Origin of the sequence: Mycobacterium sp. KBS0706 (genome assembly GCF_005938675.2) — a bacterium.
In the GTDB taxonomy this organism is placed as follows: domain Bacteria; phylum Pseudomonadota; class Alphaproteobacteria; order DSM-16000; family Inquilinaceae; genus Inquilinus.
Genome location: NZ_VCCH02000019.1, coordinates 56,186 through 108,392, shown reverse-complemented (window position 1 = coordinate 108,392; position 52,207 = coordinate 56,186). Strand labels below are relative to the sequence as shown.

The 52,207-nt window shown below is 68.8% G+C and carries 50 protein-coding genes (1 of these 50 only partly in view); 20 read left to right on the top strand and 30 right to left on the bottom strand.

Annotation, left to right across the window (positions count from 1 at the left end; all coding sequences use genetic code 11):
* Both FFK22_RS13100 and FFK22_RS42930 read left to right on the top strand, forming a co-directional pair.
* Positions 1-1,313: peroxidase family protein (locus FFK22_RS13100; protein WP_306770105.1), on the top strand; the 1,313-nt coding region annotated here is incomplete at its 5' end.
* Between the two features lie 138 nt (positions 1,314-1,451).
* On the top strand, positions 1,452-1,871 hold the full coding sequence (locus FFK22_RS42930) for a hypothetical protein (RefSeq protein ID WP_186002448.1): 420 nt from the start codon (positions 1,452-1,454) through the stop codon (positions 1,869-1,871).
* On the opposite strand, the gene FFK22_RS13090 is transcribed toward FFK22_RS42930, so the two are convergent.
* Both FFK22_RS13090 and FFK22_RS42925 read right to left on the bottom strand, forming a co-directional pair.
* Positions 1,859-3,841 carry a BTAD domain-containing putative transcriptional regulator gene (locus FFK22_RS13090; protein WP_186002447.1) on the bottom strand — a complete coding sequence of 661 codons (1,983 nt, stop codon included), beginning with the start codon at positions 3,839-3,841 and terminating at the stop codon, positions 1,859-1,861. The genes FFK22_RS42930 and FFK22_RS13090 overlap by 13 nt on opposite strands.
* A 135-nt stretch (positions 3,842-3,976) precedes the next feature.
* A complete protein-coding gene (locus FFK22_RS42925) occupies positions 3,977-5,287 on the bottom strand; it encodes a YcaO-like family protein (protein WP_186002446.1) in 1,311 nt (436 codons plus the stop codon).
* A 102-nt stretch (positions 5,288-5,389) separates the two neighbouring features.
* On the opposite strand from FFK22_RS42925, the gene FFK22_RS42920 reads away from it, so the two are divergent.
* The 8 genes from FFK22_RS42920 to FFK22_RS13050 all read left to right on the top strand — a co-directional run bounded on the left by FFK22_RS42920 (position 5,390) and on the right by FFK22_RS13050 (position 14,792).
* The gene (locus FFK22_RS42920; RefSeq protein WP_186002445.1) at positions 5,390-6,232 is read left to right on the top strand and encodes a fructosamine kinase family protein; all 843 of its coding nucleotides are present in this window, start codon (positions 5,390-5,392) and stop codon (positions 6,230-6,232) included.
* 190 nt (positions 6,233-6,422) lie between these two features.
* Positions 6,423-7,343, top strand: coding sequence for a branched-chain amino acid ABC transporter permease LivH (locus FFK22_RS13080; RefSeq protein ID WP_138887133.1), 921 nt, complete (start codon positions 6,423-6,425; stop codon positions 7,341-7,343).
* 4 nt (positions 7,344-7,347) lie between these two features.
* Complete coding sequence (gene livM, locus FFK22_RS13075; protein WP_221938566.1) at positions 7,348-8,868, top strand: high-affinity branched-chain amino acid ABC transporter permease LivM; 1,521 nt, start codon at positions 7,348-7,350, stop codon at positions 8,866-8,868.
* Positions 8,869-8,897: 29 nt separating this feature from the next.
* Positions 8,898-9,719 (top strand): ABC transporter ATP-binding protein, encoded by an 822-nt coding sequence (locus tag FFK22_RS13070; RefSeq protein ID WP_138887166.1) that lies wholly within the window; start codon positions 8,898-8,900, stop codon positions 9,717-9,719.
* On the top strand, positions 9,719-10,429 hold the full coding sequence (locus FFK22_RS13065) for an ABC transporter ATP-binding protein (protein WP_138887167.1): 711 nt from the start codon (positions 9,719-9,721) through the stop codon (positions 10,427-10,429). Before FFK22_RS13070 ends, FFK22_RS13065 begins: the two co-directional genes overlap by 1 nt.
* A 10-nt stretch (positions 10,430-10,439) precedes the next feature.
* Positions 10,440-10,793, top strand: a complete 354-nt coding sequence (locus tag FFK22_RS13060; RefSeq protein WP_138887134.1) for a DUF6867 family protein — start codon at positions 10,440-10,442, stop codon at positions 10,791-10,793.
* An 85-nt stretch (positions 10,794-10,878) separates the two neighbouring features.
* Entirely contained in the window at positions 10,879-12,015 is a 1,137-nt protein-coding gene (locus FFK22_RS13055; RefSeq protein WP_138887135.1) for a branched-chain amino acid ABC transporter substrate-binding protein, read from the top strand.
* Between the two features lie 296 nt (positions 12,016-12,311).
* Positions 12,312-14,792, top strand: a complete 2,481-nt coding sequence (locus FFK22_RS13050) for a glycogen/starch/alpha-glucan phosphorylase (protein WP_138887136.1) — start codon at positions 12,312-12,314, stop codon at positions 14,790-14,792.
* 7 nt (positions 14,793-14,799) lie between these two features.
* Here the strand turns inward: FFK22_RS13050 and FFK22_RS13045 are convergent, their stop codons facing one another.
* A complete protein-coding gene (locus FFK22_RS13045) occupies positions 14,800-14,997 on the bottom strand; it encodes a hypothetical protein (RefSeq protein ID WP_138887137.1) in 198 nt (65 codons plus the stop codon).
* On the opposite strand from FFK22_RS13045, the gene FFK22_RS42915 reads away from it, so the two are divergent.
* Positions 14,987-15,163: a hypothetical protein gene (locus tag FFK22_RS42915; RefSeq protein WP_186002444.1), complete on the top strand. Its 177-nt coding sequence runs from the start codon at positions 14,987-14,989 to the stop codon at positions 15,161-15,163. The genes FFK22_RS13045 and FFK22_RS42915 overlap by 11 nt on opposite strands.
* 12 nt (positions 15,164-15,175) lie before the next feature.
* On the opposite strand, the gene FFK22_RS13040 is transcribed toward FFK22_RS42915, so the two are convergent.
* The 10 genes from FFK22_RS13040 to FFK22_RS12995 form a co-directional block, all read right to left on the bottom strand.
* Entirely contained in the window at positions 15,176-16,288 is a 1,113-nt protein-coding gene (locus FFK22_RS13040; RefSeq protein ID WP_186002443.1) for a DUF3616 domain-containing protein, read from the bottom strand.
* Positions 16,289-16,426: 138 nt separating this feature from the next.
* A complete protein-coding gene (locus tag FFK22_RS13035) occupies positions 16,427-17,377 on the bottom strand; it encodes an SH3 domain-containing protein (RefSeq protein ID WP_138887139.1) in 951 nt (316 codons plus the stop codon).
* 39 nt (positions 17,378-17,416) lie between these two features.
* On the bottom strand, positions 17,417-18,187 hold the full coding sequence (locus tag FFK22_RS42910) for an SH3 domain-containing protein (protein WP_186002442.1): 771 nt from the start codon (positions 18,185-18,187) through the stop codon (positions 17,417-17,419).
* Between the two features lie 391 nt (positions 18,188-18,578).
* Positions 18,579-19,565: an amidoligase family protein gene (locus FFK22_RS13025; RefSeq protein WP_138887140.1), complete on the bottom strand. Its 987-nt coding sequence runs from the start codon at positions 19,563-19,565 to the stop codon at positions 18,579-18,581.
* 50 nt (positions 19,566-19,615) lie between these two features.
* Entirely contained in the window at positions 19,616-22,786 is a 3,171-nt protein-coding gene (locus FFK22_RS13020; RefSeq protein WP_138887141.1) for an efflux RND transporter permease subunit, read from the bottom strand.
* A gap of 31 nt (positions 22,787-22,817) precedes the next feature.
* Entirely contained in the window at positions 22,818-24,005 is a 1,188-nt protein-coding gene (locus FFK22_RS13015; RefSeq protein ID WP_138887142.1) for an efflux RND transporter periplasmic adaptor subunit, read from the bottom strand.
* 222 nt (positions 24,006-24,227) lie between these two features.
* Positions 24,228-24,494 (bottom strand): cysteine rich repeat-containing protein, encoded by a 267-nt coding sequence (locus FFK22_RS13010; protein ID WP_138887143.1) that lies wholly within the window; start codon positions 24,492-24,494, stop codon positions 24,228-24,230.
* A gap of 262 nt (positions 24,495-24,756) precedes the next feature.
* Positions 24,757-25,551 carry a hypothetical protein gene (locus FFK22_RS13005; RefSeq protein ID WP_138887144.1) on the bottom strand — a complete coding sequence of 265 codons (795 nt, stop codon included), beginning with the start codon at positions 25,549-25,551 and terminating at the stop codon, positions 24,757-24,759.
* Positions 25,552-25,559: 8 nt separating this feature from the next.
* On the bottom strand, positions 25,560-25,952 hold the full coding sequence (locus FFK22_RS13000) for a hypothetical protein (RefSeq protein WP_138887145.1): 393 nt from the start codon (positions 25,950-25,952) through the stop codon (positions 25,560-25,562).
* Between the two features lie 417 nt (positions 25,953-26,369).
* Positions 26,370-26,624 (bottom strand): hypothetical protein, encoded by a 255-nt coding sequence (locus FFK22_RS12995; RefSeq protein ID WP_138887146.1) that lies wholly within the window; start codon positions 26,622-26,624, stop codon positions 26,370-26,372.
* 76 nt (positions 26,625-26,700) lie between these two features.
* Here FFK22_RS12995 and FFK22_RS12990 point away from each other — a divergent pair, with 76 nt between their 5' ends.
* A complete protein-coding gene (locus FFK22_RS12990; protein ID WP_138887147.1) occupies positions 26,701-27,954 on the top strand; it encodes a hypothetical protein in 1,254 nt (417 codons plus the stop codon).
* A 162-nt stretch (positions 27,955-28,116) separates the two neighbouring features.
* Complete coding sequence (locus tag FFK22_RS12985) at positions 28,117-28,578, top strand: hypothetical protein (RefSeq protein WP_138887148.1); 462 nt, start codon at positions 28,117-28,119, stop codon at positions 28,576-28,578.
* A gap of 91 nt (positions 28,579-28,669) precedes the next feature.
* On the opposite strand, the gene FFK22_RS12980 is transcribed toward FFK22_RS12985, so the two are convergent.
* From FFK22_RS12980 to FFK22_RS12970, 4 genes are all read right to left on the bottom strand, one after another.
* The gene (locus FFK22_RS12980) at positions 28,670-29,089 is read right to left on the bottom strand and encodes a lysozyme inhibitor LprI family protein (RefSeq protein WP_138887149.1); all 420 of its coding nucleotides are present in this window, start codon (positions 29,087-29,089) and stop codon (positions 28,670-28,672) included.
* Between the two features lie 137 nt (positions 29,090-29,226).
* On the bottom strand, positions 29,227-29,379 hold the full coding sequence (locus tag FFK22_RS42905; protein WP_186002441.1) for a hypothetical protein: 153 nt from the start codon (positions 29,377-29,379) through the stop codon (positions 29,227-29,229).
* Positions 29,380-29,491: 112 nt separating this feature from the next.
* Positions 29,492-30,598: a LecA/PA-IL family lectin gene (locus FFK22_RS12975; protein WP_138887150.1), complete on the bottom strand. Its 1,107-nt coding sequence runs from the start codon at positions 30,596-30,598 to the stop codon at positions 29,492-29,494.
* A gap of 843 nt (positions 30,599-31,441) precedes the next feature.
* On the bottom strand, positions 31,442-32,974 hold the full coding sequence (locus tag FFK22_RS12970; RefSeq protein ID WP_221938564.1) for a PBSX family phage terminase large subunit: 1,533 nt from the start codon (positions 32,972-32,974) through the stop codon (positions 31,442-31,444).
* Positions 32,975-33,528: 554 nt separating this feature from the next.
* On the opposite strand from FFK22_RS12970, the gene FFK22_RS12965 reads away from it, so the two are divergent.
* Complete coding sequence (locus tag FFK22_RS12965; RefSeq protein ID WP_138893581.1) at positions 33,529-36,210, top strand: calcium-binding protein; 2,682 nt, start codon at positions 33,529-33,531, stop codon at positions 36,208-36,210.
* Between the two features lie 127 nt (positions 36,211-36,337).
* Positions 36,338-36,955: a hypothetical protein gene (locus tag FFK22_RS12960; protein WP_138893580.1), complete on the top strand. Its 618-nt coding sequence runs from the start codon at positions 36,338-36,340 to the stop codon at positions 36,953-36,955.
* 191 nt (positions 36,956-37,146) lie between these two features.
* Here the strand turns inward: FFK22_RS12960 and hpnJ are convergent, their stop codons facing one another.
* From hpnJ to FFK22_RS12905, 11 genes are all read right to left on the bottom strand, one after another.
* The gene (gene hpnJ / locus FFK22_RS12955) at positions 37,147-38,574 is read right to left on the bottom strand and encodes a hopanoid biosynthesis associated radical SAM protein HpnJ (protein WP_221938563.1); all 1,428 of its coding nucleotides are present in this window, start codon (positions 38,572-38,574) and stop codon (positions 37,147-37,149) included.
* The gene (gene hpnI, locus FFK22_RS12950; RefSeq protein WP_138891271.1) at positions 38,571-39,719 is read right to left on the bottom strand and encodes a bacteriohopanetetrol glucosamine biosynthesis glycosyltransferase HpnI; all 1,149 of its coding nucleotides are present in this window, start codon (positions 39,717-39,719) and stop codon (positions 38,571-38,573) included. Before hpnI ends, hpnJ begins: the two co-directional genes overlap by 4 nt.
* A 269-nt stretch (positions 39,720-39,988) precedes the next feature.
* Complete coding sequence (locus FFK22_RS12945) at positions 39,989-40,453, bottom strand: PRC-barrel domain-containing protein (protein ID WP_138891270.1); 465 nt, start codon at positions 40,451-40,453, stop codon at positions 39,989-39,991.
* Positions 40,454-40,584: 131 nt separating this feature from the next.
* Positions 40,585-41,265 carry a lysozyme inhibitor LprI family protein gene (locus FFK22_RS12940; RefSeq protein WP_138891269.1) on the bottom strand — a complete coding sequence of 227 codons (681 nt, stop codon included), beginning with the start codon at positions 41,263-41,265 and terminating at the stop codon, positions 40,585-40,587.
* Positions 41,262-42,008: a lysozyme inhibitor LprI family protein gene (locus FFK22_RS12935; protein ID WP_138891268.1), complete on the bottom strand. Its 747-nt coding sequence runs from the start codon at positions 42,006-42,008 to the stop codon at positions 41,262-41,264. The genes FFK22_RS12940 and FFK22_RS12935 overlap by 4 nt, the downstream gene beginning before the upstream one ends.
* 17 nt (positions 42,009-42,025) lie before the next feature.
* Complete coding sequence (locus FFK22_RS12930; protein ID WP_138891267.1) at positions 42,026-42,727, bottom strand: class II aldolase/adducin family protein; 702 nt, start codon at positions 42,725-42,727, stop codon at positions 42,026-42,028.
* A gap of 47 nt (positions 42,728-42,774) precedes the next feature.
* Positions 42,775-44,166: an FGGY-family carbohydrate kinase gene (locus FFK22_RS12925; RefSeq protein ID WP_138891266.1), complete on the bottom strand. Its 1,392-nt coding sequence runs from the start codon at positions 44,164-44,166 to the stop codon at positions 42,775-42,777.
* A gap of 7 nt (positions 44,167-44,173) precedes the next feature.
* A complete protein-coding gene (pseI, locus tag FFK22_RS12920; protein WP_138891265.1) occupies positions 44,174-45,220 on the bottom strand; it encodes a pseudaminic acid synthase in 1,047 nt (348 codons plus the stop codon).
* Between the two features lie 73 nt (positions 45,221-45,293).
* A complete protein-coding gene (locus FFK22_RS12915; protein WP_138891264.1) occupies positions 45,294-45,614 on the bottom strand; it encodes a multidrug efflux SMR transporter in 321 nt (106 codons plus the stop codon).
* A 10-nt stretch (positions 45,615-45,624) separates the two neighbouring features.
* Positions 45,625-45,945 carry a quaternary ammonium compound efflux SMR transporter SugE gene (gene sugE, locus FFK22_RS12910; protein WP_138891263.1) on the bottom strand — a complete coding sequence of 107 codons (321 nt, stop codon included), beginning with the start codon at positions 45,943-45,945 and terminating at the stop codon, positions 45,625-45,627.
* A 25-nt stretch (positions 45,946-45,970) separates the two neighbouring features.
* Positions 45,971-46,519, bottom strand: a complete 549-nt coding sequence (locus FFK22_RS12905) for a TetR/AcrR family transcriptional regulator (RefSeq protein WP_138891262.1) — start codon at positions 46,517-46,519, stop codon at positions 45,971-45,973.
* Between the two features lie 74 nt (positions 46,520-46,593).
* Here FFK22_RS12905 and FFK22_RS12900 point away from each other — a divergent pair, with 74 nt between their 5' ends.
* Positions 46,594-47,217, top strand: coding sequence for a hypothetical protein (locus FFK22_RS12900; RefSeq protein WP_138891261.1), 624 nt, complete (start codon positions 46,594-46,596; stop codon positions 47,215-47,217).
* Here the strand turns inward: FFK22_RS12900 and FFK22_RS12895 are convergent.
* A complete protein-coding gene (locus tag FFK22_RS12895; RefSeq protein WP_138891260.1) occupies positions 47,214-47,705 on the bottom strand; it encodes a MarR family winged helix-turn-helix transcriptional regulator in 492 nt (163 codons plus the stop codon). The two genes, FFK22_RS12900 and FFK22_RS12895, sit on opposite strands and share 4 nt — an antisense overlap.
* 68 nt (positions 47,706-47,773) lie before the next feature.
* Between FFK22_RS12895 and FFK22_RS12890 the strand changes: the two genes are divergently transcribed.
* From FFK22_RS12890 to FFK22_RS12880, 3 genes are read left to right on the top strand one after another with little or no spacing between them, the layout of a single operon-like run.
* Positions 47,774-48,226: a GNAT family N-acetyltransferase gene (locus FFK22_RS12890; protein ID WP_138891259.1), complete on the top strand. Its 453-nt coding sequence runs from the start codon at positions 47,774-47,776 to the stop codon at positions 48,224-48,226.
* Between the two features lie 16 nt (positions 48,227-48,242).
* Entirely contained in the window at positions 48,243-48,974 is a 732-nt protein-coding gene (locus FFK22_RS12885) for an NAD(P)-dependent oxidoreductase (RefSeq protein WP_138891258.1), read from the top strand.
* A gap of 13 nt (positions 48,975-48,987) precedes the next feature.
* Entirely contained in the window at positions 48,988-49,497 is a 510-nt protein-coding gene (locus FFK22_RS12880) for a cupin domain-containing protein (protein ID WP_138891257.1), read from the top strand.
* A gap of 7 nt (positions 49,498-49,504) precedes the next feature.
* Here the strand turns inward: FFK22_RS12880 and FFK22_RS12875 are convergent, their stop codons facing one another.
* Complete coding sequence (locus FFK22_RS12875; RefSeq protein ID WP_186002440.1) at positions 49,505-50,992, bottom strand: calcium-binding protein; 1,488 nt, start codon at positions 50,990-50,992, stop codon at positions 49,505-49,507.
* Positions 50,993-51,249: 257 nt separating this feature from the next.
* Here FFK22_RS12875 and pbpC point away from each other — a divergent pair, with 257 nt between their 5' ends.
* Positions 51,250-52,207, top strand: the start of a protein-coding gene (gene pbpC / locus FFK22_RS12870; protein WP_138891255.1) for a penicillin-binding protein 1C. 1,166 nt of this gene lie beyond the right edge of the window; the window shows 958 of its 2,124 coding nt (coding positions 1-958); the start codon lies at positions 51,250-51,252; its stop codon lies beyond the right edge, outside the window.

Below are 52,207 nucleotides of genomic sequence, written 5' to 3'. Positions count from 1 at the left end.
TCGGCTATACCGGCGGCCGGACCTGGGACAAGGAGGCGCCGGAGGTGCCCGGCGATCCGGTGACGGCCAAGGCGCCGCAGCCCTGCGACCTGGCGATGATCGCCTGCCTCGACGCGGTCTCGAACGCGACCGACCTCCGCCCCCTGCCTCCAAACGCGCCGGACGTGCCGCGGCAATGCCCGGTCGAACCGCTGATCGGCGACATCCGCAACGACAACAACCTGATCCTGTCGCAGATCACGGTCCTGTTCCATCGCTTCCACAACCGCATCGTCGACGCCATCCTGGCGTCGCCGCACCGGCCGTCGGACTACGAGGTCTTCGAGATCGCCCGCGCGCTGGTGATCGCGACCTACCGGTCGGTGGTGCGCAACGACTATCTCGGCCATCTGCTCGACCCCGGGGTCTGGCGCGACTATGCCCCGCGCGAGGGCCTGCAGGACCTCGGCGGCTTCGGCCGGCGCCTGGCCGCCGATGCGGACACGCCGCTGCCGGCCGAGTTCATCATGGCCGCCTTCCGCTTCGGCCACGCCATGGTGCGGCCGTCCTACACGCTGAACCGGGCCCTGGCGCTGACCGAGACCAGCCTCAAGGGGCTGATGACCTTCCGCCGCGGCATGCTGGTCGGGGATGGCGGCGTCCCGGGCAGCCCGATCCCGAACGACTGGATCCTGGAATGGGATCTGTTCTTCCCGGAGAAGGCGGGCGCCGACGAGAACCAGTCGCACCTGATCGGCCCCTGGGTCACCTCCCAGTTCTACACGATGTCGGCCATGGCGCATGACGACATGCGCCGCATGGTCGGCGCCGACCCGATCTACGAGAACTATGGCGGGCTGCCGTTCCGCGACCTGGCGCGGGCCTATCTGTCCAGCCTGCCGAGCGCGCAGCATCTCGCCGACCGGCTGGGCATCCCGAAGCTGACGCGGAAGGAGCTGCTGGGCGACGGCCATGGCGGCCTCGCCGGCATGAATGCGCGCACCCAGCCCAATCCCCTTGCCGGCGCGCCGGACGGGGTGATCGAGGCCCTGGCCGAGGATACGCCGCTGTTCTACTACATCCTGCGCGAGGCGGAGGTGCGCCACCAGGGCCGGCGCCTCGGGCCGCTGGGATCGGCGATCGTGGCCCAGGTCGTCCTGGCCGCATCCATGGCCGAGTCGACGACCGTCGAGGCCGGCGTGATCCGGCGCTGGAGCCGCGTCCTGTTCAAGGGCGGCGCCATTCCGGACAGCATGCGCGACATCATCGGCTTCGTCGAATCGCCGCCGCCGCCGGCGGCGCCGTCGCGGCCGATCACACAAGCCAGCGTCTGACGGCGCCGGCACGGAGGTGGTGGGGGCCTCCGCCTCCGTCGCCCTTCGGGGCGCGGGGGCGGAGGATTAAAGCGCCGGCCGGTCGGCCGTCGCCATACGGCAAGGCAACAGCGCCTTGCGAACAAGGAGGAGCAAGCGATGACGGACCATAACAAGCACGATCCGAAGCACGCACCGAAACCTGTGCCGGTCGAGATGACCATGTACGACCGCGAGGCCGCGGGCCGGCTGATCATCGGCATGGCGATCGGCGAGATCGAGAGGCCGAAGACGACGGCGGAGGCGCTGCAGCTGCTGAAGGATCATGGCATCACCCTGGAGAACTTCGCCGCCTCCGGAAAGGAGATCCGGGTCGTCAGCCGCGACGAGGCGCTGTACGTCGTGCTGCCGCCGGCCGACCTGATGCGGCAGCGGATCGAGGAGTACTCGAAGTATCCCGGCCCGTATCCGCTGCCGGACGAGTACGCCCTGCAGGTGCGGCGCGACCCGAACGCGCTCGACGCCCTCGACATGTTCTACTTCCGCGTCGGCGACTACAGCTTCGGTCAGTGCCGGTGAGGCCAGTACAGCTGCTCCTCGCCGACATCGGTGGCGGGAAGGCCGGCCTGGATCAGGCCTTCCCGCAGCTCGCGCCAGCGGGCGACGTTGCGGATCGGGAAGCTGCTTAGGAACCACTCGACGATGGCGGCGTCGGTGCATTCGAACTTGGCGTGCCAGGCGTCGCGGGCGTTGCGCAGGAAGAGGCGCGCCTCCTCCTGCGCCCGCCGGTTGTCGCCGACGAGGCTGAGGGCGGCGGCCTTCCAGGCCGGGATGTTGAAGATCGACTGGCCGGCGCGGTCGGCGGCCTCGATGCAGCCCTCGACGTCGCCGTGCAGGAAGCGGATGCCCGCCAGATAGGCCCAGTGATGGGGCGGGACCATCGGGTTGAGCTCGAAGGCGTTGGCCACGAGATCGAGCGCGACGTCGGTCCGGTCGACGAAGGCGAAGCCCTGCGCCGCCGACATCAGCACCGACGGGTTGCTCGGGTTCAGGTCGCGCGCCAGCTCCAGATGCAGGTCCGCCTGCGGATAGCGGGTCGTCATCATGTAGGACCAGGCGAGGGTCAGGTGCCCGCGCGCATCCAGCGGGTCCAGCTCCGCCGCCCGCCGCGCCAGCGACAGCGCCTCCTCGGCCATGGCGCGGTCGCGGCGCACCCCCGGCAGGATGATGTGCCGGGAATTGTAGATGTTGGCGAGGCCGCTATAGGCCGGGGCGAAGCTGGGCCAGTCCCGGATCACGTCCTTGAACAGCGCCTCGGCCTCGAACTCCGCCTGCGGCTCCCAGAAGTTCAGCAGATACTGGGCGCGCAGCCAGCGGATGTAGGGGCCATGCGCGAAATCGCGGTCGCCGATCTGCCGCGACAGGGCGTTCGCCGAGATATGGATGTCGAGCGTCGCCGACACGCGGCGGGCGATCTGGCGCTGCTGGTCCATCCAGGACTGCAGCGCCAGCGAGAAGGTCTCCGACCACAGCGACCGCTTGCGGGTCAGCTCGGTCAGCGAGACGACGATCAGCAGGTCGTCGTCCTTGTGCCGGAAATCGGTGGACAGGCGGTAGTCGGCCTGCGGCGGGGCTCCGGCCGCCGGAGCCGAATCCGGCGGCTCGACCACGATCCATTCCCGGAACCGCACCAGATTGGCGATCAGCTCGCTGCGGAAGCCGTGGACGACGTAGTCGTCGATGCCCTCGGGGATCCCGGGGTTCAGGCGGTCCACTTCGATGATCGGCAGCCGGGACTGCTCCTCGGCCGGCGCCGAAGGCGGCTGGGCGGTGCTGTCGAGCGAGCCCTTCTTGATGTCGACGATCAGGCGCTGCGTCTCGTCCGACGGCTCCATGTCGTAATCGTTCTGCAGCAGGTCCCACAGCGTCGCGTACAGCTTCAGCGCCGCCGCGATGTTGCCGCGCAGCGCCTGCTGCAGGATCAGGATGCGATAGGCCTCCTCATGCGTCGGGTCGATGTCGAGCAGCGCGTGGGCGGCCTCGGCGGCGATCTTCTCGCCCGAGGCCGGATCGCGCAGGATCCGCTCGATGCCGCCGATGAAGGTCTTTCGCCATTGCTGCCGGCAGACGGTGAGCCAGGAGGCGAACTCCCGGTCGAGATCCTCGAACCCGGCCATGATCCGGTCCGGATTGGCCAGTCCGAGCGCCAGGATCGACGACAGCACGCCCCGCGCCAGGTCGGCGGCGACCAGCTCGAGGTCGATCTCGACGGATTCGCGCCGGACGAGGATGTCCTGGCGCCCGATTTCGACGATGCCCGGGCGGACGGCGTCGAGATTGTCGCGCAGCTGCTTCAGGCATTGCCGCAGCGAGCCGCGGGCATGATCGCCGTCGCTTTCGCTCCAGAACACCCCGGCGACGCGTTCACGGCTCTCGACCGCCGTGCCGCTCAGCGCGATGAAGGCGAAGATCGCCTGGGCCTTGCGGCTGCCGAGCTCGATCCGTTCCCCGTTGCCGAGACGGAGATCGAAGCCATTGCCCAGCGACAACCGCAGACGCTCGATACCGCCAGCCTCCGGCGCGGGTACGTCTTCCCGATCCGGAGGCCTCACGCTCCGTACTGCCGGAACCGCCATCCGCGGTCTCCCTTTCCCCCAACCAGTTGAAACCGCAGCGGACTGGGCTCACGAACTATTAAATATTGCCGGGCATTCGATCAAACTATTCAGTGGGCGCCCGAAGTGTGAGGCCGTCTTGCGAAGCCCCTCCGTCACCGCGGCAGGCGAGGAGGGTTGCAGCTCCGGCGATAGCAGCTTCACGACGGGAATCCCAGCCCTCCCGGTCAGATCGACCCGGAAAATCGCGATGTCTCGGCGGGCCAGGGCGGCCAGCAAACCGGGCAGGGAGTCCGGCCTGTCGACGTCGTCATCCGCCACCTCGCCGTGCACCGTGGCCAGCAGCGCCTCGGGCCGGAGCGCGCGCTTCGCCGCCAGCCGCTCCTGGTCCGCCGGGTCCGCTGCCGGCCCGGCCCGGCGCAGCCGCAGGAACAGCAGGTCGTTGGCGATCTCGGACTGGACCATCTCCAGGACGGCCGCGTCCAGCGCGGCGGCGCGGCCGGGACGGGCGGCGAAGCCCAGGGCGACCAGGCCGTGGACGGGGCTGATGGAGGCCGCGGCGACAACGGCGAGCGGCAGGCCGTCGGCGTCGAGCTGCAGCGCGAACCCCTGGCGCGGCCAGGGCGTGTCGGACCCCGGACGCAGCCGGTCGAGCGCGGCGGCCATCAGCGCCGGCGGCAGCCGGAGGGCGGGCCGGCCGCCATACCACCATTGTGCGACCACATGCCGCTCGACCAGCTCGAACAGGGCGGAGCGGGCGGCGTCATCAAGCGTCGGGCCGGCGGCGCAGCCCTCGCTGACCGGGACGGCCGCCCGTTTCCCGCCCGACGGCCCGAAGACCAGCGGCCGCGGCACCAGCACGGGGCGGCCGGTCGCCGGCTCCACGCCCGCCATGACCGGGGCGGCGTCGAGCGCGGCGGCCGATGCCAGGCCGGTCCGCGCCCCGACCTGGCCGGCGAAGCGGGCGGCGATGGTCCCGGCCGCGCCGTCCCGGGCGGCGTCGCCGGTCTCGGGCGCGGCCAGGGCCAGGGTCTCCGCGGCTTCGCCGATGCATTTCTGGAAGGCCCGCCACGGGCTCGGGTCGCATCCGATCACGCCGTCCACGGCAATCGCCGCGCCGCCATCGCCGCCGGGCCGCGGCAGCCGGGCGCCGAGGACGGTCAGGCCGGGATAGTCCATCGCCGGCACGACGAAGCTGGCCTCGAGCGTCGCGGCCAGCCGGAACAGCCGGGCGGTCCGGCCATCCTCGTCGCTGCCGTCAGGCGTCACCCCGAAGGCTGCCAGCAGCCGCCGGGCCTCCTCCTCCGCCTGGCCGGCCGCGCCAGGACCTCGCTCGAACAGCAGGGCACAGGTGTCGTAGACAAGGGGCGGTGCGAGCATGATGCTCCGGATGACGGGCAGGTCTTCGGCCCATTTCATCATGGGAGCCGCGAAACGCGTGGTGTTTTCTTCCGGAGGCCGCTCCTGACCGCCCTCGACCCCGTGCTCGCCGACCGCATCGCCGCGGTGCTCGGCGTGCGGCCGGTGGCGGCCGAACCGCTGCCGGGCGGGTCGACCGTCGCGGTGCTGCGGGTCGACCTCGCCGATGGCGGAAGGGTGGTGGCCAAGGCCGGGGCGGGTCCGCTGCTGCTCGAAGCCTGGATGCTGGGCGAGCTGGCCCGGCACTCCGCCCTGCCACTGCCGGCCGTGCTGCACGCTGCCGAGGACCTGCTGCTGCTGGAGCATGTCGACCACGAGCCCGGCCCGCCGGCGGAGCCGGCGCAGCTGCATGCCGCCGAGCTGCTGGCGGCGCTGCACGCACCGGCCTGGCCGCGCTTCGGCTACGGCCGCGACACCACCATCGGCAAGCTGCCGCAGCCCAACCCGCCGGCCGACCGCTGGGTGCCGTTCTTCCGCGACCACCGCCTGCTGCACATGGCCCGCGCCAGCCACGCCGAGGGCACGGTCGACGCCGTCCTGCTGCGCCGGCTGGAGGCGCTGGCGGCGCGGCTCGACGATCTGCTGTCGGAGCCGCGGCATCCGGCGCTGCTGCATGGCGACATCTGGACCGGCAACCTGCTGCACCGGGGCGGCCGAATCGCCGCGTTCATCGATCCCGCCATTTCCTGCGGCCATCCGGAGATGGAGCTGACCTACCCGACCTTGTTCGGCACCTTCGACGACATTTTTTTCCGCCGCTATGCCGAGCTGGCGCCGCTCGATCCCGGCTTCTGGAACGACCGCCGGCCGATCTATCTCCTGTATCCGCTGCTGGTCCATGTCCGGTACTGGGACCCGGCCTATGCCGAGCCGATCCGCCGGATTCTCGACCGCTACGGCTTCTGATCTATGGCCTAACCCCCCGAAACGTCTTATGATTCATTGAGATTGTAACGGTCCATTTTCTTCGCCATAGTCGCGCCAATCCGACGATGACGCGGAGCTTGAACAGAGAAACGCCCTCGGTTTAAACGGCGAGCGAACAGATGAGGTTTGACCATCTGCGGATGGTCTGTGGAGGCAATTCGGCGCGAGCATGGAATATTTCCTGCAGCAGCTCATCAATGGGCTGACGCTGGGCGCGATCTACGGTCTGATCGCGATCGGCTACACGATGGTGTACGGCATCATCGGCATGATCAATTTCGCCCATGGCGAGATCTATATGATCGGCGCGTTCATCGCGGTGATCGGGTTCGTCGTGCTCGGCGCCTTCGGCGTGCCCGGCGTGTCGGTGGCCCTGGCGTTGGCGATCGTGCTGATCGTCAGCGTGGTGGTGACCGCGGCCTATGGCTGGACGATCGAGCGGCTGGCCTACCGGCCCCTGCGCGGCTCGACCCGGCTGGCGCCGCTGATCTCCGCGATCGGCATGTCGATCTTCCTGCAGAACTACGTCCAGCTGCTGCAGGGCGCCCGGCGCAAGCCGGTGCCGCCGCAGATCCCGGGCGGCTTCCAGCTGACCTCCGGCGGCGGCTTCGACGTCAGCCTGTCATATCTGCAGATCATCATCGTGGTGCTCACCCTCGCCCTGATGATCGGCCTGACCTGGGTGATCAACCGCACCTCGCTCGGCCGGCAGCAGCGCGCCTGCGCCCAGGACCGCACCATGGCGGCGCTGATCGGCGTCGATGTCGGCCGCACCATCTCGATGACCTTCGTCATCGGCGCGGCGCTGGCCGCCGTGGCCGGCGTGATGGTCACCCTCTATTACGGCGTGATCGACTTCTACATCGGCTTCCTGGCCGGCATCAAAGCCTTCACCGCGGCGGTGCTGGGCGGCATCGGCTCGCTGCCCGGGGCGATGCTGGGCGGCATCCTGATCGGGCTGATCGAGGCCTTCTGGTCCGGCTACTTCTCGTCGGAATACAAGGATGTCGCCGCCTTCACCATCCTGGTGCTGGTGCTGATCTTCCGCCCGTCCGGCCTGCTCGGCCGCCCCGACATCGAGAAGGTCTGAGGCGATGGCCACGATCGCGCATTCCGACGCGGCCGGCCTGCGCCGCCTCGACCTCGTGGCCATGGCGAAGGAGGCGGGGGTCACCGCCCTTATCGCCCTGGTCCTCACCGCCCCCCTGGTCGGCATCCGCACGGTGGAGCAGAGCGGCGCGCTCGGCTACCAGACCGACTTCACTGCGGTCGCCATCGCAGTCGCGCTGGTCTTCCTCGGCCGCATCGGCATCATCCTGAACCGCGAGGGTGTGCCGCGGCCGGTGTTCTGGGCCAGCCTGCTGTTCCTCGTCGTCTTCGCCCTGCCGCCGATCTACGAATATCTGCGGCCGATGATCTCCGACGCGTTGCCGCCGCTGCCGGTGCAGGACCTGCACTCGGTGCCGCTGCTGCTGGTCGGGGCGCTCGGCGCGCTGTGGCTGCTGATCCAGTCGATCCTGGTGCAGCGCCGCAGCCGCGCCAGCCTGTCGCGGCAGGAGCGCGACCGGGCGATGGACCGGATCGGCGCCCGGGTGCAGCGCCTCAGCGTCTATGTCGGGCCGATCCTGGTGCTGCTGGCGGTGATCTTCCCCTTCACCGACCTCGCCAGCCGCAGCACGCTTGGCGTCGCCACCATCGTGCTGATCTACATCATGCTCGGCTGGGGGCTGAACATCATCGTCGGCCTCGCCGGCCTGCTCGACCTCGGCTACGTCGCCTTCTACGCCGTCGGCGCCTATTCCTACGCGCTGCTGGCCACCACCTTCGGCTTCAGCTTCTGGCTGTGCCTGCCGCTGGCCGGCCTCCTCGCCGCAAGCGCCGGCCTGATCCTGGGCTATCCGGTGCTGCGGCTGCGCGGCGACTATTTCGCCATCGTCACCCTCGGCTTCGGCGAGATCATCCGCATCATCCTGATCAACTGGGCGCCGGTGACCGGCGGGCCGAACGGCATCAACAACATCCCGCGGCCCAGCTTCTTCGGCTTCCCGTTCGACCGCAGCCCGCCCGAGGGCACCACCGCCTTCCACCAGCTGTTCGGCCTGGATTACGACCCGACGCACCGGATCATCTTTCTCTACCTGCTGATCCTGGCCCTGGCGCTCCTGGTCAACTTCATCAGCGTGCGGCTGCGCCGGCTGCCGGTCGGCCGCGGCTGGGAGGCGATCCGCGAGGACGACATCGCCTGCCAGTCGCTCGGCATCAACCGCACCAACCTGAAGCTGGCGGCCTTCGCCACCTCGGCGATGTGCGGCGGCTTCGCCGGCAGCTTCTTCGCCACCTATCAGGGCTTCATCAGCCCGGAGAGCTTCTCCTTCATCGAATCGGCGATCGTGCTGGCGATCGTGGTGCTCGGCGGCATGGGCAGCCAGCTCGGCATCGTCGTCGCCGCCTGCCTGATCATCGGCCTGCCGGAGGCGTTCCGCGGCCTCGACCTGTACCGCATGCTGGTGTTCGGCCTGTGCATGGTCGGCATCATGGTGTGGCGCCCGCGCGGCCTCCTGGCCCATCGCGACCCGACCATCCTGCTGCACGGCAAGAAGGGAGCCTCGTCTTGACCGCCCTTCTGACCATCGAGCATGTCTCGATGCGCTTCGGCGGCCTCGTCGCCATCGACGACGTCTCCTTCGACATCCGGGCCGGCGACATCACCGCGGTGATCGGCCCGAACGGCGCCGGCAAGACCACGCTGTTCAACTGCATCACCGGCTTCTACAAGCCGACCGCTGGCCGGATGACGCTGCGGACGAACACCGGCGAGTTCCTGCTGGAGCAGATCCCGGGCTACCGCATCGCTCAGCATGCGAAGGTCGCCCGCACCTTCCAGAACATCCGGCTGTTCGCCGGCATGAGCGTGCTGGAGAACCTGATGGTGGCCCAGCACAACAAGCTGATGAAGGCGTCCGGCTTCTCGATCGCCGGGCTGCTCGGCCTGCCCGGCTATCGGCGGGCGGAGCGCGAGGCGGTGGAGAAGGCGAAGTTCTGGCTCGACCGCGTCGGGCTGACCGCCCAGGCCGATGATTCCGCCGGCAGCCTGCCCTATGGCGGCCAGCGCCGGCTGGAGATCGCGCGGGCGATGTGCATCGACCCGGTGATCCTGTGCCTGGACGAGCCGGCCGCCGGCCTCAACCCCCGCGAATCGCAGGAGCTGAACCAGCTGCTGCGCGCCATCCGCGACGAGCACAAGACCAGCGTCCTCCTGATCGAGCACGACATGAGCGTCGTCATGCAGATTTCCGACCACATCGTGGTGCTCGACCACGGCAAGAAGATCGCCGACGGCACGCCGGCGGAGATCCGCGCCGACGAGGCGGTGATCCGCGCCTATCTCGGCGAGCCCGAGGCGGACGATCTGCCGCCGGAGATCGCCGCCGATGTCGCCGCCGTGACCGGGGAGGCCCGGCCGTGATGCTGTCGCTGCAGGGCGTGCACACCTTCTACGGCGCCATCGAGGCGCTGCGCGGTGTCGATGTCGAGGTCAAGGAAGGCGAGATCGTCACCCTGATCGGCGCCAACGGCGCCGGCAAGTCGACCCTCCTGATGACGATCTGCGGCAACCCGCAGGCGCGCAAGGGGGCGGTGCTGTTCGACGGCAAGGAGATCACCCGCCAGCCGACCTTCGAGATCGTGCGCCGCGGCGTCGCCATCTCGCCGGAAGGCCGCCGCATCTTCCCGCGGATGACGGTGATGGAGAACCTGCAGATGGGGGCGCTGACCGCCGATCCGGCGGGGTTCGGACGCGATATCGAGCAGATCTTCACCCTGTTCCCGCGGCTGAAGGAGCGGCAGGCCCAGCGCGGCGGCACCCTGTCGGGCGGCGAGCAGCAGATGCTGGCGATCGGCCGGGCGCTGATGAGCCGGCCGCGCCTGCTGCTGCTGGACGAGCCGTCGCTCGGCCTGGCGCCGCTGGTGGTGAAGCAGATCTTCGAGGCGATCAAGATGATCAACCGGGAGCAGCGGATGACCGTGTTCCTGGTCGAGCAGAACGCCTTCCATGCGCTGAAGCTGGCGCATCGCGGCTACGTCCTGGTCAACGGCCGGGTGACGATGAGCGGCAGCGGCCGGGACCTGCTGGCGAATCCGGAGGTCCGGGCCGCCTATCTCGAAGGCGGGCATTGAGGGGCGGGCGATGGAACAGATCCTCGGAACCTCGATCGGCGATTTCATCTTCGTCAGCCTGATCCTGGGCGGCGGCGCCGGCCTCCTGACCGGCCAGGGCCAGGCCCAGGGCTGGGCACCGATGCGCAAGGTGGTGCCCTTCGTGGTGCTGCTGGCCTGTGCGACCAGATTCCTGCACTACGCGCTGTTCGGCGGTACGCTCTTGTCGCCGACCGGCTTCGTCATCGATCTTGTCTGGATCGGCCTGTGCGCCACGGTCGCCTTCCGGATGACGCGGGCGGCGAAGATGGTGCGGCAGTATCCGTGGCTGTACGAGCGCGCCGGCCTGTTCGGCTGGCGCGACCGGCGGCCGGCCGCACGGTAAGACGCCGGTCCCCTCGGGCCGGCGGAAAGCAAGGAGAGCCGGCGGGGCCGTCCCGCCCGGCGATGAACTGGGGAGAGCGATTTTGATGACGAGATTCAACCGAGTGCTCCTGGCCGGCGTAGCCCTGGCCGCGATGGCGTCGGCCCCGGCCTGGGCCGATGTGAAGATCGGCCTGGGCGCGCCGCTGACCGGCCCGAACGCGTCCTTCGGCGAGCAGATGAAGCGCGGCACCGACGCGGCGGTGAAGGCGCTGAACGACGCCGGCGGCGTCAATGGCGAGAAGATCTCCGTGGTCTACGGCGACGACGCCTCCGACCCGCGCCAGGGCGTGGCCGCGGCGAACGAGCTGGTCGGCCAGGGCGTGGTGGCGGTGATCGGCCACTTCAACTCCTCGGTCTCGATTCCGGCCTCGGCGATCTATGCCGAGGAGGGCGTCGTCCAGATCACCCCGGCCTCGACCAACCCGCAGCTGACCGAGCAGGGGCAGAAGACCACCTTCCGCACCTGCGGCCGCGACGACCAGCAGGGCGATGTGGCCGGCGCCTTCATCGCCGAGAAGTTCAAGGGCCGCAACGTCGCCGTCATCCACGACCAGACCACCTACGGCAAGGGCCTGGCCGACGCCACCAAGGCGGCGATGAACAAGGCCGGCGTGACCGAGAAGATGTATGAGGGCATCACCGTCGGCGAGCGCGACTTCTCCGCCGTCGTCTCGAAGATGAAGCAGGCCGGCATCGACGTGATCTATTTCGGCGGCCTGCACAATGAGGCCGGGCTGATCCTGCGCCAGGCGCGCGAGCAGGGGATGAACGCCCAGTTCATCTCCGGCGACGGCATCGTCACCCAGGAGTTCTGGGGCATCACCGGCGACGCCGGCAAGGGCGTGCTGATGACCTTCGGCGCCGACCAGCGCAACAGCGACGCCGCCAAGGATGTCGTGGCCAAGTTCAAGGCCGAGAACTACGACCCCGAAGGCTACACCCTGTACAGCTACGCCGCGGTCCAGGCCTGGGCCGAGGCGGCGACCAAGGCCAAGAGCTTCGACGGTCCGAAGGTGGCCGAGGCGCTGCATGACGGCAGCGCCTACAAGACCGTGATGGGGCCCCTGGCCTTCGACGCGAAGGGCGACCGCAAGACGACCGACTACGTCTTCTACATCTGGAACGCCGGCAGCTACGCCGAGGCCACCCCGGGCGAGCTGGCCAAGGTCGGCGCCAAGTAAGAGACCGTTTGGAAATGCGCTGGTGTGAGTCGGCTGGTGGTGGTTTCGAGACCCGGCGCGCAGCGGACGTTTGAGTCCGTGAGCACCGGAAGCGGAGAAATCGCCTCCAGACGGCCGCACCAGTAGCGTTTCCAAGCGGTCTCTAACACCAAAGGCCAGTGGCGGACACCACCCGCCATGGACATTGTCGACCCGGCGGGAACCTCCGCCGGGTCTTTTTTGTCATATGATTGATCGCAGGACCGATCCGTGGTGTAACGGACGGTCTATATCGCAGTGCAGCATGGGGGACAGCGATGGAGCTGCCAGCCACCCCGATCGCAATCGAACCACGTGGGCTCGACCGGGAGTCGTTGAAGCGCGACATCCTGGAATGGCTGGTCTACGCCGTTGGGCGCGAGATCCATCGCGCCACCCGGCACGATTGGTTCGCCGCCACGGCGCTGGCCGTTCGCGACCGCCTGGTCGACCGCTGGATGGCCTCGCAGCACCGCGAGGAAGCGACCGACGGCAAGCGGGTCTACTATCTCAGCCTCGAGTTCCTGATCGGCCGGCTGATGGCCAATGCGCTGACCAATCTCGGCGTCTATGACACCTGCCGCGACGCGCTGGCCGATTTCGGCGTCGACCTCGGCACCGTGCTGGAGGTCGAGCCGGACGCGGCGCTGGGCAATGGCGGCCTCGGCCGCCTCGCCGCCTGCTTCCTCGACAGCATGGCCACGCTCGGCATCGGCGGCACCGGCTACGGCATCCGCTACGAATACGGCTTGTTCGAGCAGCAGTTCGACCGCGGCTGGCAGGTCGAATACCCCGAGGACTGGCTGAAATTCGGCAATCCCTGGGAGTTCGAGCGGCCGGAGGTCGCGTTCCCGATCGACTTCTACGGCAAGATCGAGCCGGGCGAGCCCGGGCCGGACGGCCGGCCGAAGCCGATCTGGAAGGGCAGCCAGCGGGTGCTCGCCGTCGCCTACGACACGCCGGTGGTGGGCTGGGGCGGCGTCACGGTCAACACGCTGCGGCTGTGGTCGGCCAAGCCGGTGCGGGAGTTCGATCTCGCCCCCTTCAACTCCGGCGACTATATGAAGGCGGTCGAGGACAAGATCCTGTCCGAGACCTTGTCGCGCGTGCTGTACCCGAACGACAACACCCCGGCGGGGCAGGAGCTGCGGCTCAAGCAGGAATACTTCTTCACCTCGGCCTCGCTGCAGGACGTGCTGCGCCGGCACCGGATGCATCACGACGGCTATGACGACCTGCCGGCCAAGGCGGCGATGCAGCTGAACGACACCCATCCGGCGATCGCGGTGCCGGAGCTGATGCGCCTGCTGATCGACCGGCACCGGCTGGACTGGGACCGTGCCTGGAAGATCACCACCGGTTGCATCAGCTACACCAACCACACGCTGATGCCGGAGGCGCTGGAGACCTGGCCGGTGGCACTCTTGGAGCGGGTGCTGCCGCGCCACCTGCAGATCATCTACGAGATCAACGACCGGTTCCTGAAATCCTCGCGCGTGGTGGCGAAGGACCCCAGCCGCCTATCCACCCTGTCGCTGATCCAGGAAGGCTGGGACCGGCGGGTGCGGATGGGGCCGCTGGCCTTCCTCGGCAGCCACCGGGTCAACGGCGTCTCGGCGCTGCACACCCAGCTGATGCGCGAGACCGTGTTCCGCGACCTCAACGAGGAGTTCCCGGACCGGATCACCAACAAGACCAACGGCATCACCCCGCGGCGCTGGCTGGTGCAGGCCAACCCGAACCTGGCGCAGCTGATCCACAACATGATCGGCACCGGCTGGGAGGACGACCTGGAGCGGCTGTCGGCGCTGGCCGGCAAGACCGGGGACAGCGCCTTCCGCGAGGCGTTCTGGGCGGTGAAGCGCCGCAACAAGGCCCTGCTGGCGCATCACATCGGCGAGATCGCCGACCTCCGCGTCTCCGGCGACGCGCTGTTCGACGTCCAGGTCAAGCGCATCCACGAATACAAGCGCCAGCTGCTGAACATTCTGCACGCCGTGGCGCTGTGGCAGGAGATGCGCGACACGCCGGACGCGGCCTGGACGCCGCGGGTCAAGATCTTCGCCGGCAAGGCTGCCCCCGGCTACGCCACGGCCAAGCTGATCATCAAGCTGGCCAATGACGTCGCCAAGGTGATCAACACCGATGCCGAGATCCGCGATCAGCTGAAGATGGTGTTCCTGCCGAACTACAACGTCACGCTGGCGGAGCGCATCATTCCCGCCGCCGACCTGTCGGAGCAGATCTCGACCGCCGGCATGGAGGCGTCGGGCACCGGCAACATGAAGTTCGCGCTGAATGGCGCGATCACCATCGGCACGCTGGACGGCGCCAATGTCGAGATCGCCGAGCGTGTGGGCGAGGACAACATCCTGATCTTCGGCCTGACCGCGGCCGAGGTGGCGGCGAAGCGGGCTCAGGGCTACGACCCGGCGGCGGTGATCGCCGCCGACCCGCGCCTTGCCCGCGCCGTGGCGGCGATCGAGGACGGCACCTTCTCGCCCGACGATCCGGGCCGGTTCCGGCCGCTCACCGACGCGCTGCGGCACAGCGACTGGTTCCTGGTGGCCGCCGATTTCGCCGCCTATTGGGACGCCCAGGCCCGCGCCGCCGCGCTGTACCGCGACCGCACGACCTGGACCCGCATGGCGATCGAGAACACGGCGCATGTCGGCTGGTTCTCCTCCGACCGCACGGTGCAGGACTATGCCGAGGAGATCTGGGACGTCTGGCCGCCTTTGGCCCGGGCGGCGGAGTAGGGCCGGTTCAGCCTGATCCGCCGGCGCGCCAGGCCTTGGCCGCTTCGGCCAGCCTCTCGCCATCGGCCGCCAGCCGCTCCACCGCCACCCAGCGGTTCCAGTCCGGCGCGATGCTCCAGCCGGCGGCGCCGGAATGGGCCTGGGGCAGCCGGTAGTGGAACACCGGGCGGGCGGCGATCTTCTCATAGGGCAGCTTGGCCCGCACCCGCGCCGGGTCAGGCCCAGCGGCAGCAGGTCCAGGCCGCGGCTACCGCCTGTGGCACCACCTGCCGCGGGCGCTGTCCCTGCGCGACGGCCGCCTGGACGGGGTGAAGATCGAGGCCCTGCTGTGGGACGCGATCGAGGCGCGCCGGGCGGGGATGAAGGGGTAGAGCCGGATGCGACTACGGCGATCCGAACTCGACGAGTCGCGGTTCGCCCTCCTTGGGCCCATCAAAGAGGACGAGGCCCATCAAGCCCTGGCCAGTCTGTTCCATGACGAGCAAGGCTTCCGGCTTCGTCTCTGTCCCATATACCTCCAGATCCAGCAGCTTCTTCGGCTCGGAGCCGCTCATGTTCGGACCTGAGCTTTTCTTGAGATAGATGGCGTAGTCGCCGGGCTTGATGCCGCGGTCCTCGTCCGGGTCCTGCACCGGCCCCGCGATGATGAGGAAGCTGTCGTCGAACGCGACGAGATCACGGATCCCCCGGGGATTCCCGAGGTTGTCCTTTCCCAGCATCACGGGGTCGGGGGTGAACTGGCCCTCGGCACCATCAAAGAGAGCGTTGATGGGCGCCGAAACAATGATGGCGTTGCCATCGTCGAGCACGGGACCGCGCAATCCTGCATAGAGCACGCCGTCCTGGACAGCGACGCCCTCGATCGTCAGGCCATTGGCGTCGAGGGGCTTGTCGTAGAAGGGGGTCAGCGGCGTCGAAGGCGCTGACATCAGGTGCGCAAGTCTGCCTCCGTCGTCGTCCTTTAGGACCGTGCCGATCTTGCCGGTGTCCAGGCTCACGGTCGACGGATCGATCTTGATACGAAAGACATGGCGGGTCGCCGCAGCCTTGGCATTGCTCTTCGCCTCGTCGGGCACATCGGCATGGCGAGGTCTGCCATAGGAGCCGATGACATAGAAATAGCTGTCGGCGTAGGCGACACCCTCTGCATCCAATTCGAGCGGCTTGTCCTTGAAGCCGTCCTTCTCGTCCTTGAAGCTGTCCGTGATGAGCGGAATGAAATCGCCGGCAACGAGATGATCCTTGTGCAGGATCACCACCTGTGCGCCCTGGGTCTCGTCGTCGACCAGGAGGCAGATGCGCGGGTACATGCCGGGATCGCCCGCACAGGCGATGCCGCTGACATCTTTCGATTTCTTGAGCTCGCCGTCCTTGACCTTGCCGACAAGCTTGCCCGACACCTTCAGGGGCTCGTCGGCATGGGCCATCGAGGGTGCTCCCGCAGCCAGAGCCAGATGGATCGCGATCGCGGCGGCCGGCACCAGGCCGACCGCCACACGTCGTTTCAGCCCAGACGACCGCATCGCTTCAGCCCTCCTCACAGATGCCATGGATAAGTCCGTTGTCCGGCCGAGGCATTGCGGCCGGGCGGCAGCAGGTACCGACAGGGGTCGCCAGGACCCTGCGGATGACGTTCATTCCGGCTCGGGCACGTCTTCTCCTCCGTGCGGCCCGGTCGCCGCCGCCAGGAAGGCGGCAAAGACATAGCCGTCGAGGAGGCCGTCGCCTTCGAGATCGACACGGACCCAGTCGGGGTTCCCGGGGTCGACCGAGACCACGGTCAGCTCCGTCCCCAACGGCAAGGTCCGGCTGTAGGGGAAGTCGGTGCCGGGCCCGCCGCGCAGTCTCAGCCCGTCGCGGGCGACGACGGCGTAGCGGCCGGGCCCGGCACCGGCGGCTGCCGCCCCATCGACGGTCCGCGACAGCTGGACATAGTCGAATATCCACTCGCCATAATATTTACTGCCGTCGAAATAGCCCTGCTTCAGGCCCTTCTTCGTATTGTAGCTGCCCCTGTTGTAGGCGATGGCGACGGTGGCGAACTCGAAATCGGTGAGGCTGGTCTTGGCTTCGTAACCTCGGGTCTTGAGGCCTCTGCGCAACTCGAGCAGGCAATGGTCGAGCGTATGCGAGAACACCTGATAGTTCTGGTTCAGGAAGTAGCCCGGGTCCTGGCGAAAGAACTGCAGGTCTCTCTGGAATACCCCGAAGCCATGGCAGAATTTATCGGGGTTCTGGACGACGCCGCTGTAGCCGGGGACATGGACGGCCATGTCCTCGAGCGCCTTGCGCGCAATGTCGAACATCTGCTGCCCGTCGGTCTCCGCGACCAGGGCGGCCTTGTTGCGCGGAAAGGCCTGCCGTCCTTTGCCCGGCCCCTGGTAGTCGATCGTATCGCCCACGCAGAGCGCGAGGATCTGGTCGAGCGGCAGCGGCACCTTGCGCAGGACCGACCAGATCGAGCCCGTCTCCTGGCATGCGATCGCGACGATCATGTCCAGATCGAACGGTGTGCCTGCCAGCACGCCTTCGATCTGGGTCCGGAACTGCTGCTTGAACCATCGGATATCGTCCGCCGTCGGCATGATCGTCTCCTGGATGGACGCTGTTCCGTCAGGGCCGGCCTAGCCGATGCCGTCGTCGCCGGGCTCTTCGGCGGCCTCGCTGCCGCCGGGCGCGGCGATGGGGGCGAGGTAGGCCGAGAAGACATACCCGTCGAGCAGGCCGTCGCCTTCCAGATCGACCCGCACCCAGGCCGGCTGGGTCGGGTCGACCGCCACGACATGGAGTGTGGTTCCCTGCGGCAATGTCCGGGTGGAAGGGAAGCCGGTCCCCGGGCCGCCACGCAGGTTCAGGCCGCCGCGCGCGATGACCTCGTAGCGTCCCATCGCGCGAACGCCCCCTACGACCGGCGCGACGGGATGGCCGGCGGGCGCGGCGGCCCAGCCCGCCTGCGCCGCCCGCCGCAGCCATTGCGGCGCGTTGGCCGACCGGCCGCCGGCGCCCCAGGTCAGCTTCGTGTGGTCGCTGACGGAGGTGCCGAAGCCGACATGAATGGTATCGTTTCCCATATACGTGACGCCCGCGCCGATGCCGATGGCGCCACGCGCCGCGGCGGCGGTCACGAAGTCCGCCACCACGGGGCCGCCCGACGCATCGGTGAATGTCTGTACGACACCGCCGACGAACAGCTTGATGTCGGCTGCCCGTCCGTGATCGTGGCGTGTGGAGCCCGTGCGGCGCGTTCCTTCGCCGATGGCGGGCTGGCCGCCGGAGACGACGAAGATCGCGTCCACCCCGACCGCCAGCGCGGCGGCGTCCAAAAGGTCGCGCAGTTCCTGAGTGATCGGCTGGTTGCGGATGGCGGAGGCCGGCGGCCCGGTGACGATCGACACTTGCACCCCCTATCGATGCACCGCTGCCTGCCGGCGACCAGATCTGGGATCGGACGATGTCGCCGGCGCTGCGCCGGCCCATCTCGGCCTGGCTGTTTCGTTGGGATGCACAGCCGGTCGGCGAGACCTTTCCTGAGAGAAATGGATATCTGGCAAACAGCGACGTGGTGAAAACAAACAGAGGAATTGAGACGAATAACCAGTTAATTATTACCATGGAGCCCGGTTTTGCGCAATCATCCGCATGGTCGTCGCATCCTGCGGTTCGGTTCTCTGCGAAGTGCGTCGACCTCCTTCGTGAGGACGGAGATCCGATAAGCTCATCAGGTTGGCAAAGCACTCAACCGCGACTGGCTCCTGACACGCCGGGCCGCGGCCGGCCGGCGACCCCTCAGCCGGGCAAGGCGGCGTCCACCAGCGGCCCGCTCCCGTCAGCCCAGGCGTTGCCCTCGCTGCGATACGCACGCGCCGCGGCGGCCAGGCGCTCGCCATCGGCCGCCAGCCGCTCGATCGCCACCCAGCGGTTCCAGTCCGGCGCGATGCTCCAGCCGGCGGCGCCGGGATGGGCCTGGGGCAGCCGGTAGTGGAACACCGGGCGGGCGGCGATCTTCTCATAAGGCAGCTTGGCCCGCACCCGCGCCGGGTCCAGGCCCAGCAGCAGCGGCAGCAGGTCCAGGCCGCGGTCGCGGGTCGGGTTGGCGGCCAGGTAGTCGTCGATCAGCCCGGCCTGGCCGGGCCGGTAGCCGGGCGCCGCGATCCGGTGCAGGAAGTCCGGCGGATAGGGCGGCGGCAGGTGCCGCTCCAGGCGTCGCTGACCCTGCGCGATCTCGCGCCGCAGCCGTGCTTCCATCAGCCCGAAGGCCAGCATCACCGCAGTGATCCGGGGCAGGTCCGCGGCCGGCGCGTCGATGTTGAAATGCAGGCCCAGCGACCCGAACAGGGTGGCGCCGCGTCCATGGGCCCCGGCGGCGCGCAGCAGGCCGAGGATGCGGTCGACCTCGCCCAGCCGGTCGACCGGCAGCGGCGGCACGATCAGCTCGCGCGGCACCGCGCCGGACACCAGCCATCCCAGCCCGGCGGCGGCCTTCGGCCCGATCCGCACCGGCAGGGTCATGCCGTGCCGCTGCGGATGGGCGTAGCGCAGGTCCAGCTCCACCGCCAGGTCGCCCAGGGCGCTGCCCCGCACCGCGAAGGCATGGGCATCCTCCGCGACCACCTCGCCGCCGACGCCTGCGGCCAGGGCCCGCGCCGCCCGGCGGGCGGACGGACCCATGAACTCGATCTCGACCCCGACCAGGCGCGGGGGTTCGGGCGCTGGGGAGGGGAGCGGCTGAAATGAAGCGGATTCGGCGGTCGGCACGGGCCGTCGGACCCCCATGGGTTCGGGACAGGAGCTCCCGGTTCATATTGGGGGTCGGAGGGGCAGGATTAAGGCGATGGCGCACCGTGTCGCGCCGGCGCCCCGTCGCGCGCCGCCTCGCCGGATGACGCCCTACGCTCCGCCAGCCGTTGCAGCAGCGTGAAGAACGACGGCACGAACAGCACCGCGAGCCCGGTCGAGGCCAGCATGCCGCTGACCACGGCGATGCCGATCGAGGCCCGCGCATTGGCGCCGGCGCCGGTGGCGAAGACCAAAGGCAGCACGCCGAGGATGAAGGCGAAGGAGGTCATCAGGATCGGCCGGAAGCGCAGCCGCGCCGCCTCCACCGCCGCCTCCGCGATCGGCATGCCTTCGGCCCGCTTCTCCCGCGCATATTCGACGATCAGGATCGCGTTCTTGGCCGCCAGCGAGATCAGCAGGATGACGCCGATCTGGGTGTAGAGGTTGTTGGCGACGCCGAGCAGGTTCAGCGCCGCGACGGTGCCGAGCAGCGCCAGCGGCACCGCCAGGATCACCGACAGCGGCTGGATCCAGCTCTCATACTGGCCGGCCAGCACGAAATAGACCAGGATCAGCGCCAGGCCGAAGATCAGGTAGATCTGGTTGCCGACGATGTCTTCCTGGTACGACATCGCCGTCCAGGCCGAGCCGTAGCCGGGCGGCAGCGTCTGGGCCGCGATCTGGTCCATGATCGCCATCGCCTGGCCCGAGCTGAAGCCCTGCGCCGGGCCGCCGACCAGGGTCACCGACGGGTACAGGTTGTACAGGCTGATCAAGGGCGGGCCCTGCACCGTCTCGACCATCATCAGGCTGCCCAGCGGCACCATCTCGCCGGCCGGGGTCTTGATCTTCAGCCGCAGGATGTCCTGCGGCGCCAGCCGGTGCTGCGCCTCGGCCTGGGCGTAGACCTGGAACACGTTGTTGAACCTGTTGAACTGGGTGACGTAGGTCGACCCCAGATAGCCCTGCAGCGCCGCGAACACCTGGCCGACCGTCACCCCCAGCGTCTCGGCCTTGGTCCGGTCGACGGCGAGGAAGATCTGCGGCGTGCCGGCGCTGAAGGTGGTATTCACCCGCTGCAGCGCCGACTGGGTGGACGCCTTGGCGACCACCTCGCGCGCCACGCTCTGCAGCTGCGCGAAATCGGCGCTGCCGTCCTGCACCAGCAGCTCCTGGGTGAAGCCGCCGGAATTGCCGATGCCCTGGATCGGCGGCGGCACGATCACGAAGGCGGTGCCGTCCTGCAGCCCGGCCAGCGCTGCGGTGAGCTTCTGGTAGAGCGCCCGCAGGGTCTCGTCCGGACCGCGCTCCGACCAGTCCTTGAAGATCACATAGGCCATGCCGGCGTTGAACAGCGTGGCGTTGTTGTCGAGCACCGAGATGCCGCTGACGCCGACGACATTGGCGACCCCCGGCGTCGCCAGCGCGATCCTGGTGACCTCGGCCACAGCACGGTCGGTCCGCTGCAGCGACGCCCCCTCCGGCAGCTGCACGCTGATCACGGCATAGCCCTGGTCCTCGATCGGCAGGAACGCCGTCGGCACCCGCGACAGGCCCCAGAACGCCAGGCCGATCAGGCCGATGGCGACCGCCACCATCACCGGGCTGCGCGCGACCATCCGGCGAATCAGACGCGCATACCAGCGCTCGGCCGCATCATAGCCGCGGTTGAAGCCGCGATAGACCAGGTTGCGCCGCTCCGGCGGCGTCGGCGGCTTCAGCCACAGCGCGCATTGCGTCGGCTTCAGCGTGGCGGCGTTGACGGCGCTGATGATCGCGGTGGCGGCGATCACCAGGGCGAATTGCTGGTACATCTGGCCGGTCAGCCCGGGCAGGAAGGCGGCCGGCAGGAACACCGACATCAGCACCAGGGTGATGCCGATGATCGGGCCGAACAGCTCGCCCATCGCCTTCACCGCGGCCTCGCGGCCGCTCAGCCCCGCCGCCATGTGGCGCGACACGCCCTCGACGATGACGATGGCATCGTCGACGACGATGCCGATCGCCAGCACGATGGCGAACAGGGTCGCGGTGTTGACGCTGAAGCCCAGCGCCGCCATGGCCGCGAAGGCGCCGATGATGGTAACCGGCACGGTGGTCGCCGGCACCAGCATCGCCCGCCAGTCCTGCAGGAACAGCAGGATCACGATCAGCACCAGCACCGCCGCCTCGATCAGGGTCAGGTAGACCTCGTGGATCGAGGCGCTGACGAATCTCGTGGTGTCGAACGGGATGTCGTAGACCAGGCCCGGCGGAAATGCCTTCGCCAGCTCCTGCATCTTCGCCTGCACCTCCCCGGCCACGGCCAGGGCGTTGGCGTCGGGCAGCAGGAAGATGCCGATGGCGGCGGCCGGGTGGCCGTTCAGGGTGGCGGCGTGGCTGTAGCTCTGCGACCCCAGCTCGACCCGGCCGATGTCGCGGATGCGGACCAGGCGGCCGCCGTCGCGGTTGTCGGCCTTGACGATGATGTCCTCGAAATCCGCCGCGTCGTTCAGGCGCCCGGTGACGTTGACCGTGTACTGGAAGTTCAGCCCGTCCGGGGCCGGCGGCATGCCGACCATGCCGGCGGTGACCTCCTGGCTCTCCTGCTGGATCGCGCTGACCACGTCGGACGGCACCAGGCCGTAGGCCTGCAGCTTGTCCGGATCCAGCCAGACCCGCATGGCATAGGGGCCGGCGCCGTAGACGGTGACGTTGCCGATGCCGGGCAGCCGCGCCAGCTCCTTCTGCAGGGCGATGACGCCGTAATTCGACAGGAACAGCCCGTCATAGCGGTTGTCGGGCGACGACAGGGTGATGAACTGCAGGATGGCGGTCGACTTCTTCTGCACGTTGACGCCCTGCACCTGGACCGCCTGCGGCAGGGAGGACAGGGCGATCGCCACCCGGTTCTGCACCAGCACCTGGGCGAGATCGGGATCGGTGCCGATGTCGAAGGTGACCGTCAGGACGTAGGTGCCGTCGCTGGCGCTGGTCGACTGCATGTACAGCATGCCCTGGACGCCGTTGACCTGCTGCTCGACCGGCAGGGCGACCGTGTCCATCACCGTCCGGGCGCTGGCGCCGGGATAGGTCGTGGTCACCTGCACCGTCGGCGGCACGACATTCGGATACTGCGACACCGGCAGCCGCAGCAGCGCGATGGCGCCGATCAGGACGATGACGAGCGCCAGCACATTGGCGAGAACCGGCCGCTCGATGAAGAAGCGCGAGACCATGAGGCTCCTCGGAGGATCGGGTGGCGCGCGGCTACGGCTTGGCGGCGGCCTGGCCGGCCGCCTGGCCCGCCATGGCGGCCTTGTCGGGCGTGACCTTGTTGCCGGGGACCGCCTTCTGGATGCCCCCGATCACCACCCAGTCGTCCGGCCCGATCCCGTCCCGCACCACGCGCAAGGGCCCCTGGGCAGGCCCCAGCGTCACCTGGCGCTGCTCCACCACATCGTCCTGGCCCAGCACCAGCACATAGCTGCCGAGCTGGCTGGTGCCGATCGCGGTCTCGTCGACATACAGCCCGGCATCCTGGTGGCCGACCGGCACGCGGACCCGGGCGAACAGGCCGGGCAGCAGCGCCGTGTCCTTGTTGTCGAAGACCCCGCGCACGGTCAGGGTGCCGGTCCTGGGGTCGATCTGCGGCGCGATGTAGTCGATCGTCCCCTTGTGCGGATAGCCGGTCTCGGTCTGCAGCCCGATCTCGACCGGAACGTCGTGGATGTCCCTGACCTTGCGGCCCTGGGCGGCCGCCCCCTGCTTGACCTGCAGCACCTGCTGCTCGCTGACCGTGAAATAGACGTGGATCGGGTCCATCTGCACGATGCTGGCCAGCTTGGTCGGGCCGCTATAGCCGACCAGCGCCCCGACATCGACGAGGTGGTCGGTGACGATGCCGTCGAACGGGGCCGCGACCTCGGTGTAGCCGAGGGTGATGGTCGACAGCTCGACATTGGCCTGCGCCTGCATCACCGCGGCGTTGGCCTTGTCGAGATCGGTCTTGGCATCCTCGACATGGGCCTGCGACGCGAACTGGTCCTTCCCCAGCGTCGATTGCCGCTGGTATTCGGACTGGGCGTTGGCCTGGGCGGCCTGCTGCTGCAGCAGGTCGGCCTTGGCCTGCTCCAGCTGGGCCTCATAGGTGTCGCGCTGGATGTGGAACAGGGGCGTGCCCTGCTTCACCTGCGCCCCGTCCTTGTAGTCGATCGACACCAGATAGCCCTGCACCCGGGCCTCGAGATCGACGGCGTTGTAGGCCTCGGTGGAGCCGGTCAGCTCGAGATAGCTGACCACCGGCTGCTTCACCGGCTGCGCCACCGTCACCTTGGGCGGCGGCGGCGGGACATAGGCGTTCTGCTCGTTGCAGCCCGCCAGGCCGATGATGCACGGAAGCACGGCCAGCCAGCGGCCGCGGCGCCCTCTCCCCTTGGCCTCCAATATTTGTGCCATCTCTCCCCCAATAAGAGATCCATCAAATCCGAAATCTATCTTCCCAATGGCCCGCATATCGGGCTAGGCCGAAGCAATCCGCCCCTCGCCACTCGCAAGAGGCCGGCCGCCAGCATTGTAATACTTCGCCGCGGCATCGGAAATGGATCTGGCGGGAGCGGCCCCGCCAGCCATGCGCGGCAGAACGCTCAGCGGTGGCTGCGCGCAGCCGGGCGGTGCAGGCTATTTCGGCTTGAGCGACATCAGGGCCTGCTTGCAGCCCGGCGACACCTTGTCGGCGTGCTGCTGCAAGCAGGCGAGGATGCGGCCGCCGCCCGGCTCGACCCCTTTGCACAGGGCCTCATAGTCGGCGCGGCAGGCCTGCATCGCCTCGCGTTCCTGCGCCGGGCTCGGCTGCTGCGCCATGGCCGCGCTGGTCCCGAAGACGGAAGCGGCCACGACAGCCGCGAGGGCGATGCGGGTTGCGGCGGCCGGGATGGAGAAAGGCATGGGTCGTCTCCCTGATGGTTGCGGGCCTTCTCTGGGCCTGGCCGAACGCGCAAACGACGCCATCCCGTCGGGTCTGGACGGCGGCATACGCAATCCGGCCGGCAGCCGGGCTGCCCGACCCGGCCGGAGGGCATCATACCGCTCCGGTTGGGGACGACCCCAGTCCATCGTTCTGATGTGTTGAGAAGAGAGGCGGCGGCAGGTCGAGTGCACCGCGTATGGCTCTTCAGGCTCCGCTCCGCCGGCAGGGGCCTGGCCGGACCTAACGGCGATGAACGAATACGAACCGGACGGTCGAGGGCATGATGACATCGGACCTCGCACTGCTTCCGATCAGGATGAGGCCAGCGCCGCCATTCCCCACGATAAAGACCGCCAACTCCCCGTGTCGCGTCGCAATGGGGTCCATCGCAATGCGCAGAAACTCGCCGATCGGCTGATTTGGATACTGGAGCCGCAGTTGCGGTCCGACCTCCGCTGGGCAAAGCGCATAACCGAGCTGCAGAGCCCGTCGGTAGATCTCTTGGAGAGGCGCTCCATCCGTCCCGATCCCGAGTTCGGTCGAGGAGAGAACAACGAGATCGATCTTCGTTTCATGCTGACTTACGGGAAACGTCGGCTGGTCGAGCGCTGCACTTGCCAGAGTCCCGACACCACATCGCGCGGCGGCGAGGGCCTCGTGCAGAGCATCGCCACTGCTCCGGGTGCCCAGGACGATCGATTTCCGGATCGGTAGAGATGGTGTGCGCACTCCACCGGGCAGCACATCGAAGGAAGCCTGACGACCCAGACTGAGGAACCGGCGCGCGCAAGTGATCTCGCCCCTGACCGTCACGGCCGCGTCGTTGGACGGTTCCGACCGGGCGTCCGCGAAAGCGATCACGCTGACGGCAAGCCACGCCAGGGCGATCGGTGCGGCGCGCCTGGAGCGGAGCGGCGTCAAGGCCATCATGTGCCGGATGCAGGCGCGCTGCCCGAGGAGCCCGCATTCGGGATGACGCATCGAGAGCAGAGTTCGGCATCCTCGAAAGATGCCGGCACCCACGCGGCTTGACATCTGCGACCTCAGTTTTTGACGAGGCGCAGTCGCCCGCAAGCAAGCTCCGACGGGACGGCGGACTGCTGTATATGCTGGAGGTCGCTGGCCTGAAGGCTGAAGGACACCTCGAATCCGTCCGGCGTTGCCAGCGTGAGGATCAGAGTTCCTTCGGTGGATCCCTGTTCGAGCCGCATTCGGTCCACAGGATAGACGATGCGCAACGAAGCGTCATGATGCCGCGCCTGCAGGGCCGCGGTGGCCATCCGTGGCAAGCTCATGATCAGCCGTGTCAGGCAATGCGAGGGTAGATTGAGACTGGCAGGCTGTCCGCATGTATCCACGACATGCATTGTACAGCGGGAGCCATCAGGCGCTATTTCAAAGGACGAAAGCTCGGCCGCTTCAATCTCGGCTGCCAAGGGAGCCTCCCTACCATCCTCCGCATTCTGCTACTGGAAGCTTCCTTTCGGCCGCTCCTCAATAACCGCCGCGGAAATCAATCACAACCTCCGCATCCATTACTGATTTGTTTGTCCTATATTGTGATAAAATGCCATTTCGCATCTCAAATATTATCACAATCTCGAAGATTAATCCCGAATATTATTTTAGGTGAATCATCGTCATTTAGAATTACGGTAACGGTGCACTTTTAGTGGGCTTTCGCCCACTTTTGGAGTGGACCCCTGGGAGGGCGACCCGCCCAGCCCTCGGCACTCGCCCGCGGCTACCGCTTCCGCGCCCGCTGCCCTTCGATCGTTGCGCCAGGGAGGACTCGCCGTGGTCGACCTCGGCGAGGGGGAGCCGCCAGCGAGTCTTCTGACTTGGAGCCATACCTACTTGCAGGTGCAGGCCCCGCCGACGCCGGCGCGCAGATTGGCCTCGACCCAGCGCGTCGCATCCGGTCCGAAGTCGAAGCTCGGCCCGATGATGCAGATCTCCGAATCGCCGCGGTCGGAGCGCATCTCCCGCGGGTCGCGCGGGTCGACCTCGATCCGGTCGTTGATGCAGTAGACATAGGTCGTCATCGCCAGCGCGCTGCCGGGCGCGAGCAAGGCCAGCAGGGTGATGACGAAACGGGTCGAACGCATCGCATGCCCCTTCCTCTGCTCCGGTGTCGGGATCATCGCCGCATCCCCCCGGGCACCGCATCGATACCCCGGGAAAATGGTTTTGGTCGGGCCGCGGCAAGGCCGGACCGCGGCCGCCGACCCTGCCGCTTTGTTGCAGCTGTCACCATCCGGACCGGGACGGACACATTGCAGCAACAGTCCGGTCGCAGGTCTGGATCATCACCCATCGCAGACATCATCCGGTCCAATGGCAACGATCCGCGACTATCTCGATCTCGCCGATGCGGCGTACCAGGCCGATCCCGAGGGCCATGTGTCCAGCCGTTGGCGCGTCCGGAAAACCGAGACGGCGACGTGGTATGGCAACGGCTTCCAGGGATCGGTGTTCGAAGGCGACGAGGAGGTGATCGTCGCCTTTTCCGGAACCAAGGGCGGGCCGATGAGCGCCCCGATCTCCCAGAACTCGGCCAATGCCCGCATTGCGGTCCTCGTCATCCCCAACATGGCGGGCTCGGCCAAGAAGCTGGTGCGGTGGGCCGAGCAGAATTGCGGCGGCAAGCCGGTGTCGATCGTGGGTCATTCCCTCGGCGGCGCCTTGGCGCAGGTGGTCGGCGCCTGGTCCGGCCGCCCGTTCGTCTCGCTCAACGGCCCCGGGATGGAGGCGCATCTCAAGGCGTCGGCCTTCAACCTCTTCAAGCCGCGGCAGATGGCGCGCTCGCTCAGGGCCCGGCGGAACGGCGCGCCGGTCGGCCTGTGCCTGAACGTCAGGGGCGATTTCGTCGGCACATACGGCAAGGGCTGCATCGGCGAGGTGCGGGAGCTGCGGCACGATGCCGGCGAACCCACGCACAGCATCGACGCGATCCGGGACGCCCTGGCTCAGGAAGACCTGGCGAAGCAGCCATGGATGCTGTCGGCCTCCTGGCCGGCGACCCGGATCGGCAATACGGTGCCGAGGCTCGGAAACGTGCCCAGCTCCGGTCCGTCCATCACCGAAATGCTCGCCCCGCATCCGCTGTTCCGGCCCGGCGCCGTTGCCGCAGGGCGCGAAGCTGCGGATCTGCGAGGCGGCATCCGCGATCCCGCAATCCGCAAACCGGTTCAGCCTGATCGGCCGGCGCCGCCGCCGCTCGCCCGGCCCGCCCGGGATATCGAAACGCCGGCTCGATCCGCGCAGCCGCCGGCCAACGCCGCTGCAGCATCGGCCGATCTCGACGAGACCATCGCCCTCGGCGCCTGGCTGACGTCGCTGACGGATCTACCCCCCGGGTCTCTGGAGAGGTCGAGGGCGGACGCCGACAGGGATGGATCGAACCGCAACGGCGAGGGTTCCGGCCGCCCGGATTGATCGCCATGTGATCGGCTCGCCTCGTGCCGGCTCAGCCTTGGGGCATTGTATGTTGCTTGCCGCCGGCCGATGCGATGAGGTGGCCCGGCGTACCGCGCCCTGCGGGGGTGAAGAGAAATGCCTCGTCCTAAGCTCTCATGCATGGCCGGGGGCGTCGCTGCGATGCTCACGGTGTCGGCGGCCGCCGCGCCTCTCGACCGGTACACCGGCTCCTTCGATGCCGAGGGCGTGGTCGCGGACGGGCCCGACGCCACGCCCCGAGAGGTGAGTTGCGACTTCAAGGTGCAGCAGCGGCGTCCGAACCAGCTCGCGCTCGACGGAACCTGCTGGGCCTATCTGATCTTCTCGCGGTCGGTCGGCGCCGACCTCTCCCTCGATCCCCGATCCGGCCGGATGACCGGGACCTATACCGGTTCGAAGGTCGGGCCGGCGCGGCTGACCGGCCGATTGGACGGCCCGGCGATCGATGTCCTGATCGATTGGCCCCAGCCGGTCAACGGCCACATGACGGCCGATATGCGGATCGTCAGCCTGGGCCCGGACCGGCTCCGGATCCTGGTGACGGATGGCGGGGAGCACGGCGTGCCCAGGGTGACGACGGATCTGTCACTGGCGCGCCGGTGAGACGCTTCGGTCGATCGCCCAGGTCGTCCTGATGCTTCTGTCTCAGTCCAGGGGTGAAGTCCGATCGACGTCGTCTCCGACCATACCTGTCTTATCGCGCATCGGCGCCGCCGGGCGGACTCAGGGTCGCGACGCGCTTTTCAAGCGCCAGCGTTCGCTTGACCAAGTCATCCAATTCAAAAGACTGCGAGTCGAGGAATGCGACGGACCCATTGTTCGGGTCGACAGCCAGACGGTGGGTCTCATTCAAGTGATGTTTGAGCCATGTCCTCTGCTCTTGCTGCAGTTGCGCTCGTTCCTTGCCCTTGGATCGGTGCAGAAGCGTCTGATAGGCGGAATTCAGCCGCGGGTCCCACTTGCCGATTTCGGCTTTGCCGCAGTCCAACATGTTCGAGGAAACGCCGTCGGCCTGGGCCATGCACGCGTCGAACTCCGCGCTCTGCTGCGCGCTTGCCGGACAAGTGGCGATCAAGAGGGCGGTTCCCAAAACGAGAGATGGTTTCCAGAACATCGTGGCGGTCCCATGCGTCTTTCTGACTGCGTAAAGCCTGGCCGCCTGTTGTGGCTATTTCGCGATGACACCGAATTCAGGCTTGTCGGTCTGCTGAATGCAGAGATCGCCCATGTCGTCCTATGGCGCACCCGGCGTCAGAGCGCCACGAAGCCCTGCGGCGTCATTCTGATGGCACGGAGATTCACGCCCATTTTCTGCGCCATGCCGTTCACCCCGTCCCGCAGCCTGGAGAGGCCCGTCTGGTCGCCCTTGCGCCGCAGCTCGTCGCGCGTGGCCACGGCGATCATCGCCAGAACCTGACCTGTCTCTATCTATCGTGTCTCACCAAGGGGGGCACTTCAGGATGGATGGAGGCGCCGGCCGTTCCCCGCTTCGGGAAGGCCGGCGTCCCGGATCAGATCAGGCGCTCTCGCGGCGCATGGTGATGTCGAAGGCGCCGTCGTTGTTGGCGAACTCGCCCGCACCGCCGATGTCGTTGTAGCGGAAGACGACCTCGCCGTCGGCCGGGGCCTCCCAGTCGAGGGCGCCGGTGCCGATGTAGGACAGGCTGGAGCCGATCTGGATCAGCAGGGCGCCCACGGTGATGGGAAGCAGGTACTTGCTCTCCATCTGCGTCTGGTACGGGTGGTTCTTGTCGCCCTGCGGCCCGTGCCACGGCCAGTCGGGCCCGACCTTGGCCCAGCCGGAGGCGAGGATGGTGAGGCGGTCGCCCTTCTTCACCGTGATGCCGGTCTTGATCCCGGCCTCGTTCGTGGCCGGGAGCTGACCTTTCCACGCCGCCGGCCGGGCAGCCGGCGCATCGCCCCCGGCCTGGCCGCCCTCGATCTCGTCGGCCTCCTTCTCCTTGTCCTTGATGCTCTCCTCGACCGGCACTTGGCTGGCGCAGATGGCGTCCTGCAGCACCTTGCTGAAATCGGCCAGGCCCTGGGTGTTGATGTAGTATTGGCCGCCGGTCCGCAGGGCCAGGCGCTTGTACTCCGCGGTCAGGGCCGCCGCCTGCTCCGGGGTCGGCTCGGCCGGCAGCGTGGTCTGGTAGGCGTGGATCTTGACCGCGTTGTCGACCGCGGCCGCGATCGCCCGGTCGGTCAGCTTGACCGCCTTGGCGCCGATGGTCAGGCCGCCGCCGTCCAGGCTCTCGTCGCCGAGCACGAACACGGCGCGCTCGGCCCCGTCCCGCCAGTCGAAATGACGGCTGACATCGACCACGGTCTGGGCGATCTGCTCCTGGGCGCTGGAATCCTTCGCCCCGCCATGCGCCCGTGCGGCCAGCTGGGCGGCGTCGGTGCCGATGCCGGTCAGGTATTGGCGGGCGGTCTTGGTGAATTCGGTGGTGGCGAAGGTGCCCTCGATGCCGAGGAACTGCACCCGCAGGTCGGACGGGCAGGCCTTCTTGGCGTCCTCGATCGCGGTGACCATGCCCTTGCTCAGCGCCTCGGCCTCGTCCTTCATCGAGGCGCTGGTGTCGATCAGGACCACCAGATCGACCTTCTTGGCAGCGTCGGTCATGTCTCTCTCTCCTCTTCGCTGATGAACGATGGCTCTCCGCGAGGCGCGGGGTCTCTCGAACCCCGTGCCGCACGTCCCTCGGCCGAGTCGCAGGAGCCGTGCCGGACATGGCTGCGACCTGCGCGCATGCTCCCACGGTCCGCGGTTGCCGAGCCGCGGTCGCGGCTCGGCCGGAAGGGTTTGCGCCGTGCCCCCGGGCACGCCATGGATGGTCCGGCCGTCTTCGGCCGGGTCGGCGTCCTGGCACGGTGACGCCGGTATCGGTCACCGGGCGGAAGGCGTTGGCGGCAATGGCGATGTCCCGGATCGCCGGACGCACAGGATCCCTACGGGGCCGCTTCCATATGCTGGGACCGGCGGCTCTCTCGTCGCGTTTCCAATAGTGTTGAAACTCACCAGAATCCAGCGCCGAAGATCGGTGCCATTTTCTGGAAATTCTCTCTCGAACGGAGCTTTCTATATAGTAGTGTGCGCCAATAGGATTGAAGTCAACACATCAAATGACAAAAAATATATGGGATGTTAGTCAATTTTGGGAGAGGTTTTGGCAGATTTTTCTGCCGATTTTACCTGAACTGCAGATTGCGAAATTGTGATGGCCGGGTCGTTCCCGGCACCCCTCCGTGGCCGCACGGCTTCTGCCTAAGATACACTCGGAGCTAACATCAGGCACTTTCTCGGTCAGGTCGTTTGCAATCTCAAAATTGAATTCGGTGACTGTGCACTTACAGGTTTGGCGATAGCTCGGTTGGAGTGCACCCCTGACGTGAGACAGGGTAGCTGGCAAGCCCAGGTCTCCCACCCGCACGATCCCGTCGTCGCTGCAGCCGGCGGCGATGCCCGTCACACCCACTTCATCGAGCTGTCATAGCCGCCCCGCCGCAGCCCCTCGACGGCATAGCGCAGGGCGTCGACCGCGTGGTTCTCGCGGTCCTCCAGCTCGGACTGGATCTCGCCGGTCTTCGGATGGGTGCGATAGCTGTACAGCGCCAGCTCGTCGATCAGGTACCGGCAGCGCGGATGCACCCGGATGTCGTGCGCCTTCAGGAACTCGACCCCCTCCTTCACCGATCCCGCCCCCTTGGTCGACCCGGTGATGCTGCCGAAGCCGTTGCGCTGCATGTAGCTGATCGTCTCCGGCCGGGAGCTGTCGGCGATGATCGGTCCCCGCCGCGACCCCGGGATGGCGTCGAACAGGTCCGGCGTGCGGTCGATCTCGCAGCCCACCCGGTACGCCTCGTGATCGACGAACAGCGTCCGCCCCTGCACGAAGCAGCGCACCAGCACCGTCGGGTCGCGGGCGAAGCCCCAGTCGGCGCCGTATAGGAAGCGCGCATCGGCCGGCGTCTCGAATCCCTCCACCTTCCAGTTCCTGAACACCCTGGCCTCGCTGAAGGTCTGATAGCCGCCCAGCCAGACATGCTGGTGCTTGTCCGGGTCGCGCCCCCGGTCCCATTCCATCTCCGCCTGCAGCACCGCCGGGAAATGCGGGTTGTCGGACCAGTTCACCCGCACCAGCGCGGCATCGGGCGGCGGCGGGCCGGCGCGGAACATCGCGTCGACCGGGTCGCTCGCCTGGGGCGGGTTCCAGGTGAACCACAGCTCCGACCCCGGCTTGCGGATGGTCGGGCGCAGCAGGTCCAGGCTGCAGATCGACAGCGCCTGCGCCTCCTCGACCCAGGCGATGTCGTAGCCCTCCAGCGACTTGATGCTCTCGGCCGTGTGGTTCTGCATGCCCTGGAAGATGATGCGGCCGCCGCCGGGCCCGAGGATGCGGTCGGCCTGCACCCGAAAATGGCGGCCCAGGCCCAGCGCCTGGATCTTGTCCTCGATCAGCCGCTTCACCGACTGGTCGAGCGAGCGCTGCACCTCGCGGATGCACACCGCCCGCAGCGGCGCCGCCTCGACGCAGCGCCGCACCAGCAGCTCGGCGAAGGCGTGCGACTTGCCCGAGCCGCGGCCGCCATAGGCGCCCTTGTAGCGCGACGGCTGCAGCAGCGGGTCGAACACCGGCGCCAGGTCGGACGGGGGCAGGGTGATCGCGGCCTCGCCGTCCTCCGGGCGGCACCGGAAGTCGCGATACACCTGGCCCAGCCGTGCCAGGTCGGCGGCGACGCACTCGGTGGCGGCGCCGGGGGCCAGGCAGATCTCGGTCGTGTCGGCCAGCCGGCGCACCGTCTCCGGCAGGGACTCGCCCCGTCGCCGCCGCCCGGCCACCGCCGCCAGGCACGGGATCAGGATCCAGGGCGGCATGCCCCGCATCCCGGCGTTGCCGCGACGCCGGCGGGCACAGTCCGCCGCCGCCCTGGCATCGCCGCGAAGCCGTCCGGCGAGGCCGGTCCAGCTCGGCTTGGCCCTCGTCACACCCTTCCGCATCCCCGCCTCCCATGAAAAAGCCCGCCGCGGCAGGGCCGGACGGGCACAACTGTCTGACTGTGCCTGAATCATGCGGCGTGACAGGCCGCCATGTCAAGAACAAAAAGCGAACATAGGATCGAGACGATTGTCCGCATGCGGCTCTTTGCGGCGATTGCCGGCCCTCCTGGCGTCCCCGAAGCGGACATGGCCGCTTTGGTTCGGGTCGCTTCAGAATCCACCTTCGGCGCCAGGGAAAGAGGGCCGATTCCGGCGCCTGTCATTCGGCCTGACCGAACCGGAATGAGCGAAAGGCCAACCTTGGCATTGGTGCGACGTCGCTGCGCCCTCGGATTGCAGAGCATCAAAAGCGGCGACGGCGCTTCGGCTTTCGGCCGCTGTGCGCACATTCGTTGCTTAGGTCGGACGACACAATTCCCTGGTATGCAACTGGCGATTTGGATCAAATTGATCCCATCATTCGCTTCCATTTGAATCAACCATTTACGCGCCATCGGCCTCCGATCCGCGCCGACATCGCGATCAAGACGAGTGTCAAAGGGAGAAGAACCGCCATGACCGTCATCAACGGAACCCCGGGGAACGACACTCTCACCGGAGGGAGCAGCGACGACCAGATCTACGGCTTCGACGGCAACGACACCCTTTCGGGCCTGGCCGGTAGCGATGACCTGGATGGCGGCAGCGGTGACGATACGCTCGATGGCGGCGCCGGGGACGATGTCCTGAGCGGCGGCCTCGGTGACGATACGGTTCGTGGCGGCGACGGGAATGACAGCGTGGCAGGCCGGTTCGCCGATGGCGGCGCCGGAAATGATCTCCTGTGGGGCTGGTACGTCGATGGCGGCAGCGGCAACGATGAAATTCATTGGGGAAGCGACGCCGACCATCTGATCGGCGGTGACGGCAACGACAGCTTTATTTATATCGGCGGGTCCAGCGTTCCCGTCGGCGTGGTCGAGGGTGGAGCGGGCATTGACACCTTGAGCCGTGTGGGCACCGTCGATCTGGCCGCCGGCACGGTCAATGGCGGGGGAACGCTGAGCGGCATCGAGAACGTCAGCGGGACCGACCTTGCCGACATGCTGACAGGGGACGCCGGCGCCAACAGCCTGACCGGCGGCATGGGTGAGGACGTGCTGAATGGCGGCGATGGCAATGACACGCTCAATGGCGGCCTCGTCCTCTCCTCGATCTATTCCGAATACGATCGCGACACCCTGTTCGGCGGCAACGGCGACGACACGCTGATTGACAAGGTCAATGAGTATGGGGGGCCGGGTTATACAGACTACCTGGATGGGGGCGAAGGAAGCGATACGGCGACCTACGAGTTCAGCACGACCAACGGTGACGGTCTTGTGATCGATCTGGTCACCGGCATGGTCGACGGTTATCTCCGGCTGACCAGCATCGAGAATGTTCGCGGAACGGGCAGCTCCGACATCATCACCGGAAACGACTCCCGCAACCTGCTGTTCGGTCGGTACGGCAACGACCAGCTCGACGGCGGTGCCGGCGACGACAGGCTCTCGGGCGGCGATGCCGACGACACGCTCCGCGGCGACGACGGCAATGACAGGATCGAAGGCGGCAACGGTATCGACCACCTCTATGGCGGCGATGGCAGTGACTGGATCGAAGGCGGCAACGGTATCGACTACCTCTACGGCGGTGCCGGCGACGACGTCCTCTACGATTACACGGCGATGGTTCTGGATGGCGGTGCCGGCACCGACACGGCCGACTTCCACCTGTACACCCAGAACGTGTATCTCGACCTGGAGAACAGCGTCGCCGGCGGTGACGGCAGTATACAGCTGCTGTCGTTCGAGAACCTGGTCGGCACCAACCTCGACCTGGACACCCTGATCGGCAATGACGGCAGCAACGCCCTCTATGGCCTCGCCGGCAGCGACACCCTGCGCGGCAACGGCGGCGACGATACGCTCCGCGGCGGCGCCGGTGCGGACCAGCTGGACGGTGGCGCCGGCACCGACAGCGCCAGCTATTATGACAGTGCCGCCGGCGTGGTCGTCGACCTCGCGGCCGGCGCCGGCACGGCCGGCGACGCCGCGGGCGACACCCTGGTCGGCATCGAGAATCTCACCGGCGGTCAAGGCAACGATACGCTGATCGGGAATGCCGGCGCCAATGTCCTGGCCGGCTGGGGCGGCAACGACCTGCTCCGCGGCGGGGCCGGCGCGGACCGGCTCGACGGGGGCGCCGGCACCGACACCGCCACCTACTACACCAGCGCGGCCGGGGTGACGGTCGACCTGGCCGCCGGCACCGGATCCGGTGGCGATGCCCAGGGCGACGTCCTGATCGGCATCGAGAACCTCACCGGCAGCAATCAGGGGAACGACACGCTGATCGGGACCGCCGGCGCCAATGTCCTGGCCGGCTGGGGCGGTGACGATGTGCTCCGCGGCGGGGCCGGCGCCGACAAGCTCGACGGCGGCGCCGGCTCGGACATTGCCACCTACTATGCCAGCGCGGCTGGGGTGACGGTCGATCTCGCGACCGGCACCGGGTCCGGCGGCGACGCTCAGGGCGACACCCTGGTATCGATCGAGAACCTCACCGGCAGCAACCTCGGCAATGACAGCCTCAGCGGGAATGCCGGGGCCAACACCTTGGCCGGCTGGGGCGGCGACGATGTGCTCCGCGGCGGGGCGGGCGCCGACCGGCTGGACGGCGGCGCCGGCAGCGATACCGCCAGCTACTACGCCGGCGCCGTCGGCGTGACGGTCAACCTCTCGATCGGCACCGGCACTGGCGGCGACGCCAAGGGCGACACTTTCTTCGGCATCGAGAACGTCACCGGCTCGACCGGCGCAGACCAGATCACCGGCAACGCCGCAGCCAATGGGCTGAACGGCTGGGCCGGGCAGGATGTGCTGCGCGGCGGCGGCGGCGCCGACCGCTTCGTCTTCTCCGCCGCCTCGCACAGCACGGTCGGCGCGGCAGACCGGATCACCGATTTCAGCCACGACCAGGGCGACCGGGTCGACCTGTCGGCGATCGACGCCGACACCGGTGTTGCCGGCAACCAGGCCTTCACCTTCATCGGCACCGGCGGCTTCACCCACCATGCCGGCCAGCTGCGCTATGCCGTCACCAGCCCCGGCGTCACCACCATCGCCGGCGACGTCAACGGCGACGGCGTCTCCGACTTCCACATCCAGCTCACCGGCGCCATCGGCCTCGTCGCCGGCGACTTCTCACTGTAACGGCGGGCATCCATGCGGGCCCGCAGGGGCGCAACGATCCGGCCTGTCGCCGCTCCGGCATTGCGGCCGAGCCAGTAAACACTTTGTGCAATTGTATTATTTCGCGATCGTGTTCATCATATGTTCCATGAACAAGGCGCAGACCGATCCCGGCCCAGCATCCTCCCCCGCGGAGGAGGGGGATCTGTGCGTGCTGTCGGAGCTGGTCGAGATCCAGATGTCGATCGCCCGGGCGACGCAGCAGGAGGCGCTGCAGGCGCCGCAGCCCGGGGTCGACTACACCCAGCGAATCGCCACCGTCTCGCGCGCCGTGCGGCTGACCCTGCTGCTCAAGAGCAAGCTGTCCCAGCAGGCCAAGCAGAAGCGCAAGGCCACGGCGCAGCGGGAGGCGGCGCAGGAGGACTGGCACGCGCTGCGGGTGAAGCTGGCGATGATGGCGGCGGTGCACGAGGTGTCCAAGGACGGCGACGAAGTCGATCGCCGCGCCTCCGAGATCGACGAGCGGATGGAACGGCCGGAGGTGGCGGAGCTGGTCGAGGCCAGCTGGGCTGAGGTCGCAGTGGCGGCGTTGTGCCGGCGCTGGGGCTATCCGGTGCAGGTCGAGCGCTGGCTCGAGAGGGCCGATGAGGCCCTGGAGGATCTCGGCTTCCTGCCGTCGGAGGATGGCGAGGACGACCCGCCTGCGGATCCTCCCAAGCCCGGCCCGGCCGGCCGCCGCAAGCCCAAGCCGCCGGACACCGGGTGAGGGCGCAGTTCGTCGTGCGAAATGCCCATTATTCCCAAGAGAACCGAGTGTTTTGCCTCTCCCGCTTGCGGGAGAGGTCGGAGGCGCTTGCGCCTCCGGGTGAGGGGAGTTCGTCGAGGCCGGAACCAGCCCTCACCCGGTCTCGCTGCGCGAGCCCGACCTCTCCCGTAAACGGGAGAGGCAATTGTCTCTCAGGCCGCCTTCCGCTCCTTCAGGAACCGGAAGAACTCCACGCCCTCGCGCAGGCGGCGCTTCATCATCTCCGGGCTGCGCACCATCTCGCCGACGATCGAGGCGATCTTCGGGGCGCGGAAGTAGAAGCGCCGGTAGAAATCCTCCACCGAATGGAAGATCTCGCCATGGCTCAGATGCGGGTAATGCAGCGGCGCGATCTGCACGCCGCGCTCGTCCACCAGCTCGGCATTGGCCTCGTCCAGCCAGCCGTTCTCCACCGCCTGATTGTACAGGAAGGTGCCCGGATAGGGCGCCGCCAGCGACACCTGGATGGTGTGCGGGTTGATCTTGGTGGCGAAGCGGATGGTCTCCTGGATCGTCTCCTTGGTCTCACCCGGCAGGCCCAGGATGAAGGTGCCGTGGATCTGGATGCCGAGCTCGTGGCAGTCCTTGGTGAACTTCTCCGCGACCTCGATCCGCATGCCCTTCTTGATGTTGAACAGGATCTGCTGGTTGCCGGATTCATAGCCGACGAGGAGGAGGCGCAGGCCGTTGTCGCGCATCACCTTCAGGGTCTCGCGCGGCACATTGGCCTTGGCGTTGCACGACCAGGTGACGCCGAGCTTGCCCAGCTCGCGGGCGATCGCCTCGGCCCGCGGCGCGTCGTCGGTGAAGGTGTCGTCGTCGAAGAAGAACTCGCGGATCTGCGGCATCGTCTGCTTCGCCCAGCGGATCTCGTCGATCACATGGCCGACGCTGCGGGTGCGGTAGCGGTGCCCGCCCACGGTCTGCGGCCACAGGCAGAAGGTGCAGCGCGACTTGCAGCCGCGGCCGGTGTAGATCGACAGATACGGGTGCTTCAGATAGCCGATGAAATAGTCCTCGATCACCAGGTCGCGGTGATAGACCGGGCTGACGAAGGGCAGCGCATCCATGTTCTCGAGCGTCGCGCGCTCGGGGTTGTGGACCACCACGCCCTCGGAATTGCGGTATGTCAGGCCGTCGATCTTGGACAGGTCGCGGCCGTCGGCCACTTCCTTGATGGTGAAGTCGAACTCGTTGCGGGCGACGAAGTCGATCAGCGGCGACCCGGCCATGCTGCCATTCGGGTCGACCGCCACCTTGGCGCCGACCAGCCCGGCCTTGAGGTTCGGGTTCACCGCCTTCAGCGCCTCGATCATCTTGACGTCGGAGGCGAAGGACGGGGTCGAGGTGTGCAGGACGGCGAGGTCGTAATCCTTGGCCTGCGCGGCGACCGCGGCCGGGCTGGTGCGCGACGGCGGGCCGTCGATCAGCTTCGAGCCCTCGACCAGCGCCGCCGGCTGGGCCAGCCAGGTCGGGTACCAGAAGGACTTGATCTCGCGCTTGGCCTGGTAGCGCGAGCCGGCACCGCCGTCGAAGCCGTCGAAGGACGGCGCCTGCAGAAACAATGTCTTCATCGTCATGGGGAGGGAGGCCTCCGATCCGTCACCAAGGTGCCGTCTGGAACGAGTTGATACAAATGGCCCCGCCAGTTCACGCCGGAGCCGAGATAGCTCACGACGAAAACCGCGAAGGCCAGCAGGTCGCGCGCCGGAATCAGCCAATAGGGCCGCGGCGGCAGAGAGTAGGCGCGTTCGAAGCGGATGCACAGCGCGATCCGCAGCATGGCTGCCAGCCCGGCCGTGGCCAAAGCGGGCCAGCCGCCGCCCAGCGCCCAGGCGATCAGCGCCAGCGGCAGCGGATGGGTGATCAGCGAGCCGGCATAGCCGAGCGGGTCGATGCTCTTGATGGTGCGGGCCCAGCGCAGCTCATGCGCCCACATCGTGGCGGCCGAGGCCTCGCTGCAGAGATGGCCGATCAGCTGGGTCGACACCGCGACCTTGCGGCCCGTGGCCCACACCGCGGCGCCGATGGCATGGTCCTCGGCCAGCAGGTCGGCGAAGGCGGTGAGGCCGCCGATCTCGGCCAGCATGTCGCGGTCCATGACGATGGTGGTGCCGATGCAGGGCCGCGCCAGGCGCAGGCCCAGCCCGACGATCACGCTGGGGGTGAAATGCGTGTCCATGCCCAGGCCGATCAGCCGCGACCATGTGCCGCCGGTCGGCACGCCGTGATACAGGCAGGTGACGCAGCCGATTCCGGGCGCCTGCAGCTCCGCCACCATCTGGCGCAGATGGTCGGCCGGCACCCGCACGTCGCTGTCGGAGAACACCACCACGTCATGGCGAATCCGCTCCGCCATGTTGATCAGGTTGGAGACCTTGCGGTTGCTGCCGTGCCGGCGCGCATCGACCACCAGCTCCAGCGCCGCCTGCGGGAAGGCGCGGCGCAGCTCTTCGACCACGGCGAGGGCCGGGTCGCGCGGGTCGGCGACGCCGAGCACGATCTGCACCGGGCCGGGATAGTCCTGGGCGCAGAACGAGGCCAGGTTCTCGAACAGCCCCGGCTCGAGGCCGTGCAGCGGCTTGATCACGGTGATCGAGGGGAAGGCGCCGGGCTCCGGCACCCGCCGTCTGGCGTGGCGGCCGGTCAGCAGGATCGCGGCGCCCAGGTAGAGGCACCCGAGCACCGCCAGGACCAGGACCGGGATCAGCAGGACGTCCAGCATCGTTCCATGCCCGCGCTCTCTACTGCAAAAGGCAAGCCCGCGGCCGCCGGCCGGGCCGGGGCGATGGGCGTTCCGATCGTCCCCGCCAGACCCCGGGCTACGTCTCCGGCATCCGGAAGGATGACGCGCAAGCTAGGCGGCCCGATCCCTTTAGGGAATCGCAAAATTGCCACAGTCGTAATGATGCGGGTGCCGGACGGCTCTTTTGAGTCCCCCCTCCCCTCGCGGGAGGGGGATAGGGGGAGGGGGTTTTCAACGCCAGAGCCGGACTAGCCGCCGGTGGCGACCTTATAGTCCGGCAGGGCGCCGAGGTCGCCCCTGTAGACGAAGGCCGGGCGGCCCTTCACCAGCACCGGCTCGAGCTGGCCGTAATCGGCCGCGACCAGCCGGCCGCCGACGCCCAGCGTGCCGCCGATGCGGATGATCGCCAGCAGCACCTGGCCGTTCGGCGCGATCACGAAATCGGCGACCTCGGCGATCGGGCGCTGCGCCGAATCGAGCACGTCGGACCGGATCAGCCGGGTCGCCAGCGAGCCATGGGTCGGGTCCTGCGGGTTGGCGATGGCTTCGTCAATCGCCTTGGCGGTGTCCTCATAGCCCTGCTGCACGCGGCGGCCGGCCTGGTCGAGGGCCTTGCCGGCCTGGCCCAGCAGGTCCTGCATGTCCTGGGCGGAAGCCGGGCCGGCCAGCAGAAGGGCGGCGGCGACGGCCAGGGGCAAACGGATGGAACGCATGACTTTTCTCCAGTCTCGCGATCGCGGATGCGGGATCGAAATAAGGGTCCGGGGCCGGACAATGTTCCTTGAATGCGGCAAGAACCAGTGCGTTCGACACACCGTCACTGCGGCGCGTAGCTGCCCTCCAGCTAGTCGATCCGGTCCATCGCGCGCTCGGCCAGGCAGCGGCTGCGCCCGGGCTCGCCCGACAGGCGCGCGGCGACCACGCAGTCGCTCTCGGCGAACTGCGTCCAGCTCCGCTGCGCCGGCAGGAAGGCCTTGCGCCACTCGGCGGCGAAGGCATCGTCGACCGGCGGGTTGTCCGCCAGCTCGGCGGCGAAGGCCTTCAGCTTGCCGGCATAGATCCGGTGCAGGGTCTCGAACGGGTCGTCCGGGTCCAGCGCGCCGTTGTCGGCGTCGGACAGCGGCAGCACCGTCTCGGGGTCGCGGTTGTAGAAGCCGTTATAATCGATCCGCAGGCTGACCCGCCGTTCGCCCGCGGCGGCCGACGGCCAGGTCAGCAGCAGGAAGCTGTCGGTGCCGCGGGTCTCCAGGATGCGGTAGGAATAGCGCGCGACCGGCGCGCTGTTCTCGGCGATGGTCACGGCATAGCAGCCGCTTGCGGCCTCGCCGATCCCGGGCTGGCCGCTGTCGCATTGCCCCTCGGGGCGCAGCACGCCGATGCCGCTGTCGTCGACCAGGCGCAGCAGCACATCGGTCCGGTCCGGCGCCAGCTTCGCCGACAGGACCTCCAGCGTCAGCGCCTGCTCCGCCCGCGCCGGCAGGGCGGGAAGCAGCAGCACCGCCAGCAGGGCCGCGATCCGCCTCATGGCCTGGCCTCGGCCAGGCTGCGCTTCAGCGCCGCCAGCTGGTCGATCCGCACCACCGTGTGCAGCGTCCGGCACTGGTCCGCCTCTTCCGGCGTCGGGGACAGGGGTGCCGCGCAATCCGCTTCCTTGAGCGCGATCCAGTCCCGCTCGGCCTGGACGATCAGCTCGCGCAACTCGGCGTCGTCGGCGACCTTCGGGCTCGAGATCACGCCGTCATAGATCGCGTTCAGCCGCCGGTCCTGGAAGGCGTAGAGCGGCGCCCAGGGGTTGTCCGGGTCGGCGAAGCCGTCGCCGGGGATGCCCTCCATGGCGATCTCCGCCGGGCGGTTGCGCACCACCTCGTCCCCCAGCTTGAAGGAGATGTCGATCCGCAGCGTCCGGGCGAAGCGGCCCTCGACCGGCGTGCGGTAGCGCAGCGCCAGGGTGGTCGTGGCGCCGCGGTTGAGCATCAGGTCGTAGGACAGGCCGCCGACGGGCTTGCCGTTCTCGGTCGCCGCGATCCTGTAGCAGCCGGTCTGCTGCGGGTCGTCCGTCCGGGCATAGCCGCGGCCGTCGCAGCCCTCCGCATCGGCCGGCAGGGCGCTCGGGTCCAGCCCGTCCGCGGTCACCATCAGCACCAGGGCGACCTCGTTCTGCGGGCCGGTCCGCGCCGCGATCACCTGGGCGTCGAGCGACGGCGCCTCGGCCGCGGCGAGCGCCGGGCAGAGCGCGGCCAGGCCCAGCGCGACGAGGGCTGCTCTCATCCGGATGAACAGGTCCTTCAGGCGGCGCTGCTGCGCGGGCGCGGCGTGTCGCCGACATTGTCGAGATCCGGCGCCTGGCCGTAGCTCATGCGCCGCATCTGCTCGATCACCTGGGCCATCTCGGCCTCGCTCAGGCGTGGCGGCTCGCCGATCGCCAAAGCGTGGACATACATCTTCGCCAGCACCTCGACCTCGGTCGCCCGCCACAGCGCCTGGGCGAAGCTCTCGGCCAGCACGATCAGGCCGTGATGGCCGAGCAGGCAGGCGGTGCGGCCCTCCAGCGCCTTCAGGGCATGGTCCGACAGCTCCTGCGTGCCGAAGCAGGCATAGGGCGAGCAGCGGATGTCGATGCCGCCGGCCACCGCGACCATGTAGTGGAAGCAGGGGATGCCCTTCTCATGCACCGCCAGCGTGGTCGAGAACACCGAATGGGTGTGCAGCACGACGTTGACGTCGGTGCGGTTCTTGAGGATGTCGCGATGGAAGCGCCACTCCGAGGACGGCATGCGGCGGCCGTCATAGCTGGCGTCGAAGGCCATCTCGACGATGTCCTCGGGCTGCATCTGGGCGTAGGGCAGGCTGGTCGGGGTGACCAGCATGCCGCCTTCGATCCGGTGCGAGACATTGCCGGAGGTGCCCTGGTTCAGCCCGCTGGAGTTCATCTCGCGGCAGGTGTCGATGATGCCTTGCCGCAGGGCGAGATGGGTGAGGGCGGACATCGGGGTTTCCTCGGCTGGGTGTTTGGTGGGCGGCGGATACGTCCGATCTATAGCGCCGCGACGCCCGGCGCGCCAGCGAGCAGCCTCCATCGTCCGGCATAGGCGGCGAGGCCGGGCAGGGCCAGCGGCGCGGCCAGACGCAGCGGCACCCGGGCGGCGGCGTGGCCCAGGTGGCGGGCCCACAGCAGCGCCGCGCCGATGGCGCTGCCATCCGATTCCGCCGAGGTCTCGACCCGGTCGCCCGGCCGCAGCGCGGCCAGCAGCGGCGCGAAGATCGGGTTGGCGGCGACGCCGCCATCGACGATCACCCGGCCGCGCGCCTCAAGCAGGTCCAGCGCCGTGCTGCAGCTCAGCGCGGTGTAGAGCGTGGCCAGCGCGGCGCGGCCGGCGGGGGTCGCCGGCGCCGGGCCGATGATCTCGCCGCGCCCGGCCCGGCCGGGGAACAGCCCGTCGCCCTCGGCGAAGCCCGGCAGCGCCATGGTGCCGGACGCGACCAGGGCGGCGAGGTCGGCCGCCGTCGCTTCGGCGGGATCCGGGCCGGCGATCCGTTCCCACTCCCGGCCGCCCATATGCAGGGTGCAGCCGATCGGCCGGCCGTCGACATCGACATTGGCGACCATGCCGCGGCGTTGGTCCAGCCGGTCCAGCGGCAGTCCCGGCCGGAAGCCGATGATCCAGGTGCCGGTCGACAGCAGCGGCACGTCGCCCAGCCCGGCGGCCAGGAAGCGGTGGTAGTTGGCGTTGCTGTCATGCACGCCGCACAGCAGGGCCAGGTCGGTCGGCAGGCCGTGCGCGGCGGCGAAGGCGGGCCGGATCGTGCCCAGCACGTCCCAGGCGTTGCGGCGCGGCGGGATCAGCCGCTTCCAGCCGCGGCGCTCGACGATGCCGGTGAACTCGCCCGCCGCCGGGTTCCACAGATGGGTCTGGGCCGCCAGGGTGGTGATCTCGCTGGCCGGCACGCCGCCCAGCCGCCAGGCGAAATACTGCGGCAGGGTCAAGAGCCAGCGGGCGCGGGCGAAACCGTCGGGGAAGTCGCGCTCCAGCCACAGCATCTGCTTGGCCAGGCGATGCGCGCCGGGGTCGACCAGGCAGCCGGTCTCGGCGAAGTCCGGCCCCTCGGCGGCATAGGCCTGGTCCAGCCAGCCCGGCGCCGCGGCCTCGTAATCCATCATCGGCAGCACCGGCCCGTCATCGTCGACCAGCATGCCGCTGGTGCCGTAGCCGGTGGCGACGAAGGCGGCCAGGCGGTGGCGGCGGGCCAGGTCGGCCAGCGCGCCCAGCAGCCAGCGCTCGATCGCCGCCAGGTCGACATGCAGGTAGGGCGGGCCGGGCCGCGACAGGTTGCGGGTGCGTACCGCCTCCAGCACCGCGCCCTCCGGCGTGGCCGCGAGCAGCTTCAGATTGGTCTTGCCGACATCGAGCACCGCGACGACGGACATGCGCGCCCTATTCCACCATCGACCAGGCGAAGGGCTCGCCGCGGGCGAGGTCGCGGGCGGCGCGGCGGCCCAGCACCTCCGGCAGGTGCTTCGGCGCCAGGCCGTAGCCCGGGCGGATCGAGCGAACATTGGCCTCGCTCAGCGTCTCGCCGGCCTTGACGTCGCGGGTGACGTACAGCGAGCGGCGATAGACGATATTGCCGGCCTCGGAGCCCTTGAGGTCGTAGCGGATGCGACCCAGCGCCGCCCAGGCGCCCTTGCAGTCTTCGACCAGCCGGGTGAACTCGGCCGGCTCCAGCGAGAAGGCCGAGTCCGGGCCGCCATCGGCGCGGGCCAACGTGAAGTGTTTCTCGATCACCGATCCGCCCAGCGCCACCGCGGCGACCGCGGCGGCGGTGCCCATGGTGTGGTCGGACAGGCCGCTGATCACCCCGAAGGTCTCGGCCAGGTTCGGGATGGTGCGCAGATTGGCATCCTCCATCGGCGCCGGATAGGCGCTGATGCAGTGCAGCACCACCAGCCCGTCGGCGCCGCTCTTGCGCGCGGTGGTGATCACCTCCTGGATCTCGCCGAGATTGGCGAGGCCGGTGGAGATGATCATCGGCTTCTTCTTGCTGGCAATGTACTCGACCAGCGGCAGGTCCACGACCTCGAAGGACGCGACCTTGTAGGCCGGGGCGCCCAAGCCCTCCAGCAGGTCGACCGCGGTCTTGTCGAAGGGGCTGGAGAAGACGGTGATGCCCAGCTCGCGCCCCTTGGCGAACAGCGCCTCGTGCCAGTCCCAGGGGGTCGAGGCCTCCTGGTACAGGTCGTACAACCGCTGCCCGTCCCACAGCCCGCCCTTGATCCGGAACTGGTCGCCGTCATGGTCCAGGGTGATGGTGTCGGCGGTGTAGGTCTGCAGCTTCACCGCGTCGGCGCCGGTGGCCTTGGCCGCCTCGATCATCCTGAGCGCCCGGGCCAGCTCGCCATTGTGGTTGCCCGACAGCTCGCAGATCACATAGGGCGGGTGGTCGGGGCCGATCCGGCGGCCGGCGATGGATATCTCCTGCATGCGGGCGACCCTGGCATGGCTTGCTGAAACGGCGCCAGTTGAGCCCAGCTGGGTCAGGAATTCCAGCCCTTCGTCAATGCGCTCCGCCGAGGTTCATGCCGACGACGCCGGCGATCACCAGGGCGACCGAGGCCAGCTTCAGCGTGGTCATCGCCTCCTGGAACCACAGCACGCCGATCGCCACGGTCAGGGCGGTGCCGACCCCGGCCCAGATCGCATAGGCCAGGCTGAGATCCATCCGCTTCAGGGTCAGGGTCAGGCAGCCGAACGCGGCGGCGTAGAACACGAAGATCAGCGCCGAAGGCAGCAGGTTGCGGAACCCGTCCGACAGCTTCATGCAGAGCGTGCCGGCGACCTCGAAGCCGATCGCGGCGAACAGCAGGATCCAGGTCATCGGGCGGCCCTCAGTGCGGGGTGACCAGCTTCAGCCCGATGATCCCGGCGACGATCAGGCCGATGCAGGCCAGCCGGGCGAAATCGGCCGATTCGCCGAACAGGTAGATGCCGAGGATCGCGGTGCCGACCGCGCCGACGCCGGTCCAGACCGCATAGGCGGTGCCGATCGGCAGGTCCTTCAGCGCCAGGCCCAGCAGCACCAGGCTGACGATCATCGCCGCCGCGGTGCCCAGGCTGAGCCACAGCCGGCTGAAGCCCTCGGTGTATTTCAGGCCGATCGCCCAGCCGATCTCGAACAGCCCGGCGATGATCAGGATCACCCAAGCCATGGTGGAAACTCCTCAGGATTGAAAGTCAGGCGCCGCGCGTCATCGCGTCCAGGCGCTGCAGCACCGCCGCCCGGTCCCCCGGGTCGACGGCGCGGATGCCGAACACCTCGTTCAGCCACAGCCCGTCCGCCGCCAGCCGGACGATGGCGGCCAGGACCGGGTCGATCCCGTCCGACCGCTGCTGCGCCACCCATTCAGAATATTGCGCGGCATAGGGCGCCAGCAGCGCCGGGTCGTAGCCCAGGGCGGCGATCAGCGCCGCCTCCCGCATCGCATCCTGGTCGTCCGGGGTACCGGCCGGCGGAAACGCGGCGCCCAGATAGGCGCGGGTCCATGTGCCCGGCTTTCCGTCCGCTGCGGTCAGCCTGTCCATCCGCTCCTGCATGCAGGTGCCGATCCGCGCGATCATGGCGCGGATCAGCGCCTCCTTGCTCTCGAAGTGATAGATCAGCCCGCCCTTGCTCAGGCCGGCGGCCTCGGCGACGGCATCCAGCGTCAGGGCCGGGACGCCACGCTCCAGCACCACCTGCTCGGCGGCGGTCAGAATCCGGATCTTGGTGTCTGGCGTGCTCATGAAAGTTACTATACCGACCGGTCGGTATAGTCGCAAGCCGATGGCAGGGCATCGCGGCCATGCGATGATGCCGCATGGCCCATCGCAACCGCGTCACGCCCTTCGGCGAGATCGTCGCCGACCCCGCCCGCGGCACGATGCTGGGCAATCGCGGCGTGATCCACGATGCCGAGGGCCGCATCCGCCGGCCGTGGTCGACCACGCGCTGGATCTGCTGCCGGCTGGAATTCAAGGGCTGGTGGCGGCCGGTGATGCAGCCGAACCGCTGGACCCATCTGTTCTTCCTGGACGAGGCGGTGGCGATCGCCGCCGGGCACCGGCCCTGCGCCGAATGCCGGCGCGAGGCCTACAACGCCTGGCGCGCCGCCTGGGCCCGGGCCGCGGGGCTGGCGACGCCGCCGCTGGCCGACGCCATGGACCGGGTGCTGCATCCCGCCCGGATCGACCCCGCCACCCGCCGCCAGCGCGTGGTGCCGCACCCGGCGGCGAATCTGCCGGACGGAGCCATGGTGGCGCTGCCCGACGATCCCGGAGGCGCCTGGCTGGTGTTGGGCGACGGTCTCCGCCGGTGGTCGCCCTCAGGCTATAGCGAGGGCCGGGCGCGGCCCTCCGGCCCGGTCGGCCTGCTGACGCCGCTGCCCAGCGTCGCCGTCCTCGCTGCCGGCTACCGGCCCCTGCTGCATCCGTCGGCGACTTAGTCCGTCTCGCCCGCGGCCTCGCCGCCCTCCGCCGCCACGGCCACGAGCCAGCGGCGAATCACCGCCTCCTCCTGCGGCGACAGCCCGGCGGCCAGCGCCCGTTCCAGCACCTGCACCCGCTCGCGGCAGCGGCCAAGCAGCGCCTTGCCACTCTCGGTGATCTCCAGGGTCAGAATGCGGCCATGCACCGGATGCGGCCGCCGCGCCACCGACCCGGCGCGTTCCAGATTGGCGACGATGACGCTGACCGTCTGCGGCGTCAGCAGGGTCAACCGCGCCAGGTCGGCGCCGGACAGGCCGGGATAGGCCGCGACCATGGTCATGATGGTGAATTGCGGCGGCGTCACCTCCAGGTCGGCCAGCGCGCGTTCCATCCGCAGCCGGTAGGTGCCGCTGGCCTGGCGCAGCAGATAGCCGAAATACCCCGCCTCGCCCCGCTTGCCCTCGCCCGGATGCGGAATCGCCGGGCCCTCGCCGTGCTTGACCATTGTATCAGAGCTCTCATATGTTGTTCGTGCTCTGATACTATCCCGACTCCCCCGAAAGGGCCATCGCCATGTCGGCCGCTCCCGATGCCGAAACCGTCGAACTCCGCCTCGTCGAGGACGAGCCCGCCGTCACCGCTTGCTGGAAGCTGATGCGGCAGCTGCGGCCGCATCTGGAGTCGGAGGCCGAGCTGGTGGCGCGCTGGCGCTTCCAGGCCGCCGCCGGATACCGGCTGGTCGCGCTGTGGCGCGGCGCCAGGCCGGTCGCGCTGGCCGGCTTCCGGGTGCAGGAGAACCTGGTCTACGGCCCGCATCTCTATGTCGACGACCTGGTCACCGACGAGGCCGAGCGCAGCGGTGGCCACGGCGCCCGGCTGATGGACTGGCTGGCGGAGGAGGGGCGGGCCTTCGGCTGCGCCCGGCTGGTGCTCGACACCCCGCTGACCAATGTGCTGGGCCACCGCTTCTACTACCGCTGCGGCCTGCTCGCGACCGCGCTGCGCTTCGGCCTGAAGCTGGCTTAGACGACAGGAGGACTCGATGCCGTTCAGGATCTTTCTCGCCGGTGCCGGCGGCGCCGTCGGCCGCCGCCTGGTGCCGCTGCTGAGCCAGGCCGGGCACCACGTCTTCGGCACCACGCGCGACCCGGCCAAGGTCGAGATGCTGGCCCGCCTCGGCGCCGAGCCGGTGGTGGTCGACGTGTTCGACGCCACAGCCCTCACTCGCGCCGTCGCGCCGGCGCGGCCGGACATCGTGATCCACCAGCTGACCGACCTGCCGCCCGGCCTCGACCCGGCGCGCATGGCCGAGGCGGCGCCGCGCAACGCCCGGATCCGCAGCGAGGGCACGCGCAACCTCGTCGCGGCGGCGCGGGAGGCGGGAATCCGCCGGCTGATCGCCCAGAGCATCGCCTGGGTCTACGCGCCGGGCACGCCACCCTATGCCGAGGACCATCCGCTCGACCGGTCGCCCGACAACCCGCGGCGGGCCAGCATCGACGGCGTGGCGGCGCTGGAGGCGCAGGTGCTGCACACCCCGCCATTCGAGGGCATCGTGCTGCGCTATGGCCAATTCTACGGTCCCGGCACCGGCATCGACGCGCCGCCGGGGCCGGGCGCGGTGCATGTCGACGCCGCGGCGCAGGCAGCGTTGCTGGGGGTCGACCGCGGCCGCCGCGGCATCTTCAACATCGCCGAGCCGGGCGGCCCGGCCTTGGTCGAGAAGGCGGTGCGCGAGCTCGGCTGGGATGCCGGGTTCCGGCTGCCGGGCTGAAGGGAGGAAGACGATGTCCGCTTTGCATCCCGGCCCGCAGCCGATGCGGCTGGTGCTGCTGGTGGCCGGCGGCGCGGCGGCGCTCGCGGCGCTGTGGGGGATCCGGCCAGCCGATGTCCCCGCTACGGCTCCCGCGATGCCGGCTCATCTCCACGCCCAGGCCGAGCCCGGCGCGGTGCCGGGCGCCCGGCCGGCGACGGTGGTCAAGCCACTGTCCTGCGAGGCGCTGCCGAACGTGCCCGGCAAGTCGATCACCACCGTCACGGTCGACTTCCCGCCTGGCGCCTACACCCCGGCGCACCGCCATCCCGGCTCGGTCACAGCCTTCGTGATCAGGGGCGCGGTGCGCTCGCAGCTCGCCGGCAGCCCGCCCCAGCTCTACGGCCCCGGCGCCACCTGGTTCGAGCCGCCGGGGGCGCTGCACCTCTTCGCCGAGAACGCCAGCGCCGCCGAGCCGGCGCAGATCCTCGCCGTCTTCGTCGCCGACGACAATTGCGGCCCGCTGGTGATCCCGGAGCAGTAGGCCGGGGCTACAGCACGAAATCCGCCGCCGCGAGGGCGTGGTCGGCATAGATGGTGATGATCGAATCCGGCTGCTTGTCGCCGTTGGCGTCGAGATAGACGCCCTGGCGGCCGTCGCCGAAATTCACCACCCGCACCTCGCCCGCGGTGCCGGTGAAGCCGCCGGTGCCGAAGGTGAAGGCGCTGTCGCCGTTGTCCGGATCGCCGTCGATGTCGATCGGCGACAGGTCGATCTTGTCGCCAGCCGAGAAATCCGCGATCAAGTCCTTGCCGGATGCCGCGACGGTGCTTTCGCCGATCCAGGTATAGACGAAGCGGTCGTCTCCGGCCCCGCCCTTCAGCACATCGGCGCCGATGCCGCCGACGAGCCGGTCGTTCCCGTCCCCGCCCCAGAAGGTGTTGTTCCCGGAGTTGCCGGTCAGGTTGTCGGCAAAGGCGGAGCCCACGACTTGCTCGATGCCGGTCAGCGTGTCGCCCTCGGCATCGCCGTCGCGGCCGAGGCTGGCCTGGAGGTGGGCGGCCACACCCTGGGCAGAACCGGCATAGTTCGCCGTGTCAATGCCGGCCCCGCCGTTGATGCTGTCGGCCCCGGCCCCGGCCTCGATGATGTCATTGCCGTCGTCGCCGATCAGCTGGTCCGCGCCCGCGCCGCTGCGGAGCGTGTCGTCGCCGGCGCCGCCGTCGAGCACATTGGCGGCCGCGCTGCCGGTGAGGCGGTCGGCGAAGGCGGAGCCGACGAGGTTCTCGATCAACTGCAGCGTGTCGCCCTCGGCATCTCCGCCGACCCCGGTGCCGGCTGCGAGATTGACCGTCACGGCCGCCGAGGAGCCGCTGTAGTCGGCGGTATCGATGCCGACCCCGCCGCCGAGCGCGTCGGCTCCGGCGCCGCCGACGAGCCGGTCATTGCCGTCTCCCCCGTTCAGGACGTCATTGCCGTCATCGCCGCGGAGCAGGTCCGCGCCCGCACCGGCGTTGACGAGGTCGTCGCCGCCGGCGGCCGACAGCACGTCGTCGCCGTCCCAGCCCCAGAGCTGGTTGCTGCCCGAATCGCCCCGAAGCATGTCGTCGAAGTTGCTGCCGTTCAGATATTCGATACCCGAATACGTATCCCCGGCGGCATCGCCGCCGATCCCGGCACCACCGGACTCGAGGTCGATGGTCACGGCCGCCGGCGAGCTGAAGTAGTCGACGAAGTCGTTGCCGCTGCCGCCATTGAGCACATCGGCCCCCGCGGCGCCGACGAGGGTGTCGTTGCCGTCATCGCCGTTGAGGCTGTCGCTGCCGTCCCCGCCGCCGAGAATGTCCTGATCGGCGCCGCCGTGGAGGATGTCGTCTCCGGCAGCTCCGGTGAGTTGGTCGTCCCCGTCGTCGCCGTTGATCGTGTCGTTGCCGCCGGCGCCTTCGAGCACATCGTTGCCGCCCAGGCCGCTGACGGTGTCCGCGTCGGCCGTACCGGGGTAGAAATCGGCGCCTGCTGTTCCGGTAAAATCCGCCATCTCGAATGATCTCCGCACAGATTCGCGGCCCGTGACGCCGTCACGGATCGGCATGAAGTCGGGATAGGGTGGGATGCCGTGGAGCGCCGGCTCGAGACATCAGCCTGCCGGTCGAGCGCCCTGAACCCCCACTGCAGAATCTCCGGATAGAGAGAACGCGACGTCGGAGCCGGAATCCAGCGGAATCGCTCGGATGGACCAAAGGATCCGCTTCTCTTCAGCCATCAATCCGCCACCGGCTGCGCTAGAATGTCGAGATGACGACGGCACGGGCACTCTGGCGGCGGATCGCGATCGGGGCGGGGGCAGGCATCGCCCTCGCCGCGCTAGTCGTCGGCGCCGCGCTGTGGCTCGATGCGCGCTACCCGCCGGCGCTCGACCGCTATCTCGACCGCTCCGCCATCGTGCTCGACAAGGATGGGCAACTGCTGCGCGCCTTCACCGCCCGCGACGGCACCTGGCGGCTGCGGGCGACGGTTGCGGACGTGTCGCCGCTCTACCTCGCCTTGCTGCAGGCCTATGAGGACAAGCGCTTCCGCGAGCATCTCGGCGTCGACCCGCTGTCGACCGCCCGCGCCTTCGGCCAGATGGTCCGGCACGGCGGCGTCGTCTCCGGCGCCTCGACCCTGACGATGCAGGCGGTGCGGCTGTTGGAGCCGCGGCCGCGCACCCTCGGCTCCAAGCTGATCGAGATGGCGCGGGCGCTCCAGCTCGAGGCGCATTACTCGAAGGACGAGATCCTCGGCATCTACCTGACCCTCGCACCGTTCGGCGGCAATCTCGAAGGCGTGCGCGCCGCCTCGCTGGCCTATTTCGGCAAGGAGCCGAAGCTGCTGACGCCGGGCGAGGCGGCGCTGCTGGTGGCGCTGCCGCAATCGCCCACCCGGCTGCGGCCCGACCGCTTCCCGCAGGCGGCCCGCCACGCCCGCGACCGGGTGCTGCTGCGCGTCGCCGCGGCCGGGGCGCTGGACCCGGAGGCGGCGCGCGAGGCGACCGAGCAGCCGACCCCTGCCATGCGCCAGCCGCTGCCGTTCCGGGCGCCGCATCTGGCGGAGCGGCTGCTGGCCGAGAATCGTGGCCAGGAGGTGCTGCGCAGCACCATCGACGGCCGGCTGCAGGCGGGGCTGGAGGAGCTGGCCGACCGGTCGCTGCGCGGCCTCGACGCCAGCAGCAACCTGGCCGCGGTGGTGGTCGAGAACGCGACCGGGCGGGTGG

What these genes read in the sequence shown, in the direction of transcription:
- FFK22_RS42930 (WP_186002448.1), top strand. Translation starts at nt 1,452, where the DNA reads ATGACGGACCATAACAAGCACGATCCGAAGCACGCACCGAAACCTGTG.
- FFK22_RS42925 (WP_186002446.1), bottom strand. Translation starts at nt 5,287, where the DNA reads ATGCTCGCACCGCCCCTTGTCTACGACACCTGTGCCCTGCTGTTCGAG.
- FFK22_RS13080 (WP_138887133.1), top strand. Translation starts at nt 6,423, where the DNA reads ATGGAATATTTCCTGCAGCAGCTCATCAATGGGCTGACGCTGGGCGCG.
- livM (WP_221938566.1), top strand. Translation starts at nt 7,348, where the DNA reads ATGGCCACGATCGCGCATTCCGACGCGGCCGGCCTGCGCCGCCTCGAC.
- FFK22_RS13070 (WP_138887166.1), top strand. Translation starts at nt 8,898, where the DNA reads ATGCGCTTCGGCGGCCTCGTCGCCATCGACGACGTCTCCTTCGACATC.
- FFK22_RS13065 (WP_138887167.1), top strand. Translation starts at nt 9,719, where the DNA reads ATGCTGTCGCTGCAGGGCGTGCACACCTTCTACGGCGCCATCGAGGCG.
- FFK22_RS13060 (WP_138887134.1), top strand. Translation starts at nt 10,440, where the DNA reads ATGGAACAGATCCTCGGAACCTCGATCGGCGATTTCATCTTCGTCAGC.
- FFK22_RS13055 (WP_138887135.1), top strand. Translation starts at nt 10,879, where the DNA reads ATGACGAGATTCAACCGAGTGCTCCTGGCCGGCGTAGCCCTGGCCGCG.
- FFK22_RS13050 (WP_138887136.1), top strand. Translation starts at nt 12,312, where the DNA reads ATGGAGCTGCCAGCCACCCCGATCGCAATCGAACCACGTGGGCTCGAC.
- FFK22_RS13035 (WP_138887139.1), bottom strand. Translation starts at nt 17,377, where the DNA reads ATGCCGACGGCGGACGATATCCGATGGTTCAAGCAGCAGTTCCGGACC.
- FFK22_RS13025 (WP_138887140.1), bottom strand. Translation starts at nt 19,565, where the DNA reads ATGGGGGTCCGACGGCCCGTGCCGACCGCCGAATCCGCTTCATTTCAG.
- FFK22_RS13020 (WP_138887141.1), bottom strand. Translation starts at nt 22,786, where the DNA reads ATGGTCTCGCGCTTCTTCATCGAGCGGCCGGTTCTCGCCAATGTGCTG.
- FFK22_RS13015 (WP_138887142.1), bottom strand. Translation starts at nt 24,005, where the DNA reads ATGGCACAAATATTGGAGGCCAAGGGGAGAGGGCGCCGCGGCCGCTGG.
- FFK22_RS13010 (WP_138887143.1), bottom strand. Translation starts at nt 24,494, where the DNA reads ATGCCTTTCTCCATCCCGGCCGCCGCAACCCGCATCGCCCTCGCGGCT.
- FFK22_RS13005 (WP_138887144.1), bottom strand. Translation starts at nt 25,551, where the DNA reads ATGTCAAGCCGCGTGGGTGCCGGCATCTTTCGAGGATGCCGAACTCTG.
- FFK22_RS12995 (WP_138887146.1), bottom strand. Translation starts at nt 26,624, where the DNA reads ATGCGTTCGACCCGTTTCGTCATCACCCTGCTGGCCTTGCTCGCGCCC.
- FFK22_RS12990 (WP_138887147.1), top strand. Translation starts at nt 26,701, where the DNA reads ATGGTTTTGGTCGGGCCGCGGCAAGGCCGGACCGCGGCCGCCGACCCT.
- FFK22_RS12985 (WP_138887148.1), top strand. Translation starts at nt 28,117, where the DNA reads ATGCTCACGGTGTCGGCGGCCGCCGCGCCTCTCGACCGGTACACCGGC.
- FFK22_RS12980 (WP_138887149.1), bottom strand. Translation starts at nt 29,089, where the DNA reads ATGTTCTGGAAACCATCTCTCGTTTTGGGAACCGCCCTCTTGATCGCC.
- FFK22_RS42905 (WP_186002441.1), bottom strand. Translation starts at nt 29,379, where the DNA reads ATGATCGCCGTGGCCACGCGCGACGAGCTGCGGCGCAAGGGCGACCAG.
- FFK22_RS12975 (WP_138887150.1), bottom strand. Translation starts at nt 30,598, where the DNA reads ATGACCGACGCTGCCAAGAAGGTCGATCTGGTGGTCCTGATCGACACC.
- FFK22_RS12970 (WP_221938564.1), bottom strand. Translation starts at nt 32,974, where the DNA reads ATGCGGAAGGGTGTGACGAGGGCCAAGCCGAGCTGGACCGGCCTCGCC.
- FFK22_RS12965 (WP_138893581.1), top strand. Translation starts at nt 33,529, where the DNA reads ATGACCGTCATCAACGGAACCCCGGGGAACGACACTCTCACCGGAGGG.
- FFK22_RS12960 (WP_138893580.1), top strand. Translation starts at nt 36,338, where the DNA reads ATGAACAAGGCGCAGACCGATCCCGGCCCAGCATCCTCCCCCGCGGAG.
- hpnJ (WP_221938563.1), bottom strand. Translation starts at nt 38,574, where the DNA reads ATGACGATGAAGACATTGTTTCTGCAGGCGCCGTCCTTCGACGGCTTC.
- hpnI (WP_138891271.1), bottom strand. Translation starts at nt 39,719, where the DNA reads ATGCTGGACGTCCTGCTGATCCCGGTCCTGGTCCTGGCGGTGCTCGGG.
- FFK22_RS12945 (WP_138891270.1), bottom strand. Translation starts at nt 40,453, where the DNA reads ATGCGTTCCATCCGTTTGCCCCTGGCCGTCGCCGCCGCCCTTCTGCTG.
- FFK22_RS12940 (WP_138891269.1), bottom strand. Translation starts at nt 41,265, where the DNA reads ATGAGGCGGATCGCGGCCCTGCTGGCGGTGCTGCTGCTTCCCGCCCTG.
- FFK22_RS12935 (WP_138891268.1), bottom strand. Translation starts at nt 42,008, where the DNA reads ATGAGAGCAGCCCTCGTCGCGCTGGGCCTGGCCGCGCTCTGCCCGGCG.
- FFK22_RS12930 (WP_138891267.1), bottom strand. Translation starts at nt 42,727, where the DNA reads ATGTCCGCCCTCACCCATCTCGCCCTGCGGCAAGGCATCATCGACACC.
- FFK22_RS12925 (WP_138891266.1), bottom strand. Translation starts at nt 44,166, where the DNA reads ATGTCCGTCGTCGCGGTGCTCGATGTCGGCAAGACCAATCTGAAGCTG.
- pseI (WP_138891265.1), bottom strand. Translation starts at nt 45,220, where the DNA reads ATGCAGGAGATATCCATCGCCGGCCGCCGGATCGGCCCCGACCACCCG.
- FFK22_RS12915 (WP_138891264.1), bottom strand. Translation starts at nt 45,614, where the DNA reads ATGACCTGGATCCTGCTGTTCGCCGCGATCGGCTTCGAGGTCGCCGGC.
- sugE (WP_138891263.1), bottom strand. Translation starts at nt 45,945, where the DNA reads ATGGCTTGGGTGATCCTGATCATCGCCGGGCTGTTCGAGATCGGCTGG.
- FFK22_RS12905 (WP_138891262.1), bottom strand. Translation starts at nt 46,519, where the DNA reads ATGAGCACGCCAGACACCAAGATCCGGATTCTGACCGCCGCCGAGCAG.
- FFK22_RS12900 (WP_138891261.1), top strand. Translation starts at nt 46,594, where the DNA reads ATGGCCCATCGCAACCGCGTCACGCCCTTCGGCGAGATCGTCGCCGAC.
- FFK22_RS12895 (WP_138891260.1), bottom strand. Translation starts at nt 47,705, where the DNA reads ATGGTCAAGCACGGCGAGGGCCCGGCGATTCCGCATCCGGGCGAGGGC.
- FFK22_RS12890 (WP_138891259.1), top strand. Translation starts at nt 47,774, where the DNA reads ATGTCGGCCGCTCCCGATGCCGAAACCGTCGAACTCCGCCTCGTCGAG.
- FFK22_RS12885 (WP_138891258.1), top strand. Translation starts at nt 48,243, where the DNA reads ATGCCGTTCAGGATCTTTCTCGCCGGTGCCGGCGGCGCCGTCGGCCGC.
- FFK22_RS12880 (WP_138891257.1), top strand. Translation starts at nt 48,988, where the DNA reads ATGTCCGCTTTGCATCCCGGCCCGCAGCCGATGCGGCTGGTGCTGCTG.
- FFK22_RS12875 (WP_186002440.1), bottom strand. Translation starts at nt 50,992, where the DNA reads ATGGCGGATTTTACCGGAACAGCAGGCGCCGATTTCTACCCCGGTACG.